Here is a 52,574-nt window from a genome sequence, read left to right as displayed (position 1 = left end):
CATAGGATTTTACAAATCTAATTTTCTTGGTATTTCTTATATTTTAAAGGGACTGCAACTAGAATGCGGTAAAACCGCATTCTGTTACAGCCCCCTTTTAAGATTTGCATATTATTGATCACGTTTTTGCTTAATTATAGAATAAAGAAGCTCCCAATAGCCTCCTAAAAATGACTTCGGGTCCCGCTTTAGCGCGATAGCGTGTCATTTTTGGGAGGCTGTTGGGAGCACTTTTGCTGTTATTTAAGATTTACACGTGATCAATAATATGCAAAGTCGTATCTATATCATTGAGCGGCATGATATGTACGCCAGCTGCGATTTTCTTGATTTGTTCCAGTGTTTCGATGGCGATTTCTGTACCTGCTTCTTTACCGCCTTTTTCTACGCGATCTAGGATGTCTTGAGTAAGGCTGATTCCAGGTACTTTCTCGTGAAGGTATGTAGCCATTTTAAAGCTTTTAAGAGGAATCAAACCGAGCATGATTGGCACGTTGAATTCGGACATTGTATCGATATAGCGTTTAGCTTGTTCTAAATCGTAAATCGGTTGTGTTTGTACGAAATGAGCACCATTTTTGATCTTAGCAGCTAATTTTTGGCGTTCAATTTCTAAATCAGGGGCCCCAGGGTTACCTGTAGCACCGATATAAAAGTTTGTCGGTTCGTCTAAATCGTTGCCTGCTAAATCTTTACCGGCATTTAATGTTTTCGCAATATTGAGTAAGCCCATGCAGTCCACTTCAAATACGGATTGTGCGAATGGGTGGTCCCCATGGTCTGGCTTATCGCCTGTTAGTGTCAAAATGTTATTAACACCAAGTGCTGCAGCACCGAGCAGTTCGGATTGTAAGCCTATGATGTTGCGATCACGGCATGTGAGGTGGAAAATCGTTTCGATATCTTTATTGTGTTGTAATAAGTAGGACAAAGAAATTGGGCTCATACGCATTTTAGACATTGGGCTGTCTGCGATATTAATGGCATCTACCTTGCCTTTTAAGCGAGCCGCTTGCTCAAAAACCTTTTGGGCAGAACTACTTTTTGGTGGATCTAATTCAACGGTGATAGTAAATTGACCGTTTTGGTGTTTCTCTCGTAATGTCATCATGTACCTCGTATGTATTCTTTGTATGGTGAAAGCCCTATATGTACTATATCAGCGTTTTATGAGGCTTTCACCATCATTATTATTATGTATATTATATATATTATATTTCTAGAATAGCGATTATTTCAAAGTGTCAAAGAAATCGTTTGCATGATTTACGGCCGCAATGCCATCCTTGGCGTAAATATCTGCACCTGCTTGGTCTGCGTAGTCTTGAGATACTACGGCGCCGCCGACCATGACCTTAGTTTTTAGGCCTGCCGCACGAATGGCAGCAATGGTGTTATCGATTTGTGGCATTGTAGTGGTCATCAAGGAACAAATGCCTACGAGGGCCGCCTTGTTGTCCTTAATGGCTTGTACGATAACCTCTGGATCAACGTCCTTGCCAAGGTCAACGATTTTGTAACCATTGTTTTCAAGCAATGCAGCTACGATATTTTTACCTAAATCGTGAATATCGCCCTTAACTGTAGCTACGATGACAGTTCCTTTGTCTAGACTTTCACTAGCTGGAATAATTTCTTTGATGGTGTTGAAAGCAGCTTGCATTGTTTCAGCAGCAAGCATAACTTGTGGTAAGAATAATTTACCAGAGCCAAACTTGTCCCCTACTACGTTCATTGCCTCTGAAAGCCCTTTTTTCGTAATATCTAATGGATCCATACCGTCTGCTAAAGCCTTTTTAACAAGCTCAACAATGGCTTCCTTTTCACCTTGCTCTACGCAAGCACGAATATTGGCTAACGGATCATTGCTGTCAAAGGATGCTTTATCTGGACCTTTTGGTGCCGCATTTCCTGGGGCGGTTGTTTCGTCTTCGTAGCCGTATTCTTTAATGAATTCGGCAGAGCCTGGATCCCAGCCAAGAAGTGTGGAGCTTGATACGAATGCTTTTTTAGCGGCGTAGTTAAGTGGGTTCATAATTGGCGTAGTTAAGCCTGATGCGAGTGCCATTGTTAAGAACTGACCGTTTAAGTATGGACGTTGTGGCATACCAAAAGAAATATTGGATAGGCCCATAACCGTTGGAAAACCAAATTTTTCTTTATATAAACGCAATGTTTTTAGAGTTTGTCGTGCACTATCTTCCCCACTAGCAAGTGTTAATACCAATGGATCAAGTAAAAGGTCATGAGGTTGTAAACCATAGTTATAAGCGCGATTTACGATGCTTTCAGCTAAAGCGACACGGTCCTCTGCTTTTTCTGGTAAATCTCCGCTGGAAAGTGGCAAACAAAGTAATGCAGCACCGTAGCGTTTAGCCAAAGGCATAACATGTGTGATGGACTCCTCTTCTCCGTTTACGGAGTTAATAAGGGCGCGACCTGGATAGTTTTTAAGGGCCACTTCCATAGCTGCGGGGTCTAGTGTGTCGATGGATAAAGGCGTTTCAACAAGCATGGATAGCTCAAAAATCGCTTTTTCCATCAAAGGTGTTTGGTCCATGCCAGCAACGCCCATATTTACGTCGAGAATATCTGCACCAGCCTCTACTTGATCTAATGCGTCGCGTTTTACACGGATGAAAGAACCATCGCGTAACTCTTGAGCTAATACTTTTCGACCTGTTGGGTTGATACGTTCACCAATAATTAATGGCTTTACATTATGACCTAACTCAAGAAGTTTTGTACGGCTTGTAATGATTGTTTTAGGCTCAATATAAGCACGCTCTTTTGGTATGTGTGCTTTTACAGCATTGGAAATAGATTGAATATGAGCTGGTGTTGTACCACAGCAACCACCTACATAACTTGCACCTGCATCAACGATAGCAAGCATCATTGGCCCCATCTCTTCAGCCGTTAATGGGAATACAGTTTGTTTGTTGATGAGTTGTGGCATACCTGCGTTCGGTTGACAGCTGATTGGTAAATTCGTCACACTTGCAATTTCCTCAATAAGCGGTGTGATTTGCTCAGGTCCAAGAGAACAATTGATACCGATGATATCTGCACCAATGGCTTCTACGATGGTAGCTGCTACTGCAGGTGGCGTGCCTGTAATAGTACGTCCATCTTCACTGAAAGAAAATTGACAAATAATTTGTACGTCTTCTTTAGTTTTCCCTGCTTCATTACGTGCATCTAAGGATGCCAATAATGCGGCACGCATTTCTTGTACGTCGATAATCGTTTCAATGATGATAAAATCTACACCACCTTCGATTAAAGCATCTGCTTGCTCTTTGTACGTATCGTAAATATCATCGAAACTCATATTGCCTAAAGGTTGCAAAAATCGTCCTGTAGGGCCCATAGAACCGGCTACGCGGGCAGATGGTTTAACCTCTGCAATTGCTTCTTTGGCAACCTTTACAGCTGCTATATTTATTTCTTTTACACGATCTTGTAAATTGTAATCTTCTAATTTAAGGCTACAAGCACCGAATGTATTTGTAGTAATCACATCACTACCATGTTGTAAATATTGAGCGTGGATATTTTTTACTACTTCTGGTCTTTCTACGTTAAATAATTCTGGGCAATAACCTTCTTCAAGGCCTGCGGCTTGGAGCATTGTACCCATAGCGCCGTCAAAAATGTACATGTGAATCATCCTTTATATATTGCAATCTGCTTCGGTCCCCAAGGACGTTCGCCCTCCACCGCCTTAACGGTCTTCGGCCGAGGGCCTCGACCTAGCAAAGTCGGGCTCAGAACCTTGGTGACCTACATTAGATTTATAATTATTAATGTTATAAATGAATTGTTTCACGTGAAACATTTTTGCCTGCACATGGGTACAAGGAAATGTTTCACGTGAAACATTTAGTTTGTTGGTTGTCCTTTCATTGTGATGCTAGACGCATCTGCTGTGCTTTTTTCGCAAGGTACTTGATCGTTTGTGTTTTGTGTACTTGCTTTTTCTGGAAGTTTTCTCGATGCACAGTCTTTTTGTGAACAGGATGTACAACCTCTTTTAGTTTTTATGTCTTCGTTAGCTGGCATTAAGCCGATAATGGCTGTTACAGATTTTCTTGGAAATAATAAGAAATTATCTGTAACTTGTAGGCCGATTTGTTCGGTCTTAATAATTTTAGCTAAATCTTTTTGGACTTCTAAAGGCCAATTTCCATAACCTGGGCTAAAGCGCCATGTAGGTTTGTAGCCTTGTTTTTTTGCTATTGTATTGATTACTTCATTAACTTGGTCTGCCACTTGCTCGACAGCTGTTGTAGCAGCTGCATCAAGTAGTAATCCTACTGTATAATTACCTGCTTTAAACAGTTGTTCGCTCCGCACTTCTACATCTTCACCTACGGTAACGCCTAATACATATACCTTTGTAGATTTTTCTAAATGTTTTTCTATTACAGAACCTTCAATCTTAAATGGTGGATTGCTAAGAATTGTTTTAGTCTCAGCGTCGTATTCATATTCTTGATACACACCTTTTGGTGTTGCTAGTAATTGGATTTCTTTACAAGCTTCATCAACAAATTTTTGAGGAAAATCCTCTGCATGTCGAAGTCCAGCATATCGCTTTACTTCGTCCTTGTTTATTACCGGAAGCATTCCGTTATATATGGGCATGTGAAACGCCTCCTTTATAATGGTATATAAAATAGCTTTAGAGCTGTTAAATCGATAAAATACTATCTTTTATAAGTATAAATATATCCTTATGTACTGTAAAGGTTATAGCTTCATATAATTTATTGAGGTGCGTCCATAGATAAAAGTTATATAACACGTAATTGCATAAGGAACACGTAATACTGTGTTTGCAAAAAACTCTATAGAATTTAAGTTTTGGAATTTCTTTTAATGAGTTATTCTTGTATATAAATTTGAAATGTTTCACGTGAAACATTTCAGATAAGTTTACATAGATTCATGAAAAATTACTTTGTAAAGTCTATAAAGTTCTATTTCTTTTATGTACCCTATGTTATAATGAAATGAAATATTTTTAAACGTAAAGTCGAGGTGAATATTGTGGGCAAAGTAATAGCGATTACTAATCAAAAAGGCGGTGTAGGAAAGACTACAACATCTGTTAATCTCAGTGCTTGTTTAGCTGATGCAGGCAAAAAGGTGTTGTTGATTGATTTAGATCCGCAAGGTAATGCTAGTTCCGGTTTGGGCATTGAAAAAGATGATTTAGAGTTATGTATTCACGATGTACTGATAAATGGCGAGGATATTATTAATGTCATTCAAACTACAATGCTTAAAAAGTTATTTGTAGCGCCTGCAACAATTCAATTAGCCGGTGCTGAGGTTGAATTAGTAGGGGTTGTTTCACGTGAAACAATTTTGAAAAAAGCCCTTGTTTCTGTACGTGATGACTATGATTTTGTTATCATAGATTGTCCGCCATCCCTTGGATTGCTAACATTGAATGCTTTCACAGCGGCAGATAGCGTATTGATTCCTATTCAAACCGAATTTTATGCATTAGAAGGCGTTAGTCAACTTGTTAAAACGATTACAATCGTACAGCAAACATCAAATAAGAATCTTGAAATTGAAGGTGTATTACTTACAATGTTTGATGGACGCACAAATCTATCTATACAAGTTTCCGATGAAGTAAAAGCCTTCTTTGGGACTAAGGTGTATAAAACGGTGATTCCTCGTAATGTACGTCTTAGTGAAGCACCTAGCTATGGTGAACCGATCATTGTGTATGATCCAAAATCAAAAGGTGCTGACGTGTATACTAAATTAGCTAAAGAGGTCGTCAAGGCTTCTAAGAAAACTAAATAAATGTAATTTAGATAATAATAAATATAATGATGTAATGTAAGCACAAACTGTATATTAGTTTGTGCTGCATTTTATATATGACGGTGTGTGAAAGTACTAATAGATTGGGGATTATTATGGCGATGAAACAGAAAAAGGAAAGAAAAACATTAATGGCAATGATGGGAGAGCCATCCATTGAGACGGCCTTGCCTGATCGTGAAATCCATGAATTGCCAATAGGGGAATTGATGCCTAATGAAGATCAACCACGTAAAAATTTTGATGAACAAAGTTTGGCTACACTAGCTGAATCCATTAAAAACCTTGGCATTTTCCAACCAATCGTCGTGCGTAAACAAAAGGATAAATACCAAATCGTAGCCGGTGAACGTCGCTATCGTGCAGCTTTGACGGTAGGGCTAGAAACTGTTCCTGTAGTAGTAAAAAATTACAATACAGAGGAAATGACAGAGGTTGCATTAGTAGAGAATTTGCAACGTGAAGGTCTCGATCCAATTGAAGAAGCATTGGCATACCAAGGCTTGATGAACACGTATAAGCAAACACAAGAAATGATTTCTGCTCGTCTTGGCCGTAGTCGCTCTTATATCGCTAATATGATGCGTCTTTTGAAATTGGCTGCATCTGTGCAAAAGGATTTAATTGAAGGGGATTTGACCGTTGGTCAAGCCCGTCCTTTGTTGGCTTTGCGTAGTGCAGCACAACAAGTAGAAGCGGCAGAACGTATTAAAGAGGGTGAACTTAGCGCTCGTCAAGCAGAACAACTTGTGAAAGCGATGATGTCGAAAAAGACTAAAGCTAAAGAAACAGAAGAACCGCATAATACAGCTGAGGTTCGTGCTTTAGTTGACCGTTTGAAATTGAGTTTAGGATCTCCTGTATCTATCAAATTCCGTGCAGGGAAGAAGGTACAAGGTAAAATTGAGATTGCCTTTAGCTCTGAATCCGAATTAGAACGTCTCATCGCTTATATGGACGCTCAAGAGAGTACAGGCGAAGAAGAAACAATGGAGTTTCGCGTATAATGGAACAAACACCAAAGGCTAACCGCGTGCACATCGGCTTTTTTGGCCGGTGTAATGCAGGGAAGTCTACGTTGATTAATATGCTTACGGATCAACCGGTATCCCTCGTATCTGAGGTGGCAGGGACAACTACTGATCCTGTAAGTAAATCTATGGAAATATTGCCTCTAGGTCCTGTGGTTATTACTGATACGGCTGGTATCGATGATACTTCGGAGCTGGGTGCTCTTCGTATTGAAAAATCTGAAGAAATTATTAAAAAAATTAATCTGGCTGTTTACGTACTGCGTAATGATCAAGCGCCTACGGCTGATGACATGATGTGGCTTAATAAATTAAAGCAAAATAATGTGCCCATCGCACTGTTTATCAACGAAATTAATACTTCTCCTAGTGAAAGTACTAGTAACAATCAAAATTATGTAAGTGAAAGTACGTCAAATAAAGCTAACAATGCTCATCAAGGTTATATTAATACATATTCTGAACTGACATCTATTGCTACTGTAGTAGGTTCTACTGACTTTACATCTAATCGAGATCGCCTGATGTTACTCGATTTATTGGGTGGATTAACGCCACTAGATGTAGAAGGGGAGCAAACTCTGTTGCAGGGTTTAGTAGAACCAGGGGATACTATTGTTTTAGTATGTCCTATCGATTCTGCTGCACCTAAAGGGCGTTTGATTTTGCCACAGGTACAAACGATTCGAGAGATACTAGACCATAAAGGGCTAGCCTTGGTCTGTCAAACAGAAGAACTGCCAACCCTGTTAGGTAAGATTTCACAAAAACCAAAACTTGTCATTACAGACTCGCAAGCCTTTGAGGCTGTTAACGCATTGACACCAGCAGATATTCCGTTAACATCCTTTTCCATTTTGATGGCTCGATTTAAAGGCAAATTACAGGATTTGGTAATGGGTGTAAATGCTTTGAATAATCTGAAACCAGGCGCACGTGTGCTCATTAGTGAAGGTTGTACGCATCGACGTCAGTGCGATGATATTGGAACCGTTAAAATTCCTATGTGGCTGAAAAAGAAGGGGCATACGGATTTACACCTTGAATTTACAAGTTGTGGTGCATTCCCTAAGGATGTAAGTGGTTATGACCTTATTATCCATTGTGGGGCTTGTATGTTGACGCGGCGCGAAGTGCTTCGACGCATCGATTATGCCGTTGTTCAAGGTACGCCTATCGTGAATTATGGTGTACTTATTGCGTCATTACATGGTATACTAGAACGTGCTATTAGTCCGTTTTTGGACGAATTAGATAGAAAGGGATTTGAATGTTAGAAACTATACAACCCTATATCGGCGTATTAGGATGCGTACTATCTGCTATTTTGCTTGTATATTGCATCACTTTGCACATCCGATTGGGAAGCTTAACGAAGAAGTTCAATTTCTTTATGCAAGGCGAAAATGGGGTTAGCCTAGAACGTAAACTTTCAGTAGAAATCACTGAAATTAGAGAGGCTGCAAAAGGTTTGCAAGATATGATTGCAGAACAAACGCAAATTCGCAATATTCAAGGGAATACATTGCAAAAAATTGGCTTTAAAAAATACAATGCCTTCGATAATATTGGCAACGATTTATCCTTTGCTCTCACATTGCTTGATGGCAATAACAACGGTGTTTGCATTTCCAGTATTTATGGCCGCAACGACTCTCGTATTTTTAGTAAACCTATTGTGAAAGGTAAAAGTCTTGTTAATCTTTCACAAGAGGAACTGGAAAGTTTAAATGAAGCGCTAGGTGAACGTACTAATGAGGAAGCGTTAGCGAGCGTTATCCATTCCCAATAGGCAAATTGCTTTGTTGTGTTCGTATTGAACACACATGCATGAAGAATTGAGGAAAGATTAAAAGTAAGGAAGACATTTTGAAAGTACCAAGTATTTTAAGTTCTGTAGTGTCTCAAAATGGTGAGAATACCACCATTACATTGAGCCATAAACAAGCGAAGATAGCCGCAATCGTGGGAACTATCTTATTTGTAGCAGCACTTGTTTTGACTATTTGGGGCATTGCACGACAAGCAGAAATTGTTCAATTGCGCCAACAAACACAATTGCAAACAGAACAATTAAAATTGTTACAACAAAAAACAGAAGTGTTGGACAAGAAAATCCAAAACTTAAATCAAATTAGTGAAGAAAACAAGCAAATGTTGAAGGGCGCTGAATCTGGCACACCATCTCAAGGTGGTGGCGATGGCTCTGACCCAAAGCAAGTAGCCGCTAGCGATGAGACTAGTCCCACGCTAACTGCGGCACAGCTTTCAGCTAGACTATCCAAACTAGATAAGGATGCTCAAAAATTATTGGTTAGTTTCTACACGATGCGCAATATTTTGCGTGATGGTGGGGCCCAAGACATTGCAGCTTTGCAACAATTGAACTACACCGTTGGCTCCGGTGGTTATACGAATAGTACAACCCCAAGCATCTGGCCAAGTAAGGGTGTTATTACATCTCCTTATGGTAGCCGTATCGATCCTGTAACGGGCGCAAGCAGTGCATTCCACGAGGGTATCGATATCGCCGATGATTACGGCACATCCATCGTTGCTACCGCAGCGGGGACCGTAACAATTGCAGGCTACACCGATGGGGGTTATGGTAACCTTGTGGAAATCGATCATGGCAATGGATTTGTGACTCGTTATGGCCACAATAGCGCCGTCCTCGTTACACCTGGTATGAGCGTTAAACAAGGTCAAGTGATTGCTCTTATGGGTAGTACTGGTAAAAGTACAGGCGCACACGTCCATTACGAAGTGCGAATCAATGGGACCGCAGTTGATCCAATGGTATTTTTGCCAATTAGTAATTAAATACGCTATAAGACGGGATACCCCCTGTTCGAAAGCCGACACGCTACTGCGCTTACGCGGAGCCCGAAGTCGTCTTCGAACAGGGGGTATCTCTTTTAGCGTATTAATAATTACTAAACTAGCGGGAGTGGGGAAGCTACTGCGCTTACGCGGAGCCCGAAATCATTTTCCGGAGGGGTCTATCTTTTTTCTATCTAAATTTAGTTGACTAATTGGCATAAAATACCTAGGGTATAACTTAGTTTAGAGAAGGAGCCCGACGCAGGGTGTGAGCTAACAGAGGAGTGTAGCGACGCATGGGAGCCACACATCGCCAATCCAGATGCGTAAGATTTTCCAAAGGAAAATCCACAGCAACTGGGGAAGTCGTTTTTGGAGGACACTCCCTTTCTACGCTATATATTAATTACTAAAATGGCTGGGTTGGCAGAGCGTTCATACACCTTAATTAATACAATTCTTGTATAGGATTGGAATAGATATCTTATTTGCAAATTAAAGGAGATAATAAATCTGTTCCTCATATATAGTTAGTATACTAATTTAAAAGGGATGAGGGGCCTGAAAAAACGACTTTGGCCCTGCGAAGGCCGTAGGCCGGAGTCAGACCCGGCCGGTGGAGTTTTTTCGGGTCCCTCATCCCTTATGTTTATGTATGTAATTGTAATAAGGAACAGATTTTTATGTATTATATTGCATAATAAGGATATCTATTCCTTTTCGTCTATAAATATTGTACAATTATGGTATATGAACGGAGGTATATCTATGAAGGCCTATGTACAAGTTTATACCGGCGAAGGCAAGGGTAAAACGACGGCTGCAATCGGTCTCGCTATACGAGCTATAGGCGCTGGCAAAAAGGTTTTATTTTTACAGTTCATGAAGTCTAAAGTGTATAGTGAACACAATATTTTACCGTCCCTCAAAAATATTACATTAGAAACTGTAGGTAAACCGTTTTTTATCATCAAGGAAGGCATGAAGAGCAAGGATGAGCTCGCCAAATGGGGTGATGAGGTGGTTGTATTTGAATCAGGAAATCCACCTAAGGATTATGTGGCTCTCATTGAAAAGGGCTATGAACGTGCGCTAGAGGCTGTATCTAGTGGCGAATATGATTTAGTGGTTCTCGACGAATACAACATGGCTTTGTTCTTTGAACTCATTGACTGGAAAAAAACGGAGGCTCTATTAGAGGCTCGTAATCCTGAAACCGAAGTGGTGTTTACGGGGCGCGGGGCACCGCAAGAACTTCTTGATGTGGCCGATCTTGTAACGGAAATGAAGGAAGTTAAGCATTACTACATGCAAGGTGTAATGGCTCGCAAGGGCATTGAAAATTAGAGCATACTTTCAAAATCCCATAACCTAAGGAGGTGATGTGGTTGAGTATAGTCGCTATAGTGGCACTCGTCGTAGTGCTTCTCATCGTAGCGCTGATCATGATTATCCTACTAACGCCAATCACATATAGTATCGAATGGAACGGCAGGACGCCGTACCGCGCAGAATTATCTGTTAAATGGCTGTGGCGCGTGTTGTCACTGCATCTCGCATATTTTCAGGGCAAACCATTTTTTAAACAACTGTATGTATTAGGCATGCAGAAAATAGGCCCTGTGAAAGAATACGACGATTGGATTGCACAACGGGTTAATGACGAATATCAAAAGGTGATGGACGAAATTGACAAAGATCCGATGACGGCCCAAGCGGAAGCGATGATGAAAGCCATGCAAGGTGGTGGTCAAGGCGGTACGGAACCGACTGAGCCTACAACCGTTGGCACTTCTGGTGAAAGCCTAGATTCTGTTCGCAGTGCAGGACAAGCGTCGGCTTCACAAGAGAAGCAGGTTCGCATTGAACGCGTAGATGAGTCCACCGATGAAAATAAAGGTGCTGAAGCACGAGCTGCACAATATGATGCAATTCGTGATAATCCGACGATGAAACCTGATGATGAAGTGGTGGAAAAGGTCACTTTCAATAGTGATGGCACTGTAAAAGAGAAGGTGTTTACGAAGATTGATGGTTTAAAAGATAGCGTGAAAGCTCGCTTTCAAAAGCCAGATCCAAATGATCCGGTGGCTAGTTTTAAATCTCAAATTCCAACCTTTTGGTTTATGAAACATGTGACGAATACTGAATTGTGGCGTCAATTACTACTTGTTTCTAAGCGGTGTTATGACCATTCTAAACCGCGAGATATCGCCGTAGAAGGGCGAATCGGCATCGGTGATCCATTTAAGGGTGGCATGCTTGCTTCGATGTTGTACAGTATCTGGCCTGAACAGGCTGAGAATATTGAAATTGATTATTTGAATTGGCATTTAGAAGGCAGCGGCCATATTAAAGGGCGTATAATCCTAGGTGTATTGGCTTGGCATGGAACGCGGTTTGTACTTTCACAACCGATGCGTGCACTCATTGTAGAAGCCATTAAAGTATTTAGGGTTAAGCGCAAAGAAAATAAAGAATTAGAACGATTGAAAGCGGAACAAGCCGCTAACGCATAGTTGTCATCAGTGGAGGTACTACGATGGAGAACAGTAATGTAAAAGAAAATTTGGAAGTCCTTTTTGAGAAGTTCAAAAATATGATTAAAGTGGAAACTGTTGTTGGTGAAGCTGTACAAATCGGCGATACTACATTGGTTCCATTCGTTGACGTAACATTTGGTTTCGGTACTGGTACAAATCATAATACTGCTGACAAAAACCACGAATGTGGCGGCGGTGGCGGCGGTGCCAAAATGGAACCAAGCGCAGTGCTCGTGATCAAAGGCGACCGCATCGAATTATTCAATATTAAAGGCAATCCTTATAGCAGCAGCTTTGATCGCCTTATCGGCTTGGTGCCTGACCTCGTGTCTAAATTGAAATCCGATAAATATATCTATCTTAATGACGAACAATAATAGATAATAAAATATTGATAAGGGTTCATGATGAATTCATGGGCCCTTATTATTATTTAATAGTATACAATTGAAATATTAGATGCTATAAATAATCTCTAATTTTCATAGGTTTTTTACTTGTGAAAGCAGGGGAGATTTGATATAGTAAAAATAGTGCATTACACGTTTGTGTAGTGAAACTTTACTATTGAGGAGGATCTCAGATGAAATTGACTAAAAAATTGACAACATTAGCTATCGTAGGTGCTATCTCCGCTACCACTGCTGTGGCAAGCGCTGCTAACATTGGTTTGGTACAAATGAGTCAAGTTGTAAATAGCTATCCTGGTTACGGTGCACTTGATATGAAAATGCAACAAGTAGATGCACAGTACCGTCCACAAATCGAAAAGAAAATGCAAGAAATTGATAAAATTAAAGATCAAGCTCAAGCAGAAGCAGAATTCAATAAATCCGTAGCTCCATTGTTACAAAAAGAAAATGATGAAGTAAACAAAATTGCTCAACCTATGATGCAAAGCATTCATAACGCTATCGAAGCAGTTCGCGTTGAAAAGAAAATGGACGTTGTATTAGACGATCCTTACACAATTCGTGCAGCTGATGCAAATAGCAGCGTTGAAAACATTACAGACGAAGTAATTAAACGTCTAAAATAATAATATCTATCCTTTGAGGTAGAATCCAACAGCCCCCTCTCGAAAAGCTGACACGCTACTGCGCTTACGCGGAGCCCGAAGTCGTTTTTCGAGAGGGGGCTGTTTTCCTCTATCAGAGATAGATATTATTTTTTAGATTAAGGAGCAGGAAAAAGGTGTTCTTTATTTGTTTTGCCGGTAGTGATATGGTATGATTTTGGTGTTGTCGAGAAAGGATGAGGAGGTTTTATAGATGTCTCTTATGCAGTTATGTTGGGATTTAATATGGAGTCCTAGATCAAAGGGGATTCCCTATGTTGTTGAGAATGGCACATTTAATCAAGGTTTAAAGTTGATGTTAAGCTTGTTTGGTATTATGCTTGGCATTTCCTTTGTAGAAAATATAGCCGTGTTTTTGTTAACACCGGTATCCTTAGCTTATGTAATCGGAGTATTATTTGGCTATATATTGATGTGGGCGTTTTTTAAAGGCTTTTGGCTTGTATTAGCATATTTATATGTAAAAAATGTTTCTAATCGTGAGCTTACGTTTAAACAAACTTTTACAGCTGTTTCGTATGCAGTAGCCTTTGATTTTCCATTGGCCATATTAGGGTTAGTAAATTCTCTCTTAATGATAGCTTTAAATCTCATGCACTTTGGATATGTGGCTTATTTGCTTGAAAATTTTATTGGTATCGCTCTTTTGGTCATTGCTTTGTATTATATGCTTTGCTCGCTTGGTCTATATCGTAAAATGCTAGGTACTTCGTCGGCCCATATTATTTTTATTGGTATAGTGTATATTGCTATCTTATTAGTAACTGCTATAGCTTTACGCGCCTAAGTGAAAGCTATTTCATTCATTATAAAATCTAATAGTAATCTAACTGAAAGCACATAAAAACGAGCGTAAATTTTTACGCTCGTTTTTGTATATAATTTAGTTGTAATAAGTATTATTTTGTTAACCGATGACTCATATCCAGGAGCATTTTTATTCTTTCAGTAGGAACAGAGCCGTCCAAAGAAATGGTTAACCAATTGGATTTATCCATGTGATATGCTGCATAAATGCCTGGTTCCTTGCGAAAGGAACCAATCATGGTAGGATCACATTTGATGTTTAGTACATCAATAGGTTTGATCTTGGTAGAGCCTAATTTATCCGTTGTAATATTCATGACTAATGCGAACCATTTACGATTATCTTGATGGCGGAATACCTTGTAATGTGGAAATTGCGTCCATGGTGTATTGGTAGTGGTGTCATCAAATTGCTTATAAATATACATTTCTACATCTTCGCGTGTCATAAAATCCCTCTTTCTCTTAATAATTTTAGTATATCTCTTTATAGATGTAACCGCAAGGATTAGCAAAATATTCTATAGAAATATATTATGAGAATGTATTGAGATAGCAATAAGGTCATCAATTATAATTAATACATACTATCAAAAAAAGCACCTATGAGCTGTAAGCTTTCTTACATTTAGTTTGTAAGATTACTATTCAGCATAGGTGCTCTTTTAATGATTGTATATAGTATTAAATGTATTTGAGAGGAGGGTTAATTAATACATATAATCTTATTCAGGTTTATGAACGAGGTTTACGATGAACTCACTATCTTCAACGAGTGTTGCTTGAATGTAGTTATCGCCATTGAATTCAAGCACTTCACCTGGTACGAGTACATGTTCTTCTGTTTCGTTTAGGAACACTTGAACCTTACCTTTTACAACAGTGAAGATTACATTCGCTTCAGGGTGATTGTGTTTTTCTACCTTTTCACCAGCTTGGCCACCTTTTTTTACGATTACGTAGTTAGGACCTTGGAATAATAAACCTAATTCTTGTTTTACTGTGCCTGCCATAATGCTGCACCTCCTATATAAAATACTTCTGTCAGTAAGAATTTAACTTATGGTCTTATTATAAATGATATTTTTTATCAATGCTGTGCCTATGGCTACAGTTTTGAAAGAAATTTCAAATTAGTATAGGCCTGTAGTAATTCATAGGATACACTTATCGGAACGGACAAAAAACGAGCGTAAAAACGAACGTAAAATTTTTCGTTCATTTTCGTCCGTTTATAGTTAGCTAAGAAAACGAAATCTTACGTATTTATTTTTTAGCGATTGTGTATAAGCGTGTGCCATTTTCTTCTGTGGTGATAAGCTCGAATTCAGGATCGATAGCTTTCACAAAGGCCTCAAACCATGTTTGGTATGCTAGTGCCATAAATTTAGGGTCAACGCCTGCTGTGCGCCAGTAGCCAGCTTGTAAGCGATGGTCGCCAACCCAAGTAAAGCGGTCAGCACTGTCCTCAACGATTTGGTCGCCGCCGTCGCAAGGCATGCCGTTTACATAGAAGTTTTGAAGGGCACTGTAAATAGCAGGTGCTGTGTGTTCTTCAAGGGAATCTTGAGCTACAACACCGCACGCTTGGCCTTGTACTGCAAAGGCATCAAGGATGGCTGTCACAACGTGGATAGCATTGTCATCAGCATTCGTGTCGAGCATATCTTTAATGAAAGCTGCTTCGCGAACGGATGCTATATTGATTTGGTTAGCAAGCCAGCCGTGAATATTGTTGTGGTCGATGATATTTTCTAAAGGAATGCTTGGGTTGATTGGTTCCCCATACGTATCTACGGAGATGGAGTGCAATTCTTCAGCAAGATCGTCTACCACCTTAGTTGTTTTTTCAAGGATTAAATTTTCACGCTCAACGAGCAATTGAATTTTACGGTATAACCAGTAATGAATGTGACCTAAAAATGCGGACATAGTAAGCTCCTTTATAAATCGTCTTTATGATAATGGGGAAGGACCTATGTGTCTACATAGGTCCGAATATACTCGAATATATAAATATATAAGTTAAGTATAGGTTATAATTATGCGCCTTTGCGGGCAGTTTCTAATTTATCTAGTAAATCGTATACATTAACGCCATGAATTTCAGCAGCTTGCCATAAAGGCTCCATCGTGGAGGATGGGCAACCGAGACAACCCATGCCGATGCTTTGTAGTACTGGTACTACAACAGGGTACGTATCTACGATATCACGGATGATTGTATCTGGTGTGATTGGTTGACCTGGTTCAAGGCGCGGTGCTTCTACCTCTGGATCATTGCCGTGACCTGGTAAATTAACAACCGGTTCCGCCGCTTTCGGTTCTGTAGGAGCCCCTTCAAGGTCGCCTAATACAGCTGCTTTGAAAGCCTCTAAACCGATGCGTTCAATGAATTCGCCCATTCTTTCAATTTGAGCGTTTGCTTTGTAATATTCGATGATGCGGTCTACCAAAGCGAGTGCTTCTTTTTCAGTCGCCACTTCGGCAATAAGGTCGCCAATGCGTGGGTGAGCACCGCCGCTACCGCCAGCGTATACGTTCCAGCCTTCAACCGTACCGATTACGCCAACGTCCTTCATGCGGCTTTCAGTACAAGAATTAGGACAGCCAGACACACCAATTTTCATCTTGCTAGGCATCTCTTGGGACAAATATTTGCGTTCCAATTGCATGCCAAGATGAACGCTGTCTTGCTTAGCCCTCTTACAGAACGTTGTGCCAGGGCAAATCTTGACGCTACGCACGCGGTTGGACACCATGTACGCTGGTTCCATGCCAAGCATTTCCCAAGCTGCGTCTACATCCTCAGCTTTCAAATTCGTAATCATAATGCGTTGGCTGCCTGTTAATTTTAGAACAGCGTTAAATTTGTTCGCCACATCAATATATTTTTGTAATTGATCTGGTTGAATAAAACCCGCTGGAATGCGTGGTGTAATAGCATAACGGCGTTGACCGTTTTTAATTCGTTGTAAATTTCCTGCAATTTGAGCCATTGTAATCCCCTCTAAATTGTAATGAACTACTTATATTCTATCATATATGTATACTGTGAAAATAATTGTGAAAGTCTCTAATACTAACATGTATTGTGTTATATTGAGTCTCTATCAACGATGAAACTATACTCATCGTTACTGTATGAATCTAGTATAATATATTTTTCTATAAAATAATGTGTCTCAAGCTACACAAATTAAAAATAATGATCCCGTTCATGTGGTGGGATATAAATAAAGCTTTATATGTATTGGTGTTTCACGTGAAACTACTTACAAAAGTACGGCCTAAAATCTTGATTTTGGGCCGTTTTTTCATGGGTAAAATTATTTTTCCTCTTTTTTCATCGAATTTGCTTGTCACGAGCCTCTTTTTGGAATGTATATAGGTGAAAGGAGGTGATCAGATGGCTGAACTCAAACGCACAAAGTTAGTGTTACGTTTTAATATCGGTACGGAAGAAAAACCGAAATATAAAGACGTCACTTTCACACGCGTAGCTGAAGAAGCTACTGATGATGCCGTTAAGATTGTCGGCACCGCATTGGCTGGTCTCTATGAGAACACCATTGCTGACGTGGTACGCGTCAACGAAGTATCCCTTGGTCATTAATCTCTGCTAAGTTAATTCTTAGTTTGTAATGGCTGCGTGAGGGTTTATAGTAATCCAAACCCTATGAACCTATCGCGATTTCATTCCCATCCCTATGTATATGAATTAGAAAGGAGTGCCCAATATGGCTGATAAACGTGTGGTATATCTTAAATTTGCTACGGTCAATGGTAAAAGCGCATCAATCACAATTAGTGGACCTCGCACTGGCCTTACTTTGGAACAAGCTAAAACGGCAGCTAATGCGCTAGTAGCTAATAAGGTAATCTTAGGCTCTGGCGATGCTCCATTGGCTAGCTTTACATCTGCCAGTGAAGTCACTACGCAAAGTAAAGATTTGCAATAAAACAACATATCGCAGTTATGCGACGAATATCTTATCCCTGTTCATATGACAGCATCGGAACCTGTTATATGATCCTCCCAGCGGGCCGCTCTTCGGAGTGGCCCGTTTTGTTGTATAATAGACATAGAATATTCTGAACGCAGGAGGAGCTATGAAGGTTCTATACGATACAATTTTGAAAGCCACTTATACAGGGCGTCCCAATCGCTTTGTGGTGACCTTGGAACTTAATGGTGAAAGCGTACTCGCTCATTTACCGAACCCTGGTCGCATGTGGGAGCTATTATTCACTGGTGTAACGATGTACATTGTGCCTCATGATAAGCCTGATGCGAAGACGAAATACCGCGTCGTAGGCATTGAACGTGATGGCGTTGTTATCATGCTCGATACGAACTATAGTAATGATGTAGCAGAGCATTTGATTGAAAACAAACTCATTCCAGGATGGGAGGAATGGCGCGTAGTTCGACGAGAATACACGGTCAAACTACATGGCACATCATCTCGTTTTGATTTACTCCTCACCAATGATAAGGGCGATGAGTTCTTATTAGAGGTTAAGTCTTGTACACTATTCTCCAAGACCGGTGCCATGTTCCCCGATGCCATTACAGAACGTGGGCGTAAGCATCTATTACACTTGCGGGAACTTCAAAACGAAGGCTACCACACAGGTGTACTATTCCTTGTACAATGGGACCAAGCCAAATGGTTCTTGCCAGATTATCATACGGATTTAGAATTTGCCACGACCTTTAAAGAAGTGGCCCCATTCCTCGACTGGAAAGCTGTTGCTGTAGCGTGGGATGAGACTTTCACAATGCCTACCGTGACACGCGAATGTACCTATCCGAGCTATGTTCTCGACAGCGAAGCGCACGATAGCGGCGTATACATCATGGTGATGCACCTTGACCATGAACTAGATCTCGAAATCGGATCTAAGGGCATGATGCATTTTAATGTAGGTTATTACATGTATGTCGGCTCCGCCAAGGCAAACCTTACGAAACGTATTGAGCGCCATAAACGAAAACGTAAGAAAATGCATTGGCACCTCGATTACTTCCGCGGCCATTGCGAAATGATTGCCGGCGTGCCCATTCGTACGAGCGGACTACCCCTTGAAAGCTGGAGCCTTACTCACGAACCATATCCATCCATGCCAAGCATGCCAGATCCGGATATAGAAGTGAGTGTCGAATGTGCTTTGGCTGATGCGGTGGGTGCTATTGCTGAGTGGGAGGTGCCAAAATTCGGCTCCTCAGACTGCTATTGCACGAGCCACCTATTTGGGATGATGGAAAATCCGATACATAATAAGGCCTTTATGGATGTGATAGAAGATTTTCGCATGAATCAACTAGATGTGATGATTGAGTGATTGTTGTTTATATCGGTATAGTTGATAGGACTATTTGCTACAAATGAGATGAACGGAGAGAGGAGAGTTTTGTATGTCTTTATTTGTTAAGTCCGTGTTGTTGATTATAGTATGTGTGTGTAGTGTTGTACTAGGTGGTTGTACTTCTTCTCGATTGACGCTGTTTGATGGAGATCCTTATACGGCAGATGATATAAAATCAATGGTAGAAGAACACTTCGAGGCGTATCATCCTCGTCTTGTATTGCAGTCCTCTAAGGTTATTACGACAAAGCCTTATAAACGCAATGAGTATACTTTTTTCGATGAAAATAATGGCTTTGTCTTTTCTGCGCGTGCTTCTGTGGAGGTACCTCAGTTGCCTATTCCTGGTGGACAACGGGTTACAACAGCTAATATGAGATATGCAGAGGCGTATTTAAATCATATGAACGGAAACATAGCTGGCCTTGCTGCAACGTATGGCTTTCACATAGCCACTCCTGAGGAGAGCGAAACATTATTTAAATCTCAGATCATGCGACAAGAGGGTACAAGCACAGTACCTTTGTTTGAGGCGGATGATATGATATTTCTTAATCAAACATCAACGGGCGCTAACGCACTGGCTCTGTTACGTCAGATGTATGATCTATATAAACCTAATGGGGATGGCGTACTCGTAAGTAGTGTGCATGGTCGTAAGATTGGTTTTTACTATTTGCCAAATGGTGAAACGGATAAGCGTAAAGCCCTGTATATAGAAAAGTTTAGAATCGGGGGCGATAAAGAAGAATGGCGTGATACCTTGATGAGTGGCATTGGTTACTCAGATGAAAATGCAGAGCACATTGAACGAAAGTTAGTTGCTCTTATTGATAGGAAAATACAACAGGCTGTGAGCGGCGAGTAGCTCGGGGAGAGGTGTATCTATGAAGCTATTTATTAGATGTTATTATTAGTTGTTGTATGTATTTATACATTTTTATTGAGCGGTTGTTCTTTTGTGTGGACTACGGAAAACGGTAATCCTGCCACGCCAGAGGATATTAAGGCTAGTGTGAAAAGGAGTTCAGCGTTGTTCATCCTCGTCTAGTTCTTCAATCAGAGGTGGTTGAGAAGGAGAAACTACTATTTGCCAAAAGAGGAAGAGAACAAAACGAAAGCCCAGTATTTGATAGGTTTTAGGTATATGGCAAGGAATGACTGGAAAGAAACAATGCTAACAGGCATTGGTAGTACAGGTAATGATACTTCAGGTGTGGAACGAGATTTTGTTAAGGTCTTGGACCATATGATATACCATGCAGCTCATTAAATAAGAAGCAGGAATAGCTTATAAGTATGAAACAAAATGAGATATAAATATAGAGGGGGATTATATGACATCTTTAGAAAATGCGATTACAGGAAATGTTATTGTATATCAAGCAGAGAATGAATCTGTTTCTACGAATGTACTATTCAAAGATGAAACGTTTTGGATGACACAAAAAGATATGGCAAAACTATTTGATGTTAATATACCTGCTATTAGTAAGCATCTGAAGAATATATTTGAAAGTGGAGAACTAGATCTGTTAGCAGTTATTTCCAAAATGGAAACAACTGCTGATATCATCCATAGTCATGCAGATGCTACAAAGGACTTATTTCTATGACACAAGCACAGAAGAAAGCTGTTAGTGAATATAAAACGTTTAATACACAACAGAAAGTAATTTCTGATTTTGATAAGTTTGTGAAAGAACATAGTTAATAATAAAGGGTTTATAGCGTTTATCCCTTAAAAATGCTATAATATTATGATGTATTATAATCAGTGTTAGTAAAATGAGGTGAGATTGTGGCAGACCAACAATGGTCCCACGGGAATATTCATCCCGTTCAGATTGATAAAGAAATGAAGAACGCCTATATCGATTATGCGATGTCCGTAATCGTAATGCGTGCTCTTCCAGATGTGCGCGATGGCTTGAAACCAGTACATCGTCGTATTTTGTACGCGATGCACGAAACAGGCATGACGCCAAATAAACCGTACAAGAAATCCGCTCGTATCGTCGGTGACGTACTCGGTAAATATCATCCACATGGTGATAGCTCCGTTTACGACGCTACTGTACGTTTAGCGCAAGATTTTAATACGCGCTACCTCTTGGTAGACGGCCACGGTAACTTTGGTTCCATCGACGGCGATAGTGCTGCTGCGATGCGTTATACCGAAGTACGTATGGCGAAAATTACGCAAGAAATGCTCGCTGATATCGACAAGGAAACTGTTGATTTCATGCCGAACTATGATGAAAGCTTACAAGAACCAACAGTATTGCCAGCGAAGATACCAAATCTTCTCATCAATGGTTCCAGCGGTATCGCCGTAGGGATGGCGACAAATATTCCACCGCACAACCTTAACGAGGTATGTAATGGCCTTACCATGCTCATCGATAATCCAGATGTAACTGTGGACGAATTGATGACGCAAATCAAAGGCCCGGACTTCCCGACTGGGGCGCTCATTTTGGGCCGGGAAGGCATTAAAAAAGCGTACTCCACAGGTCGTGGCAGCGTAAAAATGCGCGCTCGTGCAACCATTGAAGAAATGGCGAAGGGTAAGCATAAAATCGTAGTGACTGAGATTCCATACCAAGTTAACAAGGCTCGCGTTATCGAAACGATTGCAAATTTGAGCCGTGATAAGGTCATCGATGGCATCACAGCACTTCGCGACGAATCTGACCGTCAAGGTATGCGCATCGTTATCGAATTGCGCGCTGACGTGCAACCAGATATCGTTCTTAACAAATTATATAAACATACTCAATTACAAGAATCTTTTGGCGTGATTATGTTGGCCCTCGTAGACGGTCATCCTCGCGTATTGAATTTGAAAGAAGTATTGGGTTACTACTTAGATCATCGTCTTAATGTAATCGTACGTCGTACTCAATTCGAGCTTAATAAAGCCGAAGCGCGTGCACACATTTTGGAAGGCTTGTTGATCGCCCTCGACCACATCGATGAAGTTATCGCTACAATCCGCAGTTCTCAAACTGACGAAATCGCACGTAACGCATTGATGCAAAAATTCGGGCTTTCAGAAAAACAAGCAGTAGCCATCCTCGACATGCGTCTACGCCGTTTAACAGGCTTGGAACGCGAGAAAATCGAAGACGAATACAAGGAATTGTTGGCATTGATTGAAGATTTGAAAGCTATCTTGGCTAGCGAAGCGCGTCAACGTCAAATCATCAAAGACGAACTGGAAGATATGAAGAAGAAATACGGCGACCCTCGTCGCAGTGAAATCACAATCGATACGTCCGACCTTGATGTAGAGGACCTCATCGCTGACGAAGAGATGGTTATTACCTTGACTAAACAAGGTTACATCAAACGGATGAACGCGAACGTATATCGCAACCAACATAAAGGTGGCGCTGGCGTTATCGGCATGAAGACGAAGGAAGACGACTACGTAACGCAAATTATGCATGTTCGCACGCATAATACATTGCTATTCTTCACGTCAACAGGTCGTACATATCGCCTCAAAGCATACGAAGTGCCAGAAGCAGGTTCCCGTAACTCTCGTGGTACCGCTATGGTCAACGTATTGCCACTGGCTGTGGGCGAATCCGTTACAACGATGATTGACCTTGAACGCATTCATGAAAATGTAAACTTATTCATGGTTACTGAATTCGGTGTTGTAAAACGCACAGCTATCGAAGAATACCGCAATATCCGTCGTTCTGGCCTCAACGCCATTAACCTCGACGAAGGGGACCGCTTGATTTCTGTAACCGTAACGACTGGCAAGCAAGATATCTTGATTGGCACGAAACTTGGCATGGCGATTCGTTGCAACGAACAAGACGTTCGTCTCATGAAACGTGCGGCTCATGGCGTTCGTGGCATCAAGTTGAAAACTGGCGACGTTGTAGTTGGTGCAGGTGTTCTCGAGGCTGATGAAAGTGAAGTACAAGTGTTTACTATCTCCGAAGAAGGTTATGGTAAACGTAATGATGCATCTGCATATAATGTACAAAAACGCGGCGGTATCGGTACGAAAAACTTCCGCATCAACGACAAAACAGGCGACGTAGTGGCTGTTGAGGTTGTGCGCAACGATGACGAAGTGATGCTCATTTCCGAACAAGGCAAAATTATTCGTTTTAACATGAATGATATTGCTGTGAAAAAAGGCAAAGCAATTTCTGGCGTTAAAACGCAAAATCTTGACGAAGGTGATAAGGTCGCAAGCGTTGCTGTGATTCCTGCATCTGAAATCGACGACGACGAATAATAGAGCGTATAACGTAAAGAACATATATTGTATCTAACATAGATATGCACAAATGGCGATCACCTATGTGGTCGCCACTCGTGTTTACATGGTAAGGTATAAATTACAGTAATAATGTGAACATATAGTGTTGGGCAGTTTACAGGACTGCATAGGAGAGTATAATGAAAAAATGGTTAGCTGCTGTGATGGCAGCAGGATGTATATTGGCAGGTGGCTTTGGCGTGGCCCATGCAGCTGATTGGTACTATATTGACGCTGATGCGGACGATTCTACATGGTTTATCGACAACTCTACGGTGTATAAAACAGATGGTATGGCTCGTATCAATGTGAAAGTAAACAACGTTGAAGGGTATACCTATATTTATTCCGTTGAAATCAATCGTCCCGAAAAGACATGGACAGAAGTGAAAGCAACCGTGTATAGCCAATCTGGAGTGGCTTTGTTAACCAATAATGAAAAACAAAAACCTATGAAAATTGAAAAAGAAACCATAGGTGAAGAAGTAATGCAGGCTCTTTGGGGAAAATAATTTAATATAGATGTTTTGAAACCTCGCTCTGAATATTAGCATTCTGGTGTGGTATGTAGAAATGGATGGTGTCTAAAAATCCTCCACCGGCCGGGTCTGACTTCGGCCTACGGCCTTCGCAGGGCCAAAGTCGGTTTTTAGACACCATCCATTTCCCAGCCTACCCTAGCAACATATTCAGAGCGAGGTTTCTTTTATTCTACATTAGTATTATTTTCTACAAAGGGCCGAGGGCAGAGAGTAGGTAAAGTCGTTTTTTTGAACCTATCAATCCCTTTTCATAATCTATCATTTATATAAATTCAGAGAATTGAGTTCTTTTTATCTAAAAAATTATTTTCCTCAAAGGGCCGAGGGTAGAGAGTAGGTAAAGTCGTTTTTTCGAACCTATCAATCTCTTTTCATAATCTATCATTTATACAAATTCAGAGAATTGAGTTCTTTTTATCAAAAAATTTATTTTCCTCAAAGGGCTGGAGAGGGGAGAAAAAAGACTCCTTAATATATCCCCTATATTATGTTAAAATTAGGGGAGAATAATGTGGATAGGGGAAAGGTGGTGTGGTATGCGCAGTTTTGATTATCATAGGTTAGGGGATTGTCTGTGGGGTGGTGAGGTTGTGTCGCTGCTTTCACAGATTCATGAGTATAAGGGGCGGCAGGATTTGTTTGTGTCGCAGCGGCCTAGTAGTGTGGCGCGGTTGGTGGAGATTGCGAAGGTGCAGAGTGTGGAGTCGTCGAATCGGATTGAAGGGATTGTGACGACGAAGGCTCGGATTCGTTCGTTGGTGGCGGATAAGGTGATGCCTCGTAATCGTGATGAGGAAGAGATTATGGGGTATCGTGATGTGTTGAACACAATACATGAGAATCATGAGTATATTACGTTACATAGTAATATTGTATTGCAGTTGCATCGCGATTTGTATGCTTATTCACATAAGAGTATAGGTGGACAATATAAAAATGTACAGAACTCGATAATTGAACGGCTTGCAGATGGTTCTGAGGTGGAGCGCTTTAAGCCCTTGGCACCTTATGAAACGCCTGCTGCTATTGATGAGATTTGCCAAGGTGTTAATGCGGTTCTCCAAGATAAATCGGTAGATCCATTGCTGGTGATTCCTGTATTTATACACGATTTTCTGTGTATCCATCCTTTCAATGATGGGAATGGTCGTATGAGTCGCTTGCTGACGACGTTGCTTTTGTATCAAAATGGGTATATGATTGGTAAATTCATCAGCTTAGAGCAAAAAATTGAGCGTACCAAGGATAGTTACTATGCGGCGCTAGGTGAGTCGGGGATTGATTGGCATAGGGGTGAGGAAAATATAGTTCCTTTCGTAAAATATATGCTTCGCGTTATATTGGCAGCTTATCGTGATTTTGAAAGCCGTATTGAATTACTGACTACGTCGTTATGTGCAAAGGATCGTATAAAAATCATTATTAGTGCTACCATCGGTAAGGTTACAAAAGCAGGGATTCTTGAAAAGCAGCCAGATATTGCAGTATCTACTGTAGAAAAGGCTTTGAAAGAACTTGTTGAGGAAGGCTTTATAGAACGTCGTGGTGCAGGGCGAAGTACATTTTATATAAAAACATTGCAAAAAATAAACTTTCATACAAAATACATTTAATATATGGTATAATAAATTAAATTTGATTTTAAACGAGGTGAAATATATGAAAAAATTTTTTGCATCATGTTTAGCAGCTGCTGCGATTTGCGCATGCGGTTTAGGTTCTGCTAGTGCTGTTAACTGGCAAGTATTTGGCGAAGATAGCTCTGGTATCACTTGGTACATCGACCAAGACAGCGTTCAAAAGAACGACAAAACTGCAACTGTAGCAATCAAAGCGCAAGATTCTGAAGGTTACCACTTTGTTGCAACTGAAGAATTCAACCACAAAAAGAAAACTGTGAAAGACCAAAAGGTTGTATTGTATAACCCACAAGGTTACCCAGAACGTGAAGATAAAGTTGACGGCAAAGATCGTCCAGTTGTAGATGGTTCCCCATCCGAAGCAGTATTCAACTACTTGTGGCCAAAACAAGGTAAAAAATAAGATTCATCTTATAAATAAAAGCAGTCCGAAATGATATGTACCCTCTTTACTAGACAACCAGTAAAGGAGGGCTATATCAAAGGGCTGCTTTTTTTGTATATGTGAATTTGAGAGATAGGGCTATAAGAGTTTATAGGATAAAAAGCGGACTTATAGGACACAACGTGTGTGTAAAAACCCTTATAACACTAGATATTCACTAGTGTTATAAGGGTTTTATCTTCCAAGTTAATATAGTATAACACGATATAGTATATCATAATATACTATATCGTGTTATACTAAATATAATAATAAAAATATAATGATATGTAGGCATATAGACATACAGCTATACAGCTATACAGCTATACAGCTATACATACACATATAAAGATAGATATTATCTGATAGTAACATAAGGAGGTGCAATATGGTATTTGTAGGGCGTAAAAATGAATTAGCATCCCTTGAGGCGCAATATAATTCAAATCGTTTTGAGCTCGCGATTGTATATGGCCGACGTCGCGTGGGTAAGACGTATTTGCTCAATCATTTTTTAGCGGCCCATGAGGGTGCCTATATGGTGGGCCTTGAGTCGGGTGCTAGCAACAATTTAGAAGCACTTTCACAGGCTGTATATCGTGCAACAGGAATGGTTAAAACAGGGCAATTACAGTCGACTTTGCCGGCCTTTTCGACGATTTCTGCAGCTTTAACCCATTTATTTGAGTATAGTTTGAATCATCGAGTCGTATTTATTATCGATGAATATCCGTATTTGGCAGAATCTATTCCATCTGTTTCATCCGAGCTGCAGGCTTTGGTTGATGCGTATAAAGATCGGTCTCAGTTAATGCTCATTTTGTGCGGTTCGTCCATGAGCTTTATGGAGAATCAGGTGCTCGGTCACAAGAGTCCTCTCTATGGTCGTCGCACGGCGCAGTATAAAATTAAACCTTTCACGTATATCGAGGCCCATCAAATGGTGCCACACCTTTCCTACGAGGATAGTGCCATTGCCTTTGGTCTTACCGGTGGTGTGGCTGAATATTTATCATATTTTAGAGATGGTGATTCTCTTGATGAAAGCATTATCTCCTTGTTTTTCACACCAACAGGGCGCCTTGTGGATGAGCCATCTAGTCTATTAAAGCAGGAGCTTCGGGAGCCGCGTCAGTATAATGCCATACTTAGTGCCATCGCTAAAGGGGCTAGCCGTAATAATGAAATTGCCACTAAGGTAGATATGACGACGGGGGCTTTGAATAATTATCTAAAAAGCCTTATTGACTTACAGATTATTGAAAAAATACATCCTGTTGGATCTACATCCAATAAAAGTATTTATGCGATTAAAGACTCTATGTATACCTTTTGGTATCGCTTTGTAGAGCCGAATCAAGGCGCTATTGAAAACTTTAATGGCAATCTTGTATATACGCAATACGTTAAACCTATGCTTTCACATTTCATGGGACCTGTATTTGAAACGATGGCGGAGCAATATGTACAGGCTCGGATTCACTGTGGAACAGTTCCATTTTTACCACAAGAAATGGGGCATTGGTGGGGAACTGACAGCAGAACACGACAACAGGTAGAAATCGATTTAGTAGCCTTAGCAGATATACAAAAGGACCCTAATGCAGGGCCTGTGCGCCACTTGTTAGTGGGCGAGTGCAAATGGAAAAATAACCCTATCGGTTTAGATGTATTAGTATCCCTCAAGGACAAGGCTAGCGTATTGCATGGTGAACTATATTACTGGTTATTTAGCAAACGAGGGTTTGGATTCATAGAAGATAATGAACGGGTTGAGCTCATTGACTTACCAATGATGTATGAGCTATAAAATTTGTTGTATATAAAGGCTCGTATACTTTCAATTCCTACCAGCTCGGTACGTTGATGAACTACCCCCATATTTGTTATGCTTAAGGTATAGAAAAACTTACTTTCACATTAAGTATGATTATACAAAACGAGGAGGTCCTCATGTCCCAATTTGAATGTATCGATAAACGTGTGCCAATTGCACTCGACAATCCTGCCATTACTCATGACATCTCTAAATGTAAAAACTGTACGTTGTGCCGTCGTGCCTGCGCTGACGTGATGAGCGTGCTCGACTATTATGACCTCGAATCCACAGGCGATGTGCCAATGTGTATTCATTGCGGTCAATGTGCGGCTGCATGTCCATTCGATTCTATGCATGCTAGATCCGAGCTTGATAAGGTGAAAGCTGCCGTTGCGGATCCAAACAAAATCGTGGTTATCCAAACGGCGCCAGCTGTGCGTGTAGCTATCGGAGAAGGCTTTGGTTATGAGCCAGGCACATTCTTTGAAGGCAAAATGGTTAGCGCCCTTCGTAAACTTGGTGCGGACTACGTAGTAGATACGAACTTTGGTGCCGATTTGACTATTATGGAGGAAGCATCTGAGCTCGTGGAACGCCTTAAGAATGGCGGTACGATTCCTCAATTCACTAGTTGCTGCCCTGCATGGGTGCGCTTTGCGGAAATCTATTTCCCTGAATTGTTGCCAAATATTTCCTCTACTCGCTCCTGCATCGCCATGGAAGCTGCTATGATTAAGACGTATTTTGCTGAGAAAAAGGGCATTGACCCTCGCAATATCGTGTCCGTTTCTGTGAACCCTTGTACAGCTAAAAAGGCTGAAACTAAGCGGGAGGAACAAAATGCAGCGGCTCGTTATTACAATGATGAAAGCCTAGGCCTCGACACAGATATTTCTATTACAACGCGCGAATTTATCTACTGGCTCAACGATGAAAATGTTGACTTTGAAAGCCTTGAAGATTCTCAATTCGATGATTTAATCGGCATGGAAACTGGTGCGTCCATCATTTTCGGTAACACTGGTGGCGTTATGGAAGCGGCTATGCGTACGGCTTACAAGCTCGTTACTGATAAAGAACCACCTCCATATGCATTGACTCATTTAGAAGATGTTCGCGGCATGGATGGCGTAAAAGAAGCGACTGTACAACTTGGCGATGACCTAACATTATCCGTTGCTGTTGTACACGGCGGTAAAAATACCCGTGATTTCCTCAACGCATTGAAAGAAAATGGCAAACACTATGATTTTATCGAAGTGATGGCTTGCCCAGGCGGCTGCATTGGTGGCGGTGGTCAACCACGCACTAAATTACCACAAGCCGTAAAAACAAAAGAAGCTCGTATTGGCGGGCTTTATAAAGCTGATGAAGACTACAAATACGTGGCATCCTATGAAAACCCTGAAATTCAAGACCTTTACAAAAACTTCTTGGGTGAACCTCTAGGACACAAAGCACACGAACTACTTCATACACACTTTACAGACCGTAGTGCACAACTAGGTGACCGCAAAGACGTGGTGCCTGAAACATGCCCTACATCACCTAAATACAAAGGGTAATTGTAGATGCTCCCAGGGGATCCTAAAAAACTCCACCGGCCGGGTCTGTTTCTTCGAAACAGGGCCAAAGTCGTTTTTTAGGATTCCCTGGGAGCTTTCTCTATGTACGTTTGTGGGTTAGGTGATGTTAGGGCATAATTTTGCATTTATATGGTACGGAATTTACACGTTTGTGATTGTATACTTGTATTAAGGATGGTATTGTTATTATAAATTGATTGAGTTTTATGTACCGAGTTTGGTTAGGGTAGTTGTTTGTATTATATCGGGGATACGGACTATGATTGACGAACGGATTGTGGAGAATAATATTTTTAATTTTGCAACGAATGAGTTGGCGCAGGATGCTTTTATTTGTTGGTGTTTGAATTGGATTAATATGCCTGTTCGTGATGATAATGAAAGTGGGCGGCAGTTTGGGACTCAATTTTTATCTCGTTTGTTGAATGGGGTTTATGATGTATCTAAAGTTAATCGGATATATATTTTTAGGCAGTTGCTTAATATTGATGTACTTGTATTGGTTCCAGAATTACAGGCGGCTTTAATTATTGAAGACAAAATATCATCACAAGAGCATGGCAATCAGATTAATCGGTATAAATGCTTGCTTTCAAAAACATTTGAATCGAATCAATACAATGGATTGGATATATATCAACATCTTTCAGAGGATAAAAAAGAAAAACAGAAAAAACGTGATGCTACTGCTTGTTGGGGAGCTGTGAATAGCATTAGATGGGCGTTACGAGATGAACGGAAGGAATTGGATTTGTCAAAGTATATGATTCATACGGCTTATTTGAAGACGGATTGGTTCAATGATGATGATTGGAATACGGTTCGAGAACTGGAGAAGGATCCTAAAACTAATACGTATGTGGATGGGCCAGAGTTCTTATCTTTGTTACTGTCTTGTCATGAGTGGAATAATTCAATTTTAATGAGCTTTATGGATTATTTGAGCAGTAAAATTAAGACTACGATAGAGCATAGCTGTTTTTGGAAATACTATAAGGATGTAGACGAGCATATTCGTTTTTATATCCAAGATACTGCGATTGCCCAACGAAGATTTTTGCAGACTGTATTTAATCAGCCAAATCACGAAGTACCATTTATGACCGACTTGAAACAACACGTTGAGAATATTGACGATTCGTATGTATATGGTCGCATAGATGATGCGCCTAATACTCATACGATTCAGCATGGTAGCAGCTTTGGTACACCTTGGTCTTTGATGCATTTTTGGCCACGTTCTCTAGACCGAACTGTTGATGCCGATTATTGGGGCTTTCAAAATACAAGTGAGGATAATTTAACCGTTAAACCATATATGTTTTGGCGTATTGATAAAATTAAAGAAGGGCCAGTTTTGGCGTTACGCTACTATACGTGGTGGGAAAAGGGTGCCGGTGATAATGGTGAAAGCAATATCTGCTCATATAAAACTCGTGTGTATAACTATATTAAAGAGCGTATATTAACATCAAAGGATATTTCTGCTACTGTAAAGGATATCAATGAGTTATATAGAAGTGGAGCTGATAATGGAGATGTATGCTTTGAAGGTAATCTATATAAGCAATATGAAAATACGCTCTTGCAATTTAAATTATGTAAGATATTAATCGACTGGAATGATGCAGCTAAGCGGACAGAACTTATATCCTTAATACGTAAATTAAATGAAGAACTAACGAAGGCGATGGAAAAGGTGGAATGGGACCGTGTGCGTAAATGGGAATTGAAATAGAAGAAAGCTCTACTTTAGAAAATCTAAGGTAGAGCTTTTAATGTAGATTAAACTACAATAATTATACTTGAAGTTTTCATATCTTTATTGACTGGTAATAATATGCATAATATAATTTATTCATGAAATATTCATCTGTTGTTGTTTTATGATAATTTTAGTGGAACTATTAATTTATATCTATAGATTTATAGTTAGAGAAATTGAAATATAATCTATAAATACTCTATTCATAGTTATTTATTATACATGTTATATAATTTGTTAAATACTACATAACTTGAGGGATGAGATATGTTTAAAACGTTAAAAGATATCGCGGGTGCAACTATTGATACTTATAAAGCTAAAAAAGAAGAGAATAGAGTCAAAGGGATACAAAAAGAGAATGAACGACTAGCAGAGATTGCAGATTTAGAATTACAGTTAGAGCCTAATAAATATAGGGTTGAACAAGCTATTGGGCGGCATTTAAAAAGTAAAGAGGAGACCCTTGATAGATTTGATTCTATTGTGGAAAAAGCTTTAGATTCTAAGGCAGAATATAATCAGTTAAAAATTGAATTTGAAAGTATAAAAGCAGCTTATGAGAGATATTGTATTGATATAGAGAAGATTAAAAGAGAATTAAGTCGTTTTTATACTCACATTAATGAATCAAAAGTTCAGTTGGTTAAAGAGATTGAAATATATGATACATTACAAACGTATTATGCTACTAATGGACAGATGTTTGGATATTCTAATAGTGATAATTACTCTTATGTTGGGAATGATATTAGTAACTTATCTGGTGTAGGTAGCATGATAGGTTCTATTGTAAAAGGCATTGCAGGTGGCATTGGAGGCGCTATAGGTGCAGTTGGGCTAGCAACAAGCATTGGCACGGCAGGAACGGGAGCTGCAATTAGTGGATTAAGTGGTGCGGCTGCTACTAATGCAACATTAGCTTGGTTAGGTGGCGGTACAATAGCTTCCGGTGGATTTGGGATAGCTGGTGGTATGGCTGTTCTTGGTGGTATAGCAGCACTACCTGTAATTGCTGGTTTGGGTTATGGGTATAATAAGCTTTGTAAAGAAAAAATTAAAGAGCTTAGCGTGGGAATTCCACGAGCGAAATTACAGTTTGTAGAGCTTCTTGATCATCATGATTATCTTTGTGCAGTTAAAGATGTATTAATTGAATATCTAGAATTATTACATCATGCTCATGCTATTTTAAATAACTATAATAGTGTAGTGCTTAATCTTAACGGTGAACCACAAGATATTGATTTTTGTAGAAAATTAGAGGCATTTATTATTGGTGTAGCCAATATATCTATTGAATTACCTAGCCAAGATGAAGTTAAGCTTACTCGAGAAATTATCAACGAGTTAGAATATAAACGACATGATATTCAGTTGACTCTTGATAAATTGAGAGTGGAACTTTCTATTCCTACATATAGAGAACAAGAAATTAAGATTCAATTAATCGAAGGCAGTAAAGTTATTGATAAGATTATTGATATATTTAAAACGGCTAAAGAATCTATTTATATTAGTAATCCTTGGGGAATCAATTTTGAGGGATCTATTGGAGGTGCAAAAGATGCAGCTATTAATAGAGGTATTATAGTAAAGATTATAGATGGTATTCCTGATGGTAAAGGTTCATTTATAAAAGAAGCCGCTATTCTTAAAGATGAGTCCTATTTTATTAAGGCTCAATTTGATATTTTATCTGACGATGAAGGTAGTTCTCGTTCTGAAACTGCATTAGAGGTTGATGAAGATTATAGTCGTGCATTATATCTGAAAATTTTCAATCAAGACAATTTAGTATATACATTACGTCAAGCAAATAGTGTTTTAGAGAAAAAAGCAGCGGAGTACGAAGCACAAGTACAATCATTAGCACAATCGATTGAGAACATTCAAAAAGAAGCTAGTGTCACAGAACTAAAGTTAATAGAAGCCAAACAACAACTTTTAGGAGCAGAGAAGAACGCTAAGTCTTTTGAAAGAAAATTAAAGCAAAGTCAAGAAAAATCCGATAAACTACAATCTGAATACGATGTTATTCAATCTAAATTAGAGGATGCGACTATTACTGCGGCTACACGAAAATCTTATGAGCAGAAAATTAATGAATTAGACTCAATGTTAGCTGAAGCTCATAAGCAGAGTACGGTTATGAAAAATGATTTAAAGAAAGCAGAATCGGCATTAAAAGAAATTGTTTACGAAAAAGAGCGCTTAGAAAAGGATTTTACAGATTTATCTGAAGAAAAGAAACGTGTTCATCGTCGTTTAGAAAAGGCACGCAATGATAAATTAGAATTAGAAAAAGAACAATTAAAAATAAAGAAGGAGAATGAAACATATCTAAAAAATGTAGAGAATCTCCAATCTGAAAATAAAGAACTTCGAGCACAGATGAATGAATATTTTGAAGAAAATAAACAGTTTAAACATTTACTAGATAATGAAAGTAAAATTCTTGAAAATGCTGCCATCAGACGTGCATTTGAGAGTGCTTTACAAACATCTACGAAGGAAATTGATATATTTGCAGCCTGGATTAATAATCATGTCGTAGATGAGCGTATGTTGGAAACTTTTGAATCTTTATTAGATAAAGGTGTTACAATTAAGATTCGTTATGGTATAGGCGATGAATCTAATCCAGATAATGATAAACGAACATATTGGACAAAGAAAAATGCGAAGAAGATGAAAAAGAGATTCGAAAAGTATGGAAAGCTTTTTCGAATGAAATGGGATAACTCTCATGCTAAACTTTTTATATGTGACGATCAGTTTTATGTTATTTCTAGTTTTAATATTTTATCCTTTGATGGACAATATGAAGATGGAAAAGAGGTCAGTACACGTCGAGAATTAGGTGAATGGTCTAAAAATCTATCTAATCTTCAAGCATATCGTAAGATGTATTTTGATTTTTAATATAGATATTATATCAATATTAATAAAACCTGAGTGAATTAAACTAATTCACTCAGGTTTTTCATCTATAAATTTCTATAATACGATATTTATTGTATCGTATATTTGTTTGGTATATAATTAACATAAGATAGTTGGACGAGGTTGGGCATCTCTTCGTTATTGAAGGGAGGGGTAAGCCTATGAGTGATGATGAAATCATTATGCTCCTATTACAGATGATGACCGTAGTCATCGCCTTTGGGGCGTTAATAGCGCTTATTTGTCTAGGAAAAGACAAATAGCCCTTCATTTCCACTAACCCGGAGATTAGTAAAAAACGAAAAGGCCATTTCTACATGTATATGTAATTTAGAGATGAGCCTGACGTCACTACTCGTCTGGCTATCTTCTTTTATTATAACGGCGGTTTCATTCATCGTCAAATATAGATGATATATGGAGTTTTAGTATATAGTTTGTTATATAGGAGGTATTATGCATCACATTACGATTAGCACAACGGGCATATTTAATGCCATTCGGCCGTCCTTGTTCCCGCCGATAGAGGGGAAGGAAACGACGACGTTTTTGCTTGGCTTGGATTTTAATACAGGCGGGATTGTCCCATTTTATGATGAGGAGCAAGACGATGTGGTTGTCAATGGTCCTCATGTTGAGCTGGAACGGCAGCGGATTCGCGCGTTCGTCAAGGCCGTGTGTGAGGAGATGGGCAAGCCCTTTGAGGAGTGTCGCAATGCGTTCTTGTTTTCTTTGCCCGAATTTATCCGCTATGGTACGTATAATGGACAGCCTCTATTAGAAAAGCCTCGTACAGGTGAGTATGAGGCGTATGTTTTGTATAAAAGCCACAGAGGTCGTAAGTTATTATTTCAAAAGGGTCGCCCTCCTAAGGATGAAGTGCAATATGTATTCGACAATATGCTACGTCATTTCATAATGACCTTGTTTTCCGATGAGGGGACGTATGGCTATTTAGCCGACGTTAAGCATATAGAAACGGCCTTATCCCTTGGCGTGTTGCAACAGGCTTTGGAGGACATATGGTCTGCGGACGAAGATATATTCAGTGAAGGGGTTGATGCCTTTTCGGTGCCGAATCATTACGTGATGACCGAGCCTACACAGGTTCATTCTGAATTTTTACTCCTTGCCGATGCGCTTGGTGCCTATATGGTGCAGGCTATGGACGGAGAAACGGAATCGGACGCGCTCAAGACCTTGTCGAAGGATGTATTGTTACAACATATTTGTGAGTCCATGTATAAAATGTACATGGTGCCTTCTGAAGAGGCAGCTATTGACGTCTATGATGACTGTGAACGCTGGCTTAATCCGTTGATTCGGCAATGTTGGAATAGCCAATATACGATGGTCCGTCGTACCTTAAAGCAGGTGCCTACTTATGATGATGGTGTGCTTGGTTATGTGAAAGAACAGAAGGTATTTCCTCTTGTGGCACACGTGATTCGGGAACTTTCAACAGAGAATCTGGGCGTCGAATTGCATCCAAAGGTGCATCAGTATAAGCAGTATTTGGATGTCCTCGTTCCTTATGCAGACCGCGTGGAGGACCTGTATCGCAAACGCTATGTTGGGGTGGGTGATGAGCTCTTGTCCGTCATGGATGAATCCAATCCATTTGGTCTAGGTGATTCGGCTGACGTGGATGATCCGTTTGGGTTTACTGACCCATTTGGCATGAATGATACGGATGATATGCCGCCGGTAGATGTGGAATTATGTTGCCACGTGTATTGTGCGCTGGATGCGTGTCAGCGTGCCATACAAGGCGAGCGCATGTACCACAATGTGATTCCTATCGTGAATTTCCTTGACGATTTGGTCGCTCATGCGGACATTCCTTCGACGGATTCGTGGCAGTACGAGTATATGTTGAAAGTAGGTCGTCTGTCCAAGTGGTATCGGGCGCTGGCCTATGCTTTCACAGGGCGTAGTGAGGCTGAAAGTCTATTTAAAGAGTTGATTCAAGATCAAGAGAAGGATCCATTAGAGTATGAAAGTTATTCGGATGCATTCATTAATAACTTGGCAAATCCGTCGAGTGCCTTTGACCTTGACTATTTGCAACTTGCGTTATTGCATTTTTATGTAGAAACGGACAATCGCGTTGGTTATGAACGCTATATTGAAACCGTGTATCCACCGCTTTTCTCCATGCGTTTTGACTGGATTAGCCAGATGCATGTGCTCTTAAATGAGAATGGCCATGAGGCGGAAGATGAGTATACACAGGGTAATCACTATTGGAACTATACAAATGCGGCCTTTTTGTTGTGGCTTAAAGCTGTGTGGCACTTTCACCTAGACCATATGGATCAAGCCAGCTGGGACGAACTTGGTACCTTGTGGGATGCGACCTATGACAATCCAAACTACCAGCGTCATACACAGGATCATTACGCGTACCTTGAATGCGTCAAATACATGGTGAAATTGGCCGTTCATTTTGGTGATACTCGTCGGGCCGAGATGTACAAGCGGAATTTACAAACCCTCATCGATGAGGAGTATCGATTTGGCTGGGCCGGTACTGCATTAGGATATCCATGGAATGCATCGGATTATAGTATTATGGCTCAGATTAATGAGAGCTTAGGCAAATTAGACCTTGCGAAGGAACAATACGCTAAGGCCTACGCCTTGGTGAGCTTCGCTCAAGAAAAATGGCGTTACTTTGAAGGCAAACATGGTAACATCTGGGACTTACCAATTGCCGTAGACCCAGAGGCGACACAACCTACACTAACCGAATGGTTAACAAACTATACACCGAAATTCTCTACCATTGACGAGTACAAGAAGGCACTGGTATCTTGGATGAGCTATGTGTTCCATTAACATCGTTACATTGACATATAGAATATAAAATAAGCACGTTCTCGTGGATATAGTATACTTATACCAATAAGAGAACGTGCCTATTGTTGTTTGAGAGGTGTTGTATGAAACTAAAAATGATATTGCTAGGTGTATCTATGGCGTTAGCTTTTACCATGCCTATTAATGCGGCGCAATATACTGTGCCCGAGGGACAACCGCCTGTGCCAGGGGCAGATGCAAGTATTCCAGGAAATGCATATCAGAATTATCGGTATGGCAATACTAGTAAAGTACCTGACTTTGAGATTAAGGAATCTCTAAAACTCAGATTTAAAGAGATAGACGACGTTGCAAGTGAGCCTGGAATGAGTCTAGCCAATGCTGATGCATTAAAGAAGGCTAATATTAGGTATATGGACTTGCTTTCCCATGATTCAACGGTCATTTTATTACATGAAAAGGGGTATAATGCTAAACTGACAGCTCCGATTAGGACTGTGGAGGATATAGTGACCCCTTTAAAACGTGAGGATATTACATCATTTGCCATAGACCGTTATGCAATGGCTTCGCTTTCTGGTACTACAGAGACGCCGGAACAAGCTTTTAATGAAAGTAGCGCTGGACGTAAAGGAACTTTCATATATCCTGGTATACGAGCAGGAACTTGGATAATAACAGAATTATCAAAGAACGATAATAATCCTATGATACTTGCCCATGTTATATTCGATGAACAGCCAAATCATACGTACATCGCTACGTTGAGTAAGTTTGGTCAATCGGATGTTGTAACGAACTTAGAGTCAGCAATGGCGAATATTGTGATTCCTTCTATGCAATCGTTGGATACATTGGATAGCATCAGCGATCTTATTACATGGGGAAATATTACGTATCGTGTGCCAAAGGGCATGGTGCTAAAATCGAATGATACGAATCATTCCAATTCAGATAAGCGTGTGTATCAGGGGCATGGAATGGAATTCGTTATTGAAAGAGGCCCTGTTACTGATACTGAAAGCCCGATATTGGTATATTGTAACCGTGTTCTACGTGACTATCTCTATGCATCTCCATCACTTCTATTACAAGAGGTTCCGATTCAGTCTGCAGTGGTGTGGAATAATGGGATTCCTTCTTATCTTATGGATCAATATAATTCTGGTAAAAAATCTCGTATGATTCAATTGATACAGGATAATCAGTATGAATACAATATATATCTTACCTATGAAGATGGAAAAGCAAACTATAATCACATCGAACTACGCGATATAATGGAATATTTGGATTTTGGGAACGCTAAGATGCTAAGAGATACAATGCATCAAAACTTAATACATAAGAAAAAATAGCCCTTCGTTATCCTTTATAATTCGATAACTGAAAGGCCATTTCTACATGTATATGTAATTCAGAGATGAGCCTGACGTATCCACTCGTCTGACTATCTTCTTATATTATAATAAGGTTATGATTTATCGTCAAATTAAGATGAATGAGGTATAGTGTTTATAACTATAATCTCTAAGAGGAGAGTCTTATGTTAAAACATATTTTTATAATGTTAGCAGTAGCGTTAGCTTTCACCATACCTAGCCAAGCGATATCGATACAGGAACTCAAGTCGTCACCGCAGTTTAAGGTGATGTATGAGGTAACGCCTGATGTTCCTAATGTAGATGAGCATACTACATGGTATTTAGATACGAGATCCATAGAGGTGTTAGAGTATGCACCACCTATGTATAAAATTAAAGCTACGGTATACAATGCGTACCAATCACCGCGGAAACATGTTATTTATAGTGATTCCTGGATTGTATCCTATGACACTCGTTTGTCGTTAGCGAGTCAGGTATATCGTGCAAAACAAGTCGGTGCTTCGTTGACGACGGTTATTGATGCGGCACAAACGAAAGCAGGTATGACGGGAACTGAGGAACCCTTAGGCGTATTCTCTTTTGATGGTCAGTCGTTGCCGATTCATGTGAAAGCCTCTACGCGTGCTATTTTGCGCATGGCTCCGAATACGAGGCGTTATGATATAGCGGATACTTTATTCTATGAAGCGTATCGGATGCATTTTGAAGATGTGGTGGTGAAATGAGGCAGATGATGAAAGTATTATATATAACAATGGCATTGGTACTGTCTTGTGTGGTGCCAACATATAGCATGTCTATGCAGGAATTACAAAATACTAACCACTATGAAATGCTTCGTGGCTTTGGTGAAAGCGGCAATGGTGATGGCACCTATATAGATAAGGATTCTATCAAGGCCTCTAACGGGCCGAATGGAACAAAGCAAATTACCATCACACAGTATGTGCTCATGCCTGCTGGTGATACGATTCAGGAAAAGCAGGTTCTTTACACCTTTGATACAAAGCAGTCCTTTGCCAATTTAATTAAGAAATTGGATGCCCATCAATTAGCATCGTATAAAGATCTATGGTTGTCTAAACAAAAGAATTCAGGAATTTCATCTACTATTATTGATTTTAAAGTGTTCCATGTAGATGGAAACCGATATGATGCACAAAGCGAAGCGAGAGATAAATGGATGGCAACGGCCCCTGTAGACTTTGGCTTTGCAGGATATCTTTTGGCTAATCGCTTGTATGAGCGTGTGTACGGTATGCAATTTGATGATATATCGTCAAATTAAGATGAATATGTTGTTATATAGTGTTTATTGTTACAAACTTTAAGAGGTGATTCTAGTGAAACACTCGCTTGTAAAACTCTTGTTAAGTTCTATTTTTATTATTGGTTGTTTGGGGCAAACTGCGTTTGCTAAAACTGATGATGCGGGCGTTTTAGCCGGTTTAGAATCTAATTCGGATATGTATTCTTATTTAAACTATTACCATTATTCCTTATGGCTAGCGGATCATCGTTATTCCTATCATGATATGTATATCTCTGCTGACCAATCGGTTATTATTTCATTATGGGATTTGCGTACACAACCGAGTACAATATATATTACAAAATCTGGGTATGCAACTAATAAAGGGGCTATGGTAGGTATGACGCGAAGCGAAGTAGAATCTCTTTATGGGCCGCTTCTTGAGGATACTGAATGGGGACGACCGGCAGAACCATATGGAGATATCTATCATGGATATGATAAATATACTGGGTACTATGTGGGTGAATACGTAGGGTATCACAACGAAGGTTTATCTTTTGTATTCAATAAATATACGAATCAGGTTGTATTGATTCGATACCAACATAATCGGCATGGGAATAGTAATGTGTTGATGGATGTCAAAAAATATAATTTACTCCCTTATTTATTATAGTGAGTAGAATGAAAGAAAAAATGAATAAAGAATGAAAATACATCGTTGACGTAAAAATAAGTAGTGCTTATAATGAAATTATATTGGAGAATATGAGATTTCTTTCAGTATTTATCTATATTCATAAGTATGTATGAATAAGAATCTATAAGGGTTATTTGTGTGTTAGACCATGTAGGTTAGAGGGAGAGTTATCATGAATAAGAGATTATTAGTGTTAACGGGAATTTTGTCTGTTTTGAGTGTGAATGTTATGGGCGCACCAGTGACTGTTGGTACTGATACGATTACTATCGGCAGTATATCATCAAATAACCGCTTTGATGGTACCACGATTTCTACAAAACAGTTTTGGATTAATGATGAGTTTCCAGATGGTAGTAATGAACGTGTCATTATTAAACCGGGCACGTTATCTATGTCGAATCACGATACTAGTATGGATTTTGATGGCGATGGATTGAACATTGCTGATGTGGGGGCCGCTAGCTCTATTGTGCCAGGGACGGATCCAAGTACTGTGAAAGTGCATGCTACAAAAGTTAAACCGACGGGTATAACTATTAGTGATGGTCGACCAGATGGCATTAATCTTACGTATGATGCGGAAGCGGGTATTCATGCAGGGGATATGAAAATTGAAAATGTAGACGATGGTCAAGCAGATACAGATGCTGTTAACGTTCGTCAATTGCGCGCAGCTACTGCGAATGTTAATGTTAGCAATATTATGGGGAACGTAGGCAGCCAAATTAACAAAGCTGGTGCTGTGTCAGCTGCTTTATCTGGCTTGCATTACTTGGACTACAATCCAAATGATAAATGGTCCTTTGCGACTAGCGTAGGCCATTATAAAAATGCAACGGCTGGTGCTATCGGTACGTCTTATCAACCGAATGAAAATACGATGGTTCATCTTGGCGTTGCTTTAGGTAGTGAAAGTACCTTCAATCTTGGTGCATCTTTCAAATTAGGATACCAAGACCCTAGCTTAAAAATGAGCCGCTTTGAAATGGCACAGCAAATTAAGGACTTACAAGCTGACAATGCAGATTTACGTGCTGAACTTCAAGAAATTAAATTGGCATTACAAAAAATAAGATAGTATATATTTTATAAATTATAGGCACAGCCTTATTTGCATAGTATACTTATGCTAATAGGGTTGTGCTTATTTATGTTGAGAGAGGTTTTTATGATTCGACGTATTTTAATGCTAGCTTTTGTGTTGCTAGTTTTTACCATGCCTACAGAGGCAATTACATTACAAGAGTTACAGACATCGCCGCAGTTTAAATTGGTTCATCACCATGAGTTTAGTAACCCTGTTACAAAAGAGGGCATCTACGTTTACCTAAATACTTATTCTGTAGAGCCTTTGCACTATGCACCGCCGCAGTACACATTGCGTGGAATCTATTATATAGCTACGGTTGCATCCTATGGAGTTGGGATTCAAGAGAAACAGCTTACTGTAGCGTATGATACGAATTACTCATTGGCTACGTTGATTCGTTCGTCTCGCACGATGAATCCAAGTCCGTCCATGATTGCATTGATTCAAGCTAGTGAAAGCAATTCTGGCTTATATATGTCTGATATTGATGTGGCGAGATATGAAGCAGATGGAACCGTGAAATGGACAAAGTACTCAGAGGATACACGTAAGTTCCCAGTGAATCGTAATCATCGAATCCTGTATGATTTAGCAGATACTATGTTTATGGTTGCGTATCAGCAACACTTTGATGATATTGTGGTACAGTGAGGTGGACAATGAAACGAATATATTTACGTTTTTTATGGTTATTAGTCTGCTTCGTATTACCGTTGCAAGGTCAAGCCATATCACAGTCTGAATTATTAGATACGGCACGATTCCAACATATCGATTCTACTGTTGATTCTGGTCGGGGCGATGGGAAATATCTTGATCTTACATCCGTTAGATCTGTAGAAGCTCCTAATGGTCACCGCCGTATCGAAGCCACTGTTTATGTGCTGATGCCTGCAGCTGACCTAATTTATGGACTTCAGATTCAATATGATTACCAAATGGATCAATCGTTGAACCATTTGATTGACAAGCATGATACATCTTTACGGAACGGTGGGAATGACCCATATATTTCCATATGGTATGCAAAACAATCAAATTCGGGAATTACTGGTACAATTACAAGTGCCAATGCTTTTAATAATGGTGGCCAAACTCATAAGCAACAGATTCATATGGCTAATATAAAGGCTATTCTATTACCTGTCGAATTTGGCAATGAAAAATACAAGCTGCCTAATTTGGTATATCAAAAGGCTTATGGAATAGCCTATGATGATGAGCTGTAATAGATTATCGATAGTACTCTAGAATGGATAGAATAGTGAATAGTCACAGATTAATGATTAAACTTTTTTTGGGGCTTCTGATAAAGCTTGTACTTTTACTTATTTGGGGACTCTCTTTTTGGTGCTTTTATAGATTGCTGTACGATCGATATGTATTAGAAGCATATCCATTAAGAGATTATCTTCCCGTATTAATGCTTTCCTTTGGGAATATTTGGTTTTTGCCGTGGCTTATTTTGTGGTATGAGAAGCTATATCCTGCATTTGATAAGCCCAAAATTTATTATAGAGTAAAAGATTGGTTCATTTCTTTAAAAGAGCACTCCTTTTTTGGTATGTTTATATTTAATAGCATAGATTGTTTTATAAAATTATGTTTGCTAACCTATGCCACTATAGTAATACTGGCATGTGTTATACTAGGGCCAGTTCTATTGGTAATGATTAGTACGATATTTCATTACTTTTAAACAGTATAATATAAAATTATTAATGATAGGCACAGCCCTATATGCATAGTATACTTATGCTAATAAGATTGTGCTTATTTTATGAGAGGAGACCTTTATGTCTAAAAAGAAATTGTTTATTGCTGCATTAGTCGCTGTTGTGGCGATTGTACTGGGTTGGTATTTCTTGTATTTCACGAAAACCCCTGTCTATTCCTTGAATCTTGCTCGTGAAGCCGTAGAAAAGCATGATGTAAATGCTTTCAAAAAGCACGTAGATATGGATTCTATTATCGGTTCTGGTTATGATGATGTTGTGGCTATGCAACTGGAAGATCCTGAAATTAAAAATAGTCCATTTAAAGACCTTGCTGAGGTGATGTTCCAAGGTTTGAAACCTAAGATTGTTCCTATTTTGAGCGATGAAATTTACAATGCTATTGCAAAGCAACCTGAAAGTTCAGAGCAAAATGCTCGAGAAAAACAAGCAGCTGATGAAATGAAAGAAAAAACAGGTGTCAAAGACCTTGAGTTCAAAAGCATTGGTTCTGCCACTGTTGATGGTAATAGCGCTGTTGTGCCTGTTACATTTAATTCCAAAGAACTTAACCAAGACGTAACATTTAATCTTGCTATGAAAAAACTTGATGATGGCACATGGCAAGCCGTTAAAATCAATAACTTTAAGGAATTCCTTATCCTTGTGGAGCAACATGAAAAACAAGCTAAAAAGAAGTAGCGACATATAACAATAGCCAGTACTGCGATTGCGGTACTGGCTGTTTGTTTACATATATAATATTAGGTTGATTTTGCACGATGCCTAATGGGTATTAATCTCCTATGTTTCTGGAAACACTACATGTTCTTGTAACTTAAATTCCGGATTATTCGTAGAATCAAAGAACTCAATCATATTCCGTAATTTTTGAACTTCATCAGCACTTAAAAAGTTCGGATAAAAGATGGTATAGATAAAATGATAGGTACCATCATAGGATTCAAAGTTTAGGATGTGAATATCACTATAGGGTTCATAACTATGTATGGATAGGCCAGGTATATTATTATTCCATACAACAGCGTAATTAATATACTCTGGTGTTGGGTGGTACCGGTATATATCCCAGAATGAATGTAAATTCCTACTGAAATTGTAATGCCCATCAATGATATTATTACGAGTATACGGATTATTAGTAAGATTGATAGTAGAAACAAAAAAGGTTAGGGATCCCTTTTGGTAATATCTCATATCTTGATAATCTTCTTTACTTTCACCTTCGAATAGGGCATCTTTAGGTACACGATACTTTATGCCGTTTAGGTTTTCTATGCGTGAATATTCATTCAACTCATTGAGATTTTTCACGGATGGAAGCACGTAATTGGCAAGTAGATTGTCAGTAGGCACCTTATTCAACACCGGTTTATTATCAAAATAGGCGATACCTGCATGATATAAAGGGTAACGTATGGCAAAGCCCATCATATGTTTAAAGTTGATGGTATCGACGGTCATCGTCGTTTTTTGACCGTTTTTGAGGTAAGGCATTTTCATACTGTCCCAAGTACTATAGGTAACAGTAGGGTATGAAAATACAGTTGCCTTTATATCAGAAATATGCTTTTCTGGACTCTTCTTTGCTTTATCTTGTAAGAACTTACGAACGTCCTTGTCTGTTAGTTTTTCATAGGCAGTTTTAGTGTTGCGCCAATCCTGATCTTTGTAATCTGCATAGTCGATTTCTAGATTAAGACTGCCATTATCGGTTATAACGCGATAATCCTCTATGGTGCGATCTGGATTTTTATACCGGCCGATATTATATTCGCTCTTTATGCCTGCTACGGGGAATGAAAGTCGGATTTGGCTGTATCGATTGTGAACGGAAATCACTGTATTGTGGTAATGTTCGCCACGATATATAGAGGCCTCCTTTGCATAGGCTAGTTCGTTTCTACTAATACCGTTGGCTTTATCAGTACTCTTTAAGGTTTCTACATAATTGGACACATCCTTTTCAATGGCTTGGTTTGTGGCTTGATAATTTATATACGCATCCTTTGGAATTTTCGCATCCGCACCGGGAATATTGACATCGATGGCGCCTACTGGTGACAGTATAGTGCTTATGATGAAAGCTCCCGTTAGTACTACTAATTTTGTCATCTTTTTATCTCCCTTTTAGGCTCTCCTTATGTATCGGTGTTATAGCAATACATAGATTTTCTTTATTAAGTATAATTATATAACTGAATGTCTATATATTTCTATATTGTAAGCCCTATTACGCTTACATATTATAATCTGTATTACGTTTATATGTCGCCATGCACTAAATTCTCCTCATCCGTTTTTCTATAATAAAGGTGTAATAAAGATAGCTTTCATAAGGATTAGCAAGATACAAGGGGGATGTCCTATGAATCAAGGTTTAGTGCGCCAAATTAATGATATTGTTAGACCTTATCGCGAAGCGCGGATGGGTCTGCTCATCGCGATTAGTAATCCGGTTGGGCGGAGTGGGCCAACGCCGCCTTTGACATGGCATTATATGATTGGTAGGAATTGGTACAAGCACATGATTCATGGCACGGCGTCCGTGAATGGTGTACATGGACAGCAGCCGGTGGAAATGACCTTGTTTGCATGGCCTGAGAATCGGATTGCGGATTGGCATAGCGTAGGTGGCTGGTATACCCAGCAATATGGATACCCTTGTGTGCTCTGCGTGTCGCCTACGGGGCATACTAAGATGCTTCGTTATGATAATGGCAAAATGCGTTATGGCGATGACCTGGGGCCATGGGACCCTAGTCACATTGAGGATTATGGGATGGCTGTCTTTGGTAAAAGCTACGCTTGCACGGCCATTGATGGTGATTATCGGTGCATGCAATTTCCTGAATTTAACAGGAAAGAGGGCACTCATTTTGGTGCCTTATCTGACTATATTGGTAGTGAATATATTTTACTATTTCCTAAAAGTCGCATTTGCTCGGCGTCTAAAGTCGGACGTCATTCTATCGAAGATCTAGCCAATATATGTAATATTCCCTATGATATGGTGGAACAAACCTATCTATACGAGCCTGATGATCCGACGGAATATAAAGAAACCTTTTATGCTCTTTACGTACGAAAAGCAAGATTACAAGAGGTCTTTGGCGTTTATAAACGAACCCTTATGTGTAGAGACATAAATTGGATGATTTGTGTCACACCGCGAGGCTATATGTACCATATTTCTCCATTTACCAATAGTAAAACGGGACTAACAACGGACTCATTACCTAATATTGCGTATGACCCGCATGCCGATGAATTTCTGGCCCTTCTCGCTAAAGACAAATGGGAACTATGTGGTAACTATGGTCGATTTTCACTTTATACATACAAATCCTTTATGGAAACACACGATCGTTACATCAAAACGATTTCTCCAGATCCGACATTTACCTATTGTCCTCCTACAGTAATGACCGTAGTCACAGGGCACAATATAATTCAGAAAATACTAAAAACACCATGTGTGCTAGCATAAAAAAGAGCTACCTTAGGGAATCTAAGGTAGCAATAGCAAAATAGCCCTCCGTTGCCTAGTGTAACTAGATAACTGAAAGGCCATTTCCTAAGATTTTACTATTTTCGAGATGCGCCTGACGTTTCGACTCGTCTGACTATCTTCTTATATTATAGATAGAATTGTATATATCGTCAAATACGAATAAACCATAAAACAATAGGCACAATGCTTCTTAGCATAGTATACTTATGCTAGTAAGGTTGTGCCTTTTTCGTTAGGGTTATTATATTGTTATATCATATAGTTTTGAGAGTTAGATATTTGTGAATATGTGTAAATCAATTATAAAAATTGTTTTAGGCCTCGTTGTAAAGCTATTGCTTTTAGTAATTTGGTGTATTTCTATATATGTTTTTTGTGGTTTAATTTATGATCGTTATGTGTTGGAACTATACCCATTAGGTGATAAAGTTCTAGTACTGATTTTTACGTTTGGTAATATATGGATTATACCCTGGCTGATTTTGTGGTGTAAAAAACTGCATCCATTTTTATCTAAACCTAAGATATATTATTCATGTAAATCTTGGATAGCAGAAAAAAGAGAGGCTTCTTTTGCTTTTAAATCTTTATTCTTAATTATTGAATTAATATTGAAAGCCTATGGTATATTGTGGAGTACCCTGTTAGTTGTTATATTAGCCCTAATTCTTACACCCTTATTATTACAACTGAGGAACCTCTTTTCTTGGATACTAGGATGGGGGTAATTTGAGAATTTCTCTAGTTTTATAAGTCTTTTATCGGTTATATAGTTTTGAGAGACTAGGAGAGAATGATGAGAACAAAATTTATAGTATTTAGTTTGGGTATTGCTGTATTACTGGCCGGCAATATGAGTTCTGTTGCTGATGCCAGTTGGTTGAGTAAAGCCATGGATCGTTTAGAAACAAGTAATGCTAAACTTTCACCAAGTTGGCCAAAGGCAGAGCAATATCGTCATTATAGACCTGGTCAGGTCATAGGGGCCTATTTGCCTGCTGAAGATATGAAAATTGCAGGTGTGTCCCTTGGTACATCTTTTGATGCAGTAAAGGCTAGCCTTGGTCAGCCGACTAGTGAAAAACGTGATGAGCTTACCTATGGAGGCATTAAATTCGGACATTCCTTGATGCAAGATAGCAGACCTATCGTATGGTATATAACCGTAAGCAATCGCGATGCTGTAACTGCTCGAGGCATTGCCGTTGGCGACACCTTGAAAAAGGTTATGGACGTCTATGGACGACCTGATTTTATCGACTTTAATAACCGGTGGTTCTATGGATATCTTAGATATAATAGCGATAACATTCGCGGTATATTCTTTGAACATAATGGTAGCAAGGTGACGAAGATTATCATAAGCGATAATTAAGTAGGTGCTATTCCTACGGACGATATATAAAACAATAAATTGAAATTAATCAATATATTTGCTACACTATACATATGAATAATGATTCCTAATGTTATATGTAGATAAAGGAGTTCCTATGTTATTTGTAGAATATCCAAAATGCACAACGTGCAAAAAAGCAAAGAAGTTTTTAGATGATCATCATATTGAGTACACAGACCGTGATATTAAATCTGAAAATCCTACAGCTGAGGAAATCGCTGCATGGTATCCTCAATCTGGTAAAGATTTGAAAGCTTTCTTTAATACATCAGGCTTGATTTATCGTGAACAACAATTAAAGGATAAATTACCAGGGCTCAGTGAAGAGGAAAAATTAGCTTTATTGGCATCTAATGGTATGCTCGTAAAACGTCCAATTTTGGTATTAGAGGACAAAGTTCTAGTAGGTTTTAAAGAAAAAGAATGGATTGAGGCACTCAATCTATAATCGTTTCTCATCAACATAAAAGGCTGTAACAGCATGTGGTAATACTACACTCTGTTACAGCCTTTTTTGTCATAAAATGTAAAAAATATGCTATAATTAATATACTATTTATAATTTAGAGAGAGTGTTTATTATGCATATTACAAAGCCCCTATTATGGCTATTAGAACCGTATATCGTATACAAAGCCTATTTGTGGGGCCTTCATTTTTATTCGCATCCATTAACTTGGGAAGGTGAAGTGGATTGGTTTTCATTGACCTTGACCATATTGCTCGCCATTGATGCTGTTGTATTACCACTTTTATTGTTATACCTACCAGCATGCAATCCCCACAAGGAAGTTCCTAAATGGATTATGAGGATGTTTAATCCTTTAGATCGTTTTGTAGCTTGGATTGAAGGAAAACAACTTGGTACGGTATGGATGAAAATCATTGGCGCTTTATGGGCCTTTTTTATATACCTTGTACCTGTTTATATCGGTGGACAACTAGCGATGGCCGTCGTTGTATCACTCATTTATGATGTGCTAATTTGGGCGACCGTACAGGTGCAATAGACGTTCCTGTAAAGGATAACGGATTTACTACACCATGAGACTTATAATATAAATGTAGATTATGAACTAGGTATATACTGTACAGATTAGGTAACACAGTATTTCTGGAGGCAGGATATACTTTCACAAGGAGGAGTCATGAATACCTTAGAATGCATTAAAACACGTCATAGTACGCGCAAATTTAAATCTGAACCTGTGGCAAAGGAATTACTAGATACTGTTATTGATGCGGGTCGTCGCGCGCCAACAGGTGGCAATTTACAACCTACACATTTTATGGTCATTACCAATCCGGATGTGTTGAAAGAACTAGTAACCCTTGTCCAAGACGAGTATGGTAAGACGGAAGTAACGGAACAAACGCCGCCATACATGGTGAACATCATTAAAATGTCTAAAGAGGGCAAATTTGTGTTCCATTACAATGCGCCGGCGCTTGTCGTATTGGCTCATAAACCGGTATTAGCCAACAATTTCTCTGATACGGCGTGTGCTATGCAAAATATGATGCTTGCATGTAATGAACTCGATTTGGGCTGTTGCTGGGTTAATCAATTGCGTCATTTGCAAGATAATGAACGCCTCGTGGCGCGCTTGCGCGAACTCGGTATGGGCGATGATGAAAAGGTTTATGCTAGCCTTTCTGTGGGGTACCCTGATTTGCCAAATGGATTGAATCGTAGAGAACTGGACATCAAAGGAAATCCTGTAACATATATAGGTTAATAAATGCTCTATAACAGTTATAGATTGAGAAATAATCCATTCCGTTAAACAATAAAATAGAAGAATAAAGTAAAAGGTCCTCAGGATGATGCATGACTACACTAATTGTGTGGTCATACATCATCCTTGAGGATTTTTTTGAGCTCTGCTGATGACTATATAGTATGTATGTATGTAAATAAAAGTGAAAATTGTGCTTGCCAATATACCCATATAGGTATATAGTATAGATAAGCATATACCAGTATGGGTATATGCAGAATGATGTTAATAGTTATATTCAGTTGAATAACAATATATAGTACGATTGATATATTGTTGCCGGAGGTATATATGGCAACGCACAATACAATAAAAGACTGGTTCCTGGAACATACCGAACCACTAACATTAATTATAGATAAAATGGATCATGCATTCTTGGTGGATGATTCTGATGGCACTAAAGCTTGTGATGTGGAAGAATCCTTCCGTACATTAGATAATATATCTGTGTTAAGCATGCCAGTAATGCCAGTACAATGGCATAGTGTATCTCAAACTGCGTTGTCATGGACCATGTTAGTTCATCAAGGCTGTCAAAAAATAAAATAATCCCTCTTATAGAACTACAATTTCAAACTAGTTGTATGTAACAAAAGGCCGCAATCGCGGCTTTTTTTCTTATATAAATTTATAAAGAGACATAGCGTTTACCCACGGCATAGATGTTATTTTAAGCAATATACCATTTTATTCTTTAAAATACTAAAGAATTTACAGAGATGTATTGACCGTTTGCTGGAAAATTGTGTACAATTAATTTAGAAATACATAGTGTGTAATGGAGGGCTAATAAATGGCTAAAATAGGTACATTAGCAGGTTATAATCGGGCTTCGGAGGTGCCGGAAGACGATTATTTATTGCTAGAAAATCAATTGGGATTTCCTTTGTATGTGGTAGCAAAGGAATTGGTAAATGCATATCGTCCATATTTGGAACCATTAAATTTAACATATACTCAATACATCGTCATGATGGCATTGTGGCAATACGGTGACTTATCCGTAAAAGAATTGGGGCAAGTATTGCGTTTAGATTCTGGTACATTAACACCACTGCTTAAAAAATTGGAACTGAAAGGGTTCTTGAAACGCAAACGTAGTCGTAATGATGAACGCGTTGTGATGGTTATTCTTACAGAAGAAGGTCATAACATTCGTGCAGAAGCAATTGAAGTACCTAAGTTATTAGTCGCTAAATCTAAAGAAGTGTTTTCTGTTCATGAAGCGGCTGAATTGAGAGCTTTACTTAACAAATTGTTAGATGCTATCGATGCTGCTCATGGTGTAGTTAATCCTGAGGATATTAAACGATAAAAAAATATATAACACAGTAAGGTAAAGCCATTGTAACACCTAGTATGTTTGCGTTTAGTATTGTGTATGTTTTATATGTGGTATAATTTAAGTAACTTTTGTATTATGGGGTCATTGAGAGTAGCCCCAGTGTTACCCTTTAGGGTGAAGGAGAACATTATGAATAAGAAATTTGTTACAACATTTGCTCTAGCAGCAACATTATTAGTTGGTTCCGTAGCAAGCGCTGCTAACTGGAATGGCTTAGATAATTATCCAGAGGTACCAAACAGTGCTAATGGTACAGAAACTTACTTCTTTGACAAAGCATCTGAATTTAAATTGATCGATGGCAGCCGTAACTATGTATTCGGTATTAATGTGGTGAATATGCACAACAACCAATACGGCGAAGCTACATTGTTCAAATATATCGTGCATCCTAGCTTGAATGTAGTCTATCGTTTTGCTCCAGATGGTCAATTGTACCAAATCAATCCTGGCACGAACGAATTCAACATGTTCAAGGCTGCTTGGAAAGAAGTATATGGCACAGAATTTGAATTCACTAATATGAATGCAGTGCCTGCAACTGTAAATGTTCATCCATAATAATTAAATACTTATAATGGTGAAAGTTCACGTATGGGAGCTTTCACCATTATTGTATATACATGTATTAGTTTTTATGAGGCGATTAGTATGACAGTGCTTTCGTTCTGTGAAAGCTATATGTATTGTGTTAGGAGGTAAGGATGGCAAAATCTGAATTTGCGCAAGCCTATATGGAGCGCATGTTTCCTGAAATCGCATCCCCCGCAGGATATATAGATCCTGAATTTGAAGATTTATTTGAAAACTTTGCCTTTCATGAGGTTATTACCGAAGATGGTTGTAATGTAGCGGCACACAGTCGATTTTTAGCGATTTTAGCTATATTAGTCGGTGCAGGTGCAACGGAAGAATACTCGTTGATGATGCCCGCTGCCTTGAACTTTGGGGTTATTCCTGATGAAATTGTAGAGCTCATCTACCAAGCGGTACCATATCTTGGTATTGGTCACGTA

At 39.2% G+C, this 52,574-nt stretch carries 50 protein-coding genes (1 of these 50 cut by a window edge); 42 read left to right on the top strand and 8 right to left on the bottom strand.

Annotation, left to right across the window (positions count from 1 at the left end; all coding sequences use genetic code 11):
• Nucleotides 1-250: 250 nt before the first annotated feature.
• The 3 genes from VEI_RS09035 to VEI_RS09025 form a co-directional block, all read right to left on the bottom strand.
• Nucleotides 251-1,108: a methylenetetrahydrofolate reductase gene (locus VEI_RS09035; protein WP_082161474.1), complete on the bottom strand. Its 858-nt coding sequence runs from the start codon at nucleotides 1,106-1,108 to the stop codon at nucleotides 251-253.
• A gap of 123 nt (nucleotides 1,109-1,231) precedes the next feature.
• Entirely contained in the window at nucleotides 1,232-3,664 is a 2,433-nt protein-coding gene (locus VEI_RS09030; protein ID WP_059364497.1) for a homocysteine S-methyltransferase family protein, read from the bottom strand.
• A gap of 221 nt (nucleotides 3,665-3,885) precedes the next feature.
• Nucleotides 3,886-4,650, bottom strand: a complete 765-nt coding sequence (locus tag VEI_RS09025) for a vitamin B12 dependent-methionine synthase activation domain-containing protein (RefSeq protein ID WP_059364495.1) — start codon at nucleotides 4,648-4,650, stop codon at nucleotides 3,886-3,888.
• A 405-nt stretch (nucleotides 4,651-5,055) separates the two neighbouring features.
• On the opposite strand from VEI_RS09025, the gene VEI_RS09020 reads away from it, so the two are divergent.
• The 10 genes from VEI_RS09020 (at nucleotide 5,056) to VEI_RS08975 (ending at nucleotide 14,112) form a co-directional block, all read left to right on the top strand.
• Nucleotides 5,056-5,829: a ParA family protein gene (locus VEI_RS09020; protein ID WP_059364493.1), complete on the top strand. Its 774-nt coding sequence runs from the start codon at nucleotides 5,056-5,058 to the stop codon at nucleotides 5,827-5,829.
• A 116-nt stretch (nucleotides 5,830-5,945) separates the two neighbouring features.
• Nucleotides 5,946-6,857: a ParB/RepB/Spo0J family partition protein gene (locus VEI_RS09015; protein ID WP_059364492.1), complete on the top strand. Its 912-nt coding sequence runs from the start codon at nucleotides 5,946-5,948 to the stop codon at nucleotides 6,855-6,857.
• Entirely contained in the window at nucleotides 6,857-8,158 is a 1,302-nt protein-coding gene (gene hydF / locus VEI_RS09010) for a [FeFe] hydrogenase H-cluster maturation GTPase HydF (RefSeq protein WP_059364491.1), read from the top strand. Before VEI_RS09015 ends, hydF begins: the two co-directional genes overlap by 1 nt.
• A complete protein-coding gene (locus tag VEI_RS09005; protein WP_059364490.1) occupies nucleotides 8,152-8,673 on the top strand; it encodes a DUF4446 family protein in 522 nt (173 codons plus the stop codon). The genes hydF and VEI_RS09005 overlap by 7 nt, the downstream gene beginning before the upstream one ends.
• 74 nt (nucleotides 8,674-8,747) lie before the next feature.
• Nucleotides 8,748-9,704, top strand: coding sequence for a M23 family metallopeptidase (locus VEI_RS09000; protein ID WP_059364488.1), 957 nt, complete (start codon nucleotides 8,748-8,750; stop codon nucleotides 9,702-9,704).
• A 768-nt stretch (nucleotides 9,705-10,472) separates the two neighbouring features.
• Nucleotides 10,473-11,051, top strand: coding sequence for a cob(I)yrinic acid a,c-diamide adenosyltransferase (locus tag VEI_RS08995; protein WP_059364486.1), 579 nt, complete (start codon nucleotides 10,473-10,475; stop codon nucleotides 11,049-11,051).
• A gap of 41 nt (nucleotides 11,052-11,092) precedes the next feature.
• On the top strand, nucleotides 11,093-12,223 hold the full coding sequence (locus tag VEI_RS08990; RefSeq protein WP_059364484.1) for a hypothetical protein: 1,131 nt from the start codon (nucleotides 11,093-11,095) through the stop codon (nucleotides 12,221-12,223).
• A gap of 23 nt (nucleotides 12,224-12,246) precedes the next feature.
• Complete coding sequence (locus tag VEI_RS08985) at nucleotides 12,247-12,624, top strand: GerW family sporulation protein (RefSeq protein ID WP_059364482.1); 378 nt, start codon at nucleotides 12,247-12,249, stop codon at nucleotides 12,622-12,624.
• A 206-nt stretch (nucleotides 12,625-12,830) separates the two neighbouring features.
• The gene (locus VEI_RS08980; protein WP_059364480.1) at nucleotides 12,831-13,286 is read left to right on the top strand and encodes an OmpH family outer membrane protein; all 456 of its coding nucleotides are present in this window, start codon (nucleotides 12,831-12,833) and stop codon (nucleotides 13,284-13,286) included.
• A gap of 232 nt (nucleotides 13,287-13,518) precedes the next feature.
• The gene (locus VEI_RS08975; RefSeq protein WP_059364478.1) at nucleotides 13,519-14,112 is read left to right on the top strand and encodes a hypothetical protein; all 594 of its coding nucleotides are present in this window, start codon (nucleotides 13,519-13,521) and stop codon (nucleotides 14,110-14,112) included.
• A 112-nt stretch (nucleotides 14,113-14,224) separates the two neighbouring features.
• On the opposite strand, the gene VEI_RS08970 is transcribed toward VEI_RS08975, so the two are convergent.
• The 4 genes from VEI_RS08970 to VEI_RS08955 form a co-directional block, all read right to left on the bottom strand.
• The gene (locus tag VEI_RS08970) at nucleotides 14,225-14,581 is read right to left on the bottom strand and encodes an MmcQ/YjbR family DNA-binding protein (RefSeq protein ID WP_059364476.1); all 357 of its coding nucleotides are present in this window, start codon (nucleotides 14,579-14,581) and stop codon (nucleotides 14,225-14,227) included.
• A gap of 276 nt (nucleotides 14,582-14,857) precedes the next feature.
• A complete protein-coding gene (locus VEI_RS08965; protein ID WP_059364474.1) occupies nucleotides 14,858-15,145 on the bottom strand; it encodes a cupin domain-containing protein in 288 nt (95 codons plus the stop codon).
• A 253-nt stretch (nucleotides 15,146-15,398) separates the two neighbouring features.
• Nucleotides 15,399-16,064, bottom strand: a complete 666-nt coding sequence (locus tag VEI_RS08960) for a hypothetical protein (protein WP_059364472.1) — start codon at nucleotides 16,062-16,064, stop codon at nucleotides 15,399-15,401.
• 110 nt (nucleotides 16,065-16,174) lie between these two features.
• Nucleotides 16,175-17,131: a DUF1858 domain-containing protein gene (locus VEI_RS08955; protein ID WP_059364469.1), complete on the bottom strand. Its 957-nt coding sequence runs from the start codon at nucleotides 17,129-17,131 to the stop codon at nucleotides 16,175-16,177.
• A gap of 410 nt (nucleotides 17,132-17,541) precedes the next feature.
• Between VEI_RS08955 and VEI_RS08950 the strand changes: the two genes are divergently transcribed.
• The 23 genes from VEI_RS08950 to VEI_RS08835 all read left to right on the top strand — a co-directional run bounded on the left by VEI_RS08950 (nucleotide 17,542) and on the right by VEI_RS08835 (nucleotide 44,197).
• The gene (locus VEI_RS08950) at nucleotides 17,542-17,748 is read left to right on the top strand and encodes a DUF1659 domain-containing protein (RefSeq protein WP_059364466.1); all 207 of its coding nucleotides are present in this window, start codon (nucleotides 17,542-17,544) and stop codon (nucleotides 17,746-17,748) included.
• A 124-nt stretch (nucleotides 17,749-17,872) separates the two neighbouring features.
• A complete protein-coding gene (locus VEI_RS08945) occupies nucleotides 17,873-18,094 on the top strand; it encodes a DUF2922 domain-containing protein (RefSeq protein WP_059364463.1) in 222 nt (73 codons plus the stop codon).
• Between the two features lie 151 nt (nucleotides 18,095-18,245).
• Nucleotides 18,246-19,481, top strand: a complete 1,236-nt coding sequence (sfsA, locus tag VEI_RS08940) for a DNA/RNA nuclease SfsA (protein WP_059364460.1) — start codon at nucleotides 18,246-18,248, stop codon at nucleotides 19,479-19,481.
• A 73-nt stretch (nucleotides 19,482-19,554) separates the two neighbouring features.
• On the top strand, nucleotides 19,555-20,373 hold the full coding sequence (locus VEI_RS08935; protein ID WP_059364458.1) for a hypothetical protein: 819 nt from the start codon (nucleotides 19,555-19,557) through the stop codon (nucleotides 20,371-20,373).
• Between the two features lie 279 nt (nucleotides 20,374-20,652).
• Nucleotides 20,653-20,778: a hypothetical protein gene (locus tag VEI_RS10570; RefSeq protein ID WP_256359137.1), complete on the top strand. Its 126-nt coding sequence runs from the start codon at nucleotides 20,653-20,655 to the stop codon at nucleotides 20,776-20,778.
• A 64-nt stretch (nucleotides 20,779-20,842) separates the two neighbouring features.
• Nucleotides 20,843-21,121, top strand: coding sequence for a hypothetical protein (locus VEI_RS08925; protein WP_059364456.1), 279 nt, complete (start codon nucleotides 20,843-20,845; stop codon nucleotides 21,119-21,121).
• 185 nt (nucleotides 21,122-21,306) lie between these two features.
• Nucleotides 21,307-23,772, top strand: coding sequence for a DNA gyrase subunit A (gene gyrA / locus VEI_RS08920; RefSeq protein ID WP_059364452.1), 2,466 nt, complete (start codon nucleotides 21,307-21,309; stop codon nucleotides 23,770-23,772).
• Between the two features lie 164 nt (nucleotides 23,773-23,936).
• Nucleotides 23,937-24,308, top strand: coding sequence for a hypothetical protein (locus VEI_RS08915; RefSeq protein WP_059364447.1), 372 nt, complete (start codon nucleotides 23,937-23,939; stop codon nucleotides 24,306-24,308).
• Nucleotides 24,309-24,874: 566 nt separating this feature from the next.
• Nucleotides 24,875-25,951, top strand: coding sequence for a Fic family protein (locus VEI_RS08910; RefSeq protein ID WP_059364515.1), 1,077 nt, complete (start codon nucleotides 24,875-24,877; stop codon nucleotides 25,949-25,951).
• A gap of 46 nt (nucleotides 25,952-25,997) precedes the next feature.
• Nucleotides 25,998-26,381: a hypothetical protein gene (locus tag VEI_RS08905; protein ID WP_059364442.1), complete on the top strand. Its 384-nt coding sequence runs from the start codon at nucleotides 25,998-26,000 to the stop codon at nucleotides 26,379-26,381.
• Nucleotides 26,382-26,793: 412 nt separating this feature from the next.
• Nucleotides 26,794-28,215 carry an ATP-binding protein gene (locus VEI_RS08900; protein ID WP_059364440.1) on the top strand — a complete coding sequence of 474 codons (1,422 nt, stop codon included), beginning with the start codon at nucleotides 26,794-26,796 and terminating at the stop codon, nucleotides 28,213-28,215.
• Between the two features lie 143 nt (nucleotides 28,216-28,358).
• Nucleotides 28,359-29,789, top strand: a complete 1,431-nt coding sequence (locus VEI_RS08895; RefSeq protein ID WP_059364438.1) for a [FeFe] hydrogenase, group A — start codon at nucleotides 28,359-28,361, stop codon at nucleotides 29,787-29,789.
• A 280-nt stretch (nucleotides 29,790-30,069) separates the two neighbouring features.
• On the top strand, nucleotides 30,070-31,548 hold the full coding sequence (locus tag VEI_RS08890; RefSeq protein WP_059364435.1) for a PD-(D/E)XK nuclease family protein: 1,479 nt from the start codon (nucleotides 30,070-30,072) through the stop codon (nucleotides 31,546-31,548).
• Between the two features lie 294 nt (nucleotides 31,549-31,842).
• On the top strand, nucleotides 31,843-34,500 hold the full coding sequence (locus VEI_RS10410; RefSeq protein WP_059364431.1) for a phospholipase D-like domain-containing protein: 2,658 nt from the start codon (nucleotides 31,843-31,845) through the stop codon (nucleotides 34,498-34,500).
• Between the two features lie 477 nt (nucleotides 34,501-34,977).
• Nucleotides 34,978-37,362, top strand: a complete 2,385-nt coding sequence (locus VEI_RS08880) for a hypothetical protein (protein ID WP_059364425.1) — start codon at nucleotides 34,978-34,980, stop codon at nucleotides 37,360-37,362.
• 104 nt (nucleotides 37,363-37,466) lie between these two features.
• Entirely contained in the window at nucleotides 37,467-38,702 is a 1,236-nt protein-coding gene (locus VEI_RS08875) for a hypothetical protein (protein ID WP_059364422.1), read from the top strand.
• Between the two features lie 188 nt (nucleotides 38,703-38,890).
• Nucleotides 38,891-39,457, top strand: a complete 567-nt coding sequence (locus VEI_RS08870; RefSeq protein ID WP_059364417.1) for a hypothetical protein — start codon at nucleotides 38,891-38,893, stop codon at nucleotides 39,455-39,457.
• A 5-nt stretch (nucleotides 39,458-39,462) separates the two neighbouring features.
• Entirely contained in the window at nucleotides 39,463-40,020 is a 558-nt protein-coding gene (locus VEI_RS08865; protein ID WP_223209364.1) for a hypothetical protein, read from the top strand.
• Nucleotides 40,021-40,075: 55 nt separating this feature from the next.
• Entirely contained in the window at nucleotides 40,076-40,663 is a 588-nt protein-coding gene (locus VEI_RS08860; RefSeq protein ID WP_059364410.1) for a hypothetical protein, read from the top strand.
• A 196-nt stretch (nucleotides 40,664-40,859) separates the two neighbouring features.
• Nucleotides 40,860-41,768 (top strand): YadA-like family protein, encoded by a 909-nt coding sequence (locus VEI_RS08855; RefSeq protein ID WP_059364406.1) that lies wholly within the window; start codon nucleotides 40,860-40,862, stop codon nucleotides 41,766-41,768.
• Between the two features lie 90 nt (nucleotides 41,769-41,858).
• Nucleotides 41,859-42,431: a hypothetical protein gene (locus VEI_RS08850; RefSeq protein ID WP_059364401.1), complete on the top strand. Its 573-nt coding sequence runs from the start codon at nucleotides 41,859-41,861 to the stop codon at nucleotides 42,429-42,431.
• 8 nt (nucleotides 42,432-42,439) lie between these two features.
• Entirely contained in the window at nucleotides 42,440-43,009 is a 570-nt protein-coding gene (locus VEI_RS08845; RefSeq protein WP_059364399.1) for a hypothetical protein, read from the top strand.
• 567 nt (nucleotides 43,010-43,576) lie between these two features.
• Nucleotides 43,577-44,197 (top strand): hypothetical protein, encoded by a 621-nt coding sequence (locus tag VEI_RS08835; RefSeq protein ID WP_059364397.1) that lies wholly within the window; start codon nucleotides 43,577-43,579, stop codon nucleotides 44,195-44,197.
• A 102-nt stretch (nucleotides 44,198-44,299) separates the two neighbouring features.
• Here VEI_RS08835 and VEI_RS08830 read toward each other — a convergent pair whose 3' ends face one another.
• Nucleotides 44,300-45,631: a hypothetical protein gene (locus VEI_RS08830; RefSeq protein WP_059364395.1), complete on the bottom strand. Its 1,332-nt coding sequence runs from the start codon at nucleotides 45,629-45,631 to the stop codon at nucleotides 44,300-44,302.
• A 253-nt stretch (nucleotides 45,632-45,884) separates the two neighbouring features.
• Here VEI_RS08830 and VEI_RS08825 point away from each other — a divergent pair, with 253 nt between their 5' ends.
• The 9 genes from VEI_RS08825 to VEI_RS08780 form a co-directional block, all read left to right on the top strand.
• The gene (locus tag VEI_RS08825) at nucleotides 45,885-47,006 is read left to right on the top strand and encodes a hypothetical protein (protein WP_059364393.1); all 1,122 of its coding nucleotides are present in this window, start codon (nucleotides 45,885-45,887) and stop codon (nucleotides 47,004-47,006) included.
• A gap of 820 nt (nucleotides 47,007-47,826) precedes the next feature.
• The gene (locus VEI_RS08815; RefSeq protein ID WP_059364390.1) at nucleotides 47,827-48,405 is read left to right on the top strand and encodes a hypothetical protein; all 579 of its coding nucleotides are present in this window, start codon (nucleotides 47,827-47,829) and stop codon (nucleotides 48,403-48,405) included.
• A 118-nt stretch (nucleotides 48,406-48,523) separates the two neighbouring features.
• Nucleotides 48,524-48,877 (top strand): Spx/MgsR family RNA polymerase-binding regulatory protein, encoded by a 354-nt coding sequence (locus VEI_RS08810; RefSeq protein WP_009660717.1) that lies wholly within the window; start codon nucleotides 48,524-48,526, stop codon nucleotides 48,875-48,877.
• A 133-nt stretch (nucleotides 48,878-49,010) separates the two neighbouring features.
• Nucleotides 49,011-49,439, top strand: coding sequence for a hypothetical protein (locus VEI_RS08805; protein WP_059364385.1), 429 nt, complete (start codon nucleotides 49,011-49,013; stop codon nucleotides 49,437-49,439).
• A 138-nt stretch (nucleotides 49,440-49,577) separates the two neighbouring features.
• Nucleotides 49,578-50,168 (top strand): nitroreductase, encoded by a 591-nt coding sequence (locus tag VEI_RS08800; protein ID WP_059364379.1) that lies wholly within the window; start codon nucleotides 49,578-49,580, stop codon nucleotides 50,166-50,168.
• 333 nt (nucleotides 50,169-50,501) lie between these two features.
• Entirely contained in the window at nucleotides 50,502-50,762 is a 261-nt protein-coding gene (locus VEI_RS08795) for a hypothetical protein (protein ID WP_071824921.1), read from the top strand.
• A 244-nt stretch (nucleotides 50,763-51,006) separates the two neighbouring features.
• Complete coding sequence (locus tag VEI_RS08790) at nucleotides 51,007-51,528, top strand: MarR family winged helix-turn-helix transcriptional regulator (protein ID WP_059364375.1); 522 nt, start codon at nucleotides 51,007-51,009, stop codon at nucleotides 51,526-51,528.
• Nucleotides 51,529-51,687: 159 nt separating this feature from the next.
• Entirely contained in the window at nucleotides 51,688-52,119 is a 432-nt protein-coding gene (locus VEI_RS08785) for a hypothetical protein (RefSeq protein ID WP_059364372.1), read from the top strand.
• A 143-nt stretch (nucleotides 52,120-52,262) separates the two neighbouring features.
• A protein-coding gene (locus tag VEI_RS08780) for a carboxymuconolactone decarboxylase family protein (protein WP_059364371.1) crosses the window boundary here: on the top strand, nucleotides 52,263-52,574 show its 5' end (the start). The gene runs 459 nt beyond the window's last position; only the first 312 of its 771 coding nucleotides appear in the window; it begins with the start codon at nucleotides 52,263-52,265; its stop codon lies off the right edge, out of view.

The organism is Veillonella tobetsuensis (assembly GCF_001078375.1).
In the GTDB taxonomy this organism is placed as follows: Bacteria; Bacillota; Negativicutes; order Veillonellales; family Veillonellaceae; genus Veillonella; species Veillonella tobetsuensis.
This window is presented reverse-complemented; position numbering and strand designations above follow the sequence as displayed.

What these genes read in the sequence shown, in the direction of transcription:
- VEI_RS09035 (WP_082161474.1), bottom strand. Translation starts at nt 1,108, where the DNA reads ATGACATTACGAGAGAAACACCAAAACGGTCAATTTACTATCACCGTT.
- VEI_RS09030 (WP_059364497.1), bottom strand. Translation starts at nt 3,664, where the DNA reads ATGTACATTTTTGACGGCGCTATGGGTACAATGCTCCAAGCCGCAGGC.
- VEI_RS09025 (WP_059364495.1), bottom strand. Translation starts at nt 4,650, where the DNA reads ATGCCCATATATAACGGAATGCTTCCGGTAATAAACAAGGACGAAGTA.
- VEI_RS09015 (WP_059364492.1), top strand. Translation starts at nt 5,946, where the DNA reads ATGGCGATGAAACAGAAAAAGGAAAGAAAAACATTAATGGCAATGATG.
- hydF (WP_059364491.1), top strand. Translation starts at nt 6,857, where the DNA reads ATGGAACAAACACCAAAGGCTAACCGCGTGCACATCGGCTTTTTTGGC.
- VEI_RS09005 (WP_059364490.1), top strand. Translation starts at nt 8,152, where the DNA reads ATGTTAGAAACTATACAACCCTATATCGGCGTATTAGGATGCGTACTA.
- VEI_RS08995 (WP_059364486.1), top strand. Translation starts at nt 10,473, where the DNA reads ATGAAGGCCTATGTACAAGTTTATACCGGCGAAGGCAAGGGTAAAACG.
- VEI_RS08985 (WP_059364482.1), top strand. Translation starts at nt 12,247, where the DNA reads ATGGAGAACAGTAATGTAAAAGAAAATTTGGAAGTCCTTTTTGAGAAG.
- VEI_RS08980 (WP_059364480.1), top strand. Translation starts at nt 12,831, where the DNA reads ATGAAATTGACTAAAAAATTGACAACATTAGCTATCGTAGGTGCTATC.
- VEI_RS08975 (WP_059364478.1), top strand. Translation starts at nt 13,519, where the DNA reads ATGTCTCTTATGCAGTTATGTTGGGATTTAATATGGAGTCCTAGATCA.
- VEI_RS08970 (WP_059364476.1), bottom strand. Translation starts at nt 14,581, where the DNA reads ATGACACGCGAAGATGTAGAAATGTATATTTATAAGCAATTTGATGAC.
- VEI_RS08965 (WP_059364474.1), bottom strand. Translation starts at nt 15,145, where the DNA reads ATGGCAGGCACAGTAAAACAAGAATTAGGTTTATTATTCCAAGGTCCT.
- VEI_RS08960 (WP_059364472.1), bottom strand. Translation starts at nt 16,064, where the DNA reads ATGTCCGCATTTTTAGGTCACATTCATTACTGGTTATACCGTAAAATT.
- VEI_RS08955 (WP_059364469.1), bottom strand. Translation starts at nt 17,131, where the DNA reads ATGGCTCAAATTGCAGGAAATTTACAACGAATTAAAAACGGTCAACGC.
- VEI_RS08950 (WP_059364466.1), top strand. Translation starts at nt 17,542, where the DNA reads ATGGCTGAACTCAAACGCACAAAGTTAGTGTTACGTTTTAATATCGGT.
- VEI_RS08945 (WP_059364463.1), top strand. Translation starts at nt 17,873, where the DNA reads ATGGCTGATAAACGTGTGGTATATCTTAAATTTGCTACGGTCAATGGT.
- sfsA (WP_059364460.1), top strand. Translation starts at nt 18,246, where the DNA reads ATGAAGGTTCTATACGATACAATTTTGAAAGCCACTTATACAGGGCGT.
- VEI_RS08935 (WP_059364458.1), top strand. Translation starts at nt 19,555, where the DNA reads ATGTCTTTATTTGTTAAGTCCGTGTTGTTGATTATAGTATGTGTGTGT.
- VEI_RS10570 (WP_256359137.1), top strand. Translation starts at nt 20,653, where the DNA reads ATGGCAAGGAATGACTGGAAAGAAACAATGCTAACAGGCATTGGTAGT.
- VEI_RS08925 (WP_059364456.1), top strand. Translation starts at nt 20,843, where the DNA reads ATGACATCTTTAGAAAATGCGATTACAGGAAATGTTATTGTATATCAA.
- VEI_RS08915 (WP_059364447.1), top strand. Translation starts at nt 23,937, where the DNA reads ATGAAAAAATGGTTAGCTGCTGTGATGGCAGCAGGATGTATATTGGCA.
- VEI_RS08910 (WP_059364515.1), top strand. Translation starts at nt 24,875, where the DNA reads ATGCGCAGTTTTGATTATCATAGGTTAGGGGATTGTCTGTGGGGTGGT.
- VEI_RS08905 (WP_059364442.1), top strand. Translation starts at nt 25,998, where the DNA reads ATGAAAAAATTTTTTGCATCATGTTTAGCAGCTGCTGCGATTTGCGCA.
- VEI_RS08900 (WP_059364440.1), top strand. Translation starts at nt 26,794, where the DNA reads ATGGTATTTGTAGGGCGTAAAAATGAATTAGCATCCCTTGAGGCGCAA.
- VEI_RS08895 (WP_059364438.1), top strand. Translation starts at nt 28,359, where the DNA reads ATGTCCCAATTTGAATGTATCGATAAACGTGTGCCAATTGCACTCGAC.
- VEI_RS08890 (WP_059364435.1), top strand. Translation starts at nt 30,070, where the DNA reads ATGATTGACGAACGGATTGTGGAGAATAATATTTTTAATTTTGCAACG.
- VEI_RS10410 (WP_059364431.1), top strand. Translation starts at nt 31,843, where the DNA reads ATGTTTAAAACGTTAAAAGATATCGCGGGTGCAACTATTGATACTTAT.
- VEI_RS08880 (WP_059364425.1), top strand. Translation starts at nt 34,978, where the DNA reads ATGCATCACATTACGATTAGCACAACGGGCATATTTAATGCCATTCGG.
- VEI_RS08875 (WP_059364422.1), top strand. Translation starts at nt 37,467, where the DNA reads ATGAAACTAAAAATGATATTGCTAGGTGTATCTATGGCGTTAGCTTTT.
- VEI_RS08870 (WP_059364417.1), top strand. Translation starts at nt 38,891, where the DNA reads ATGTTAAAACATATTTTTATAATGTTAGCAGTAGCGTTAGCTTTCACC.
- VEI_RS08865 (WP_223209364.1), top strand. Translation starts at nt 39,463, where the DNA reads ATGATGAAAGTATTATATATAACAATGGCATTGGTACTGTCTTGTGTG.
- VEI_RS08855 (WP_059364406.1), top strand. Translation starts at nt 40,860, where the DNA reads ATGAATAAGAGATTATTAGTGTTAACGGGAATTTTGTCTGTTTTGAGT.
- VEI_RS08850 (WP_059364401.1), top strand. Translation starts at nt 41,859, where the DNA reads ATGATTCGACGTATTTTAATGCTAGCTTTTGTGTTGCTAGTTTTTACC.
- VEI_RS08845 (WP_059364399.1), top strand. Translation starts at nt 42,440, where the DNA reads ATGAAACGAATATATTTACGTTTTTTATGGTTATTAGTCTGCTTCGTA.
- VEI_RS08835 (WP_059364397.1), top strand. Translation starts at nt 43,577, where the DNA reads ATGTCTAAAAAGAAATTGTTTATTGCTGCATTAGTCGCTGTTGTGGCG.
- VEI_RS08830 (WP_059364395.1), bottom strand. Translation starts at nt 45,631, where the DNA reads ATGACAAAATTAGTAGTACTAACGGGAGCTTTCATCATAAGCACTATA.
- VEI_RS08825 (WP_059364393.1), top strand. Translation starts at nt 45,885, where the DNA reads ATGAATCAAGGTTTAGTGCGCCAAATTAATGATATTGTTAGACCTTAT.
- VEI_RS08815 (WP_059364390.1), top strand. Translation starts at nt 47,827, where the DNA reads ATGAGAACAAAATTTATAGTATTTAGTTTGGGTATTGCTGTATTACTG.
- VEI_RS08810 (WP_009660717.1), top strand. Translation starts at nt 48,524, where the DNA reads ATGTTATTTGTAGAATATCCAAAATGCACAACGTGCAAAAAAGCAAAG.
- VEI_RS08805 (WP_059364385.1), top strand. Translation starts at nt 49,011, where the DNA reads ATGCATATTACAAAGCCCCTATTATGGCTATTAGAACCGTATATCGTA.
- VEI_RS08800 (WP_059364379.1), top strand. Translation starts at nt 49,578, where the DNA reads ATGAATACCTTAGAATGCATTAAAACACGTCATAGTACGCGCAAATTT.
- VEI_RS08795 (WP_071824921.1), top strand. Translation starts at nt 50,502, where the DNA reads ATGGCAACGCACAATACAATAAAAGACTGGTTCCTGGAACATACCGAA.
- VEI_RS08790 (WP_059364375.1), top strand. Translation starts at nt 51,007, where the DNA reads ATGGCTAAAATAGGTACATTAGCAGGTTATAATCGGGCTTCGGAGGTG.
- VEI_RS08785 (WP_059364372.1), top strand. Translation starts at nt 51,688, where the DNA reads ATGAATAAGAAATTTGTTACAACATTTGCTCTAGCAGCAACATTATTA.